The sequence below is a fragment of the Streptococcus sp. D7B5 genome, from assembly GCF_029691405.1.
In the GTDB taxonomy this organism is placed as follows: Bacteria; Bacillota; Bacilli; order Lactobacillales; family Streptococcaceae; genus Streptococcus.
Genome location: NZ_CP121467.1, coordinates 230686 through 288356, shown reverse-complemented (window position 1 = coordinate 288356; position 57671 = coordinate 230686). Strand labels below are relative to the sequence as shown.

The window sequence follows — 57671 nt, the reverse complement described above, 5'->3', positions numbered from 1 at the left end:
TCAGTTCGGTAAATCTTACTCTTGATACTTTCCAGTCGTGTCAAGGTTTCCTGATGGGGAAATTTCGTATGATTGTTTTTTCCAACTGAAATGAGAGTAATCTCTGGTTTGAGTTTTTCGAGGAAAACTGGATTGGATGAGGTTTTAGCACCATGTTGGCCCGCTTTCAAGACATCCACCTCTAGGTCAGGATAATGCTTCAGCAAGTCCTTCTCTCCCTTCTCTTTCAAATTTCCTGTGAAGAGAAAGTGCTTATCCAAGAGTTTTCCATAAAGAACCAGGGAAGCATCACGATCCCCATCTCCAATTTTCCTTGAAGATAGGACTTCTAACTGACTTCCAAAAATTAGCAAGTTATCTCCTACTGTCACACTGCGTACCTTGGTTTGGCTTGCTTCTAGTTCTGCCACAAATTCCTTCTGTGTCAAACTTCCTTTTGATACTAAAATCTCCCCGATATGGAAAGCCTTGGTCACCTCCAGCAAATCTCCAATATGCTCCTTATCTGTATTTGTCAAAATCAGCTGGTCAATCTTGTCTACTCCTCGACTTTTAAGATAGGGAATCAAGGTTCTCTGGGCATTGCTGGTTGTCGCCTTTTCTTGCCAGTCCTCGATTTTCTTACTAGCTTCTACCTTACCACCAACATCTATGAGAATGGTTTTACCAGTCACATCCCGTAGGAAAATACTCTCCCCTTGCCCTACATCCAGCATGGTAATTTCATTTTCAAGTGGATGCTTGGTCAGGAAAAAGAGCCCCACAATAAAGAGACTGAATCCTGCTAGTCTTTTGATGTTTTTCCTCATGTCATAGACCAAGGCTAATGAAACTAACAGTAGAATCAACAGCCATGCGTTGGGTTGACCAAAGACCAGAGGCCTGCTTGCCAGCTGCGATACCAAGCGAATGATGTTCTCCAACCACTCAAAGACAAGGTTAAACTGAGTGACTGGGTAAACAAAAGACAGGATGAATAAGATGGACAAAAGCGGTAAGAAGACCACATCAAACAGAAAGGAAAAGACAAAGGTCAAAAGAATAGACCAAGGCTGAAATTCTGCAAAATAAAAGGATAGAATGGGTAATATTCCCAAAGAAATGACCAGACTTTCTCTGGCAACAGCCTTGAGTCCCTCCCCTTCTTTGCTTGTCATGGTCAAGATAAAAGCATAAGCGCAAGACAAGACTCCTCCTGCTGTTAGGAAAAAGTTGGGCATGATGATAAAGAGGACAAGGACTGTTAAGGCAAAATTGTCCAAGCCCTTAACACCATGTTGGGCTAGTAACTTTTGTAAGAGACTACGAATGACCGAAGCTGAAAATCCTGTCAGACCTGCATAGATAAGGGAAAAGGGATAGGTTAGCCACTTCAACTTTTCTTGAGTCAAGCCCAATCGTAAGAGGAGTTTCTTAAAGGCATCCATAAAGAAGCCCACCTGCATACCAGACAAGGCAAAGAGATGGATAATTCCAAGACTGGAATAAAGCTCATTCATCTCCTCAAAGTCCGTGTCCAAATGTCCTAAAAGAAGACCTGTCATATAGTTGCGCATAGGATCTGGAAAGTGCATCTTGATCCAAACTACAGCCTTTCGACGTAAACTAGACAGATTTTCTCCTATATCCCAACTGCTAACCTGTTTCATTGACTGGATACTCTTGATAGTCAAAGTTTGGTAAATTCCTTGAGTCTTCAGATAGGCTTGGTAGTTAAAGCCACCAAAATTCCTCTGCCCTTCGGGTTCCGAAAGTTTTCCTTCTAGTTCAATCTCATGAAGGTCTGTTAAGGTCTGAAAGAGCTCTTTCTCTTCCTCGGACTGGAGTTTATAGTAAACTTGGAAGGTGTGACCCTCAGCCTTGCCCCGAAAGGACAGACTATCCCCATTGACTTTGATGGTATCTGGTGAAATCCTCACCTTTTCAACATAGCCAACCAAGTCTTGACTCACTTGTGTCTGTTGCCAGTTTTGAAACAGAAACCAAAATCCAAAAACTCCACAAATCGCTAGAACTTTTCCAGCCGGTTTCCAAGGAAATTGGAAAAAGAGACAGACGAGCAAAAAAACAAAACCTAGCAGTGCGAGATAGGACGCTCCTAAAATGGCATAGTAAAGCCAGAGCAACAGAAAGCTCAGATAGATTAGGGGGATAGGGAAATTCTTAATCCACTGTGACATAATCTTTTAGCTTTTCTATGGTCTTTGCGCCAATGCCAGAGACTTTCTTTAATTCATCTACCGACTTGAATTTGCCATTTGCCTCACGATGGTCGATAATATCCTGGGCTCGTTTGCCACCAAGTCCTTTGACCTGCTTGAGTTCTTCCAGACTGGCCTTGTTGAGATTGACCTTCTTTTCCTTGCTCGTCGAAGAGGCCGTCCCAGAAGCAGTCTGTTGACTAGCTACTTCTTCTCCCTTAGTTGGAACGTAAACCAGAGCTTCATCACTAACTTTCTGAGCTAGATTGAGCGATTTGCTGTCTGCTTGCTCTGTCAAGCCACCCGCCTTTTGAACAGCATCATTGACACGACTACCTACTGGCAAGTCATAAATCCCTGGCGATTTAACAGCACCTTTGACATCTACTGTTATCAGATCTTGTTCAGGAGATTCTTCCTTCTCTTCCTTGTTCACTTCTTTTTCAGACGATGAATCCTTTGAAACAGCTGCGACTTCAGCCTGCAAATTTGTTTCTTTCACAGATGTTTGTGAAGTTGGTTTTAACAGGAAAAATCCGCCTAAGGCTAAACCCAAACCAGCACAGATGACAATGATTTTATACTCTTTGATTTTTTCGATAATGACTTCCATATTTTCTCCTCTCTTAAGTTATTCGTAAGTGAAAGAAAAAAACAGCTGAAAAATCTTTTCAACTGCTTATTTATTTTCAAAATAGTCTTCCTTAGTCAAGACATAATGAACTCTTGTGATAATTCGACCTGGTTCTTTATTATCCATTTTGGCATAGGGTTCTTCGTGGGAAAAACGCATACCTGATTTCTCCATGACCTTTCCTGATGCGGGATTGTCTTTATCGTGAAGAGCGGTCAACTTGTTCATTCCAATCTTCTCAAAAGCCAGCTCAATCACGGAACGATTGGCTTCTGTCGTCAATCCTTGATTCCAATACTTTTGGTTGATAATGTAACCAATAGCTGCCTTCTTAAGAACAGGATCAATCTTGTGCAAGTCAATGGTTCCGATAAACTGACCAGTGCTTTTTAGTTCAATTCCCCACCGTCCCAAGGGATTAGCCAAGTATAACTGAGAGATGTTGTTCTTGGTCTCTTCTAGGCTTTGATTTGTTGGAAAAGTGTAGCGTGTATTTTCTCTGTCTGAGGCATACTCAAACATAGCTTCTGCATCGTCCAAGGTTACAGGTCGGAGCAATAAACGCTCCGTTTCTATAGATGGATACTGGGCAAATTTCACAAATATTGATTCCATACTTTTCCCTCCATTAGAGCTTGATTCTCACTAGTCTAGCATAAATAAATTTGGATGACAAGTTTTTCTTGATTTTTGAAGCGGTTTCATATACAATAAAACCATCACATTTTTGATTTATGGAATGGAATGTGACAACTAAAACAATCTAACAATTGAAAGGTAGGTTATCTCTATGTTAATCGGAATCCCAAAAGAAATTAAAAATAACGAAAACCGTGTTGCCCTCACTCCTGCTGGCGTCCATAGTTTAATCAGTCGTGGACATCGTGTTCTCATCGAAACAAATGCTGGTCTCGGTTCAGGATTTACTGATGCAGACTATCAAAAGCAAGGAGCTGAGATTGTCGCAACTGCTGCTGAAGCCTGGGCTGCCGAGTTGGTCGTGAAAGTAAAAGAACCACTAGCTTCTGAATATGGTTATTTGCGCGACGATCTTCTCCTCTTCACCTACTTGCACATGGCCGCTGCTCCAGAATTAGCAGGTGCTATGTTAGCAGCCAAAACAACAGGAATTGCCTATGAAACTGTTCGTGATAATCAAGGACAACTACCACTCCTCGTTCCTATGAGTGAGGTTGCAGGTCGTATGGCTGTTCAAATCGGAGCTCACTTCCTTACTAAGCAAGCTGGTGGTTCTGGTGTCCTACTAGGTGGTGTACCAGGTGTTCCAAAAGGAAAAGTAACCATCATCGGTGGTGGTGTCGTCGGTACACATGCTGCCCGCATCGCCCTTGGTCTTGGTGCTCAAGTGACTATTTTAGATATCAGTGCGAAGCGTCTCTCAGTTCTAGAAGAAGTCTTTGGAAACCAAATCCAAACTCTTATGTCTAATTCATTCAACATCGAAGCAAGTGTGAGAGATGCTGATGTGGTGATTGGTGCAGTTCTCATCCCTGGTGCCAAAGCACCGAAATTGGTGACAGATGAGATGGTCAAACAAATGCGTCCAGGCTCTGTCATTGTTGACGTTGCCGTTGACCAAGGTGGCGTTATCGAGACAGCTGACCGTGTGACAACGCACGATGAACCTGTCTATGAAAAATACGGTGTTCTCCACTATGCCGTTGCCAATATCCCTGGTGCGGTTGCCCGTACTTCTACTATCGCCCTAACCAATGTCACTCTTCCTTATATCGAAGCTCTGGCTGGCAAAGGATTCGCACAAGCAATTGCTGAAGATGAAGGCTTGCGTCAAGGTGTGACCACTTATCAAGGTTACTTGACCAGCCTCCCAGTCGCCCAAGGCCTGGGTAGAGATTTTACTTCTATCAATGAATTGGTTTAAAAATGGTTGACCATTCTTTCAAGCTAGAATAGACTCATACTACTCTACAAACTCCATAACATGATATCGTTTCTAACAACTTATCCATAGTAATTCGTTTTAATTTATAAAGAAAGAACCCAAGAATAAATTCTGGGTTCTTTTTAGTATTTCTGGTACAAAAGATGCTTTTGTACAATTAGAGAGCCTTAGTCCTTCTTACGAACGACAAAGCCGACTAGACCGGCGATAAATAAACCAATCATTGAAAGAAGACTGGTAGAAGCTGTACCTGTGCTTGGTAGAACTTTCTTATCTTGGCTTGCAGTTTCTTCTTTCTTAGTGCTTTCAGCTTGGTTCCCTGTTGTTACAGTATCTTTCTTAGTTCCAACTTCGACAACTTCGTCTACTGCTGGAGTAGTGATTGTACTTGATTTCTCAACACGACCAGTTTCAACGCCATCTGTGTATGTCACTGTATAAACAATGGTGCGAACACCCTTCTTACCAGCAGCTATCACTTGACGACTTCCTTCTGGAAGGTCTGCGTTCTGCACTTCTTTGACTTGGAAGGCAACATCTTCTGTCTTGGTCTCTTCCTTAGTCGTTACAACTGGCGCTACTACTTTCTTAGTTCCAACTTCAACAATCTCATCTACTGCTGGAGTGGTGATTGTGTTTGATTTCACTTCGCGACCTGTTTCAACGCCGTCTGTGTATGTCACTGTATAAACAATGGTGCGAACACCCTTCTTACCAGCAGCTTTCACTTGACGACTTCCTTCTGGAAGGTCTGCGTTCTTCACTTCTTTGACTTGGAAAGCAACATCTTCTGTCTTCGTTTCTTCCTTAGTCGTTACAACTGGGGCTACTACTTTCTTAGTTCCAACTTCGACAACTTCGTCTACTGCTGGAGTAGTGATTGTGTTTGATTTCACCTCACGACCTGTCTCTTTTCCGTCTGTGTAAGTGACTGTGTAAACAATGGTACGAACACCTTTTTGGCCAGCTGTCTTCACTTGACGACTGCCTTCTGGAAGATTTGGATTTGTTACTTCCTTAGTTTGGAAAGCAACATCTTCTGTCTTCGTTTCTTCCTTAGTCGTTACAACTGGGGCTACTACTTTCTTAGTTCCAACTTCGACAACTTCGTCTACTGTTGGAGTAGTGATTGTGTTTGATTTCACCTCACGACCTGTCTCTTTTCCGTCTGTGTAAGTGACTGTGTAAACAATGGTACGAACACCTTTTTGACCAGCTGTCTTCACTCGGCGAACACCTTCAGCTAAGAGTGCATTTTCAACCTCACGAGTCTGGAAGGCAACTTCTTCAGTTTTGGTTACTTCCTTAGTCGTTACAACAGCTTTTGAACCGGTATAAGTAATCTTGTTTTTGGCTGCTTTCTTGGTCTTGCGTGAAACTTCTTTACGAGATTTTTCAACACCATCCACTTTTGTCACTTCATAAGTGACTTCATCGATACCTTCTTCACCTTCTTCAACACGCGTTTGACCTTTATCCAGTGCTGGGTCTACTTTCGTTTCTTCTTTGAAAGCAACTTTTTCCTCTACAGTCACTGTTTCTTTGGTTTCTACACCTGTTTTCTTAGTTCCAACTTCGATGATTTCTTCTACTGGTTCTTTGGTAACTTTCTCGCTTTTCTTAGTACGAGCTGTTTCTTTACCATCTGTCAGTGTGATATCCCAAGTAATGGTCTTAGTACCTTTAACACCCGCTTGTTTCACATTGCGAGTACCTTCTGCAAGATCAGCATTGTTTTCGGTACGAGATGCATAAGGAATCTCTTCTGTTGTAGTGATTTCTTGATGCTCAACTTTTGGTTCCGCTGGTTGTTCTGTCTTACCAGCCAACAAAGCTTCAACCTTGGCTTTCAACTCATTGTAGCGAGCTTCATATGCCACAAAACCTTTTTGACCTTCTGGACTCTTCATTGCCTTCTTTGCGGTAGGAAGGTAGTTAGTAGCTTCCGACAAACTATCTTCTAATCCAGTTTTGTTGTCTTCATCATTAGGATTAGCTTTATAGTCAGCGATGAAAGCCTCTACATCATCAAGCATTCTTTTGAATTTAAGCGCAATGTTTCGCTCTGCTCCATCTGGAATTTCTTCATCTTCCGCCGGTGTTTCTTCTGCATGCACTGTTGGAATTTGATATAGATCTGGAGCTACATGATACGTTGCTACTCCAAGAGCGTTTAAAGCAAGTATTGAAATCCCTAACTTTAATAATTTTTTTCTACTCATTCTTTTTCCCTTAATTCATTTAATATATAGTAAGGAAGAGAGGAAATATTTCTACTCTCCTCTTACTATATGATACTAACGTTCAGCTTTACGCTTCCAAACTAGAAGTCCAGCAAGTCCTAGAGCTAGGGCAGCAAGTACTCCAAAGATTGAAGATGCTTCAGAACCTGTATTTGGCAAGTTTTTGCCTGGATCTTTTGGTGGAACATTCCCAACAGGAGTTGGTTTTGTTGGCTCCTCCGGTTTAGGTGGGAACACCATAACTGTATTGGTAGGCTGTGGATTATGGTTAAAGCTTACTTTAGCTTTATTAGGAACACCAGCAGCGAATTGTGTAAAATCTGTTCCTTCTTTGAAGTTAGTGTAAAGTACAAGACGTACGGTACTTCCCTTCAAGGCTTCAAGAACATCCTTGTCGCTGATTTCAAAAGTCACAACATTGCTAGTTTCATCGTAAGTAACAGTAGCAATTGCTTCTAAATCTTTACCTACTAATTCACCACGATCATTTGAAGACTTACTCAATTTATCAATAGCTGCTTGAAGCTTGGTTTGAGCTTCTTTTAGTTTCTTGATTTCATTTTCGAGTTTCTCTTGTTGTTGTTTCTTATCAGCTGGTGCCAATTCTGCTTCTTTCTCAGCTGGTGCTTGAAGTTTAGCCAAGTTTTCTTCAGCTGCTTTCAACTCTGCTTCCAAGCTTACAAGATCTTGACTTGGCTCGCTAGTTGCAGGTTTCTTATCTTCTGTTGCAGAAGAATCAGATGTAGCTGGAGTTGTTTCTTCAGTAGCTGTTGCTGGAGTAGCTGGTGTTGTAGTTTCAGCTGGTTTAGCTGGCTGCGCTGCCTTAGCTGCTTCCAACTTCGCTTTCAATTCAGCTACTTTAGCTTCCGCTGCCTTGAGTTCTTCCTTCTTACCAGTCTCTGTTGAAGTCTCTTCTGTTGACTTGCCTGTCAAAGCTTTGAGTTCTTTCTCTGCTTGATCAAGTTGAGCTTGAAGAGTTGCTTTGATCTTGTCAAACTGAGCATTTTCAACTTTAAGAGCGATACGGTCTTTGTTGACTTTCAAGACTGAATTGATTTCATCCGTGATTGTAAAACTAGTCAAGTCTGTCTTGATAAGACGACCATATTGATCCTTCTTAGCATTTCCGTTTTCATCTACAGGATCTGTTGGAACCGGTGTAGTAATATCGAATCGGAAGGTATCTAAAGCGTTTGGCAAGTGGTATTCTTTATCAGGTTTAGATCCATCTTCTGGTCCAACAGACTTAGCTGGTTCACCTGGTGTTGGATCAGTTGGTTTTTCTGGGTCACGTGGTTTCACCGTTACCGGTTTTGATTCCTTGCTGCCAGATTGACCATTGGCATCCTTGAAGTTAACACTTGCTTTGTTTGGTACCAATTGATCCTTATAAGGAGTCAAATCGCTATTCGCTTTGAGTTTAGCTGGGATGTACAATTGAATCTCTTTGAAGCCTTTTAGTCGAGCGAAATCTTTCACTTTTACAGTGACAGTGTTTCCTTCAACACTTGTTTCAAGAGCTCCATTTGCATCACGACCGTCCACATAGGCTACTGGCGTATCAGGGATTGCCAAAACAGATTCAAGTGTATCTGTTACGGTGAACTCTTTGTACTTATCAATATCTTTTGGTAAAGCTGTATTGACATTGTACATGTAAGGTGCATCGTATTCGACATCCAAGTGGTCCAAGGTACGGTTGATTTTCTTCGTAATTTCTGGTTCTGGTTCTTTTGGAACGATAACCGGAACTTTATTCGAATCTTTGTGTAGCCCTGGTCTATTTGGAATGTTTGCATCATAAGAAGCCGTATTTGGAACAGTGAATCCACGATCTGTTAGATATGGAGTCAAATCAGCTCCCGCTTTAATCTTAGCAGTGAAGCTCAATTCAACTGCTTGACCGCCATTGGCTTTCACTTGTTCTTCTGTAAGGGTCAAGGTAATGGTTTGACCTTCTACCTTGATTTGACTGGCATCAAGAGCTTGACCATTCAAGATTGCACTTGCTGAACCTGCATAATAAAGAACAGACTCAAGTGTATCACTTACACTGAAGGATGATACATCTGTTGGGACACTTGTTTTCACGTTGTATGTGAAAATTTGGTCACGATCAGCAAGCGTTTCCTCAGCCTTAGTATTGACATCTTTCTTGATCTCTGGCTCGTCTGGTGTTGGTGGCGTTACTGGGACTTCGTTAGAGTCTTTGTGCACACCTGGTTTGTGTGGGAAGCTTGCGTCATAAGAAGCCTTATTCGGAATCTGTGTACGGCCGTCTTCCTTCACATATGCGGACAAGTTCGCGCCAGCTTTGATCTTCGCGTCGAATGTTAATTCAACTGCTTGACCGCCATTGGCTTTCACTTGGTCTTCTGTAAGGGTCAAGGTAATCGTTTGACCTTCTACCTTGATTTGGCTTGCATCAAGAGCTTGACCATTCAATTTAGCACTTGAAGTTCCTGCGAATTCAAGAACGTCCACTAGGGTATCTGTGACTGAGAAGGCTGTCGCATCTTGCGCTACACTTGTTTTCACGTTGTAAGTGAAGACTTGGTCGCGTTTGTCAAGAGTTTCAGATTCTTTGCCGTTCACATCTTTCTTGATCTCTGGCTCTGCTGGTGTTGGTGGCGTTACTGGAACTTCGTTAGAGTCTTTCGTAAAGCCTGGTTTGTTTGGTAGATCTGCCTTGTAAGCTGCCTTGTTAGGAACTTTCACAGTCTTATCTTCTGATAGGTAAGCAGACAAGTTCGCGCCAGCTTTGATCTTCGCGTCGAATGTTAATTCAACTGCTTGACCGCCATTGGCTTTCACTTGTTCTTCTGTAAGCGTCAAGGTAATGGTTTGACCTTCTACCTTGATTTGGCTAGCATCAAGAGCTTGACCATTCAATTTAGCACTTGAAGTTCCTGCGAATTCAAGAACGTCCACTAGGGTATCTGTGACTGAGAAGGCTGTCGCATCTTGAGCTACACTTGTTTTCACGTTGTAAGTGAAGACTTGGTCGCGTTTGTCAAGAGTTTCAGATTCTTTGCCGTTCACATCTTTCTTGATCTCTGGCTCTGCTGGTGTTGGTGGCGTTACTGGAACTTCGTTAGAGTCTTTCGTAAAGCCTGGTTTGTTTGGTAGATCTGCCTTGTAAGCTGCCTTGTTAGGAACTTTCACAGTCTTATCTTCTGATAGGTAAGCAGACAAGTTCGCACCGGCTTTGATCTTCGCGTCGAATGTTAATTCAACTGCTTGACCGCCATTGGCTTTCACTTGTTCCTCTGTAAGCGTCAAGGTAATCGTTTGTCCTTCTACCTTGATTTGACTGGCATCAAGAGCTTGACCATTCAATTTAGCACTTGAAGTTCCTGCGAATTCAAGAACGTCCACTAGGGTATCCGTTACCGCAAAGGCTGTCGCATCTTGCGCTACACTTGTTTTCACATTATAGGTGAAGACTTCATCACGTTTCGCGAGGGTTTCTTCTGCCTTGCCGTTCACATCTTTCTTGATTTCTGGCTCTTCTGGTGTTGGTGGCGTTACTGGAACTTCATTAGAGTCTTTCGTAAAGCCTGGTTTGTTTGGAAGATCTGCCTTGTAAGCTGCCTTGTTAGGAACTTTCACAGTCTTATCTTCTGATAGGTAAGCAGACAAGTTCGCGCCGGCTTTGATCTTCGCGTCGAATGTTAATTCAACGGCTTGACCGCCATTGGCTTTCACTTGGTCTTCTGTAAGCGTCAAGGTAATGGTTTGACCTTCTACCTTGATTTGGCTAGCATCAAGAGCTTGACCATTCAATTTAGCACTTGAAGTTCCTGCGAATTCAAGAACGTCCACTAGGATATCTGTGACTGAGAAGGCTGTCGCATCTTGCGCTACACTTGTTTTCACGTTGTATGTGAAGACTTGGTCGCGTTTGTCAAGAGTTTCAGATTCTTTGCCGTTCACATCTTTCTTGATTTCTGGCTCTTCTGGAGTTGGTGGCGTTACTGGGACTTCGTTAGAGTCCTTGTGATATTTCGGATTGTGATCAATATCATAAGAAGCCTTATTCGGAATCTCTGTCTTACCATCTTTATTCACATAAGCTGATAAGTTGGCATTATCTCTAATCTTAGCCTTGAAATTCACTTCAATGGACTTACCTGCATCTGCTTTTACAGAAGCTTCTGTAAAGGCAACTTTGATGACTTGACCAGAAAGTGTCACTGTCGCCTTCGATCCTGCATCCTCACCATCAAGTTTAACAGTGGCTGAAGCATTCTCACCAACAAATTCTAGAACTTCTTTCAACTCGTCTGTCATCTCAAACACAGTTGCGCTGGCAGGCATTGTTGTTTTCAAAGTATAAGTAAACTCTTCATTACGTTTTGCAAGATCATAACGTTCTGCTCCGTTTACTTCCTTCTTAAGCTCTGGAGTAGTGGTTGGTGGTGGTGTAACGGTAACTGGTTTTGATTCTTTCTTAGAATCAGGATTATCATTAATGATGTAGCTAGCAGTATTTGGTACTACCGGCTTGTCTTTTGATTCATTTGGATAAGCTGCTAAGAGTGCATCAAAGGTAATGCCTTCCTTCACCTTAGCCTTAAATGAAACTTGTACAGCTTTACCAGCATATTGTTTCACTTGCTCTTTACCAAATGTGACCGTCAAACGTTGACCTTCTGTTGTTACAGTGAGGTCTTGAACAGCTTGGCCATCAACAGTGACCGTTGCTTCTCCTTCAAATGCCAATTCTTTGACGATATCATCTGAAATGGTGAAGCTATCTGCCACATGTGGAACCGTTGAGTCAATCGTATAAGTAAAGATTTCTGATAACTTACCAAGATCTGCGTGTTCCTGACCATTCACCTTCTTCGTGATTGGTGGTGGTGTAACAGTGACTGGCTTGGTTTCTTTCTCACCTTGTTGGTCATTCTTGTTGGTGTAAGTAATCTTAGCTTTGTTCTCAATAGATGGAACAGTTGAGCCTTTCTTCACTTTGGCATGAATCACGAGCTCTACTTCTTGGTTACCGTAGTCACCCGCATTCGCAAAATCTTTCATCGTTGCAGTCACGGTTTGACCTTGAACTGTTACATCGAAGAATTTCGCTGCCGCTCCCTTGATTTCAGCTTGACCTGGAGTCAAGTTCTCATCCAAGGTATCCGTTACAACGAAGGACTTGTACGTTGTAATATCATTTGGCAATTTCGCTTTGATATTATAAGCAAAGTCGGTTTCCGCACCGATTGTTGCCTCTGTCAGTGTTTCGTTGATTTTCTTATCAACACCTGGTTCTGATGGAGGGGTTACGGTGACAGGTTTCGTTTCTTTTTCTCCGCTATGATCGTTCTTATCTGTGAAGCTGAACTTCGCAGTATTTGGAATGTTGATACGAGTCACTCCATCATTGATCTTAGCCGGAATAATCAATTCCACTTCTTGACCAGCAAGGTCTGTAGCGTTCGCAAAGTCCTTCATCGTTGCAGTCACGGTTTGACCCTCAACTGTTACATCGAAGAAGGCGGCAGCTGCTCCTTTGATAACTGGTTTGCTTGAAGTTTCATTGATAACTGACAAATCTCCTTCAAGTGTATCTGTAATCACAAATTTCTTGTAATCTGTAATATCTGTTGGAAGTTTTGTCTTAATGTTGTAGTTATACGCTTGACCTGTCGCGATATCTAAGTGATCAAGAGTTTCATTGATCTTCTTCGTTACAGGAGGTGGCGTTACGGTGACCGGTTTCGATTCAACTTCTTTCTCTACATTATTCTCATTTGTAAAGGAAATAGAAGCCTTGTTTTCAATGGTTGTACCTGTCACACCATTTTTAACTTTTGCAGGAATGACTAATTCAACAGTTGAGTATTTTGCAAGTTCACCAAACTGACCATCCTTCACCGTTGCCGTAATCTCTTGGCCATTGGTGTGGATATCAAAGAGGGCCGCTGCAGAACCTTTAATACTTACGTCTCCTGCAAGTTCCAAATTAGCATCCAGTGTATCACGAATCACAAATTTCTTGTAATTAGCAACATCACTTGGTACTGCTGTTGTAATGTTGTAGTTGTATGGTTGCCCATCAAACGTTTGGAAGCTATCCAAGTTTTCATTGATTTTCTTATCAATCGTTGGTTCTTTTGGTTTTGGTGGGGTAACCGTTACTTCGTTAGAGGTTTGTTTCACATCGTTCAAGATCACATCCGCTGTATTTGGTACTTTTACTTGACCATCTTTCTTGTATTTAGAAAGATCAGCACCTTTACGGATTTTCGCCTTAAAGGTTAATTCTACATATTGAATGTCTTTCACCTTACGGCGATTCACTTTACGAGTGATTTTTTCAAGATTAGTTTTGTCTAGTGTCAACGAAACGGTTTGACCTGAAACAGTTGTCGCACCTTTCAAATCAGCGTTATCTTTTCCACCGAGTTTTACATTCAAACTATCTGCTTGAACTTCTAACTCTGGAACAACTGTATCTGTCAGCGTAAAGTTGTCCGCAATACCTGGCCATGGAGCAGTTACCTTGTACTCAAAGAGTTCCTCTTCTGCCTTCAAATCTTCATGTTCTTTGTCATTAACCTTCTTCGTAATCTCTGTTACTACTGGCGGTTTCACGTAAACTGGATTTGAACGGCGAATGGTACTTGGTTTGGTATCTGTCTTGGCATGCGCATCTTGGTTTGGTTGATTGTCATCACCATTCCACATGATGTTCCCTTGGTTTAGGAGACCAAATCCATTACTTTCCTGAAGGAGAGCCATGAATTCTTTACTTGATTGATTATTGCGGTATTGTTCTTTCAAACGAACCTTAATGGTCATTTGAGCTTTCTTCAATACCAAGTAATTATAGTTGGATCCTTTAGCAGGAACATCCGCAACCACGACACTTTGAGGGTTGCCTTCTGAATCATCTTGACTAACTACACGAGTGGTCCATTTTTCTCCATTTGGTCCAGTAGCTGAACTTTCAACCACTTCCAAACGGTAGTCAAGTGGGTCTGTCAACATGACGTTCTTTTCAAATTCGTAGGCTACGTTATTGAAGTTGTAATCAAGAGTATAGGTAAACTCCTCTGCCTTGTCTGACAATTGTGCAGAATAGGCTTTTTTCTTTGTCAAACCAAGCGGGTCATCAATTTCTCCCAAGTCATTACTCTTATCTGCGTCGGTAATTCTCTTCGTGACACTTGGGAAACAGTACTCGAGTTTTTGAACTTCAACTTTTTCATTACGTCCACCGATTTTTTGAGTTGAAAATTCACCTGTCTTGAAGACACCCGTCAATTCAGGAACTGTAACTTCTTCGTTTACAGGTTTATAATCAGCTGGCGGATCAACTTCATCCTCTTCATTCGTTTCAGGAGCACGAGCTTCCTTACTCAAATCATAGTCGAAATTGTTATCTCCAGGGTTGAAGACACTATCAGGTACATAGATTGTGACATTGTCACCTTCTTGATTGATTCGACCACGAATTTGTTTTGATGGATCTGTGACTTTTTCAACAACAGTCTTACCATTGATTCGAACAGCATCAACCTTATATCCAGGTGTAACAGTGAACTCACCTTTGATGTCTTCCTTGATCAACGCTGCAGCTACAGATTCTAAAATCTTTTGTGAGAACACATCAATGTTATTCTGTTCATTAACATAGAAGGAAACGTTCTTTCCGTTCACAACCTTATCTGGTGAAGCCATCGATTGAAGTGCGTCGTGGAAGATGGCTTGCACTGAACGGTTGTCCCCAATATTAATAGTGTTACCGAAACCATTTAGATAAGCTGGACCATATTGATAATATGGTTCAGTGAAATTATCAACACGTTCCCAGAAACCTACAACCACAGAACCTTCTGAACCAACCGCTGCTTTCAGCTGATCACCAGCATCTCTCAACTCATTGGCACGACCAGTAATATCTTGAGCCGCTTCTGGATAGCTATTTACTCCCCAAGCACGTTGAATAGCATCTGTTCTTGTCCAGCTCTTGTCCATAACCACTGTGTTAGTCCCTGGCAGACGGTAACCGTTGGCTACCCCATCCGTTACCAGGAGGAAGACCGTCTTCCGACCGTTTTCCATATTGCCTTTGACACGGTTGTACTGAGCGATTGTATCATCAATCGCAGGAACAGTTGGGGTCCCACCATCAACAGCAATATTATCAATGAAGCTATGAACTTTATTTTGATCGCTTGTTAAGCCACTATTGCCATAGGTGTAGTTTTTTCCAGTCGAATTCGCATCAGTATATACGTTCGCAGGGTTACCACTAAAATCATTGTTTTCAAAGTAACGCACCTGATCCAAACCTTGGTAAGAAGCAACGAAGACCCGGTCAGTTGTTCGAGGGTCGTCAGTCTTAACGAGATAAGGATTTGTCTCATCGTATTGTTCTGGGCTAACATAAGTCGTCAACCGTTTAAGAGCACGTTTGACACTTGGAATCGTTTCTCGGAATGATCCACTGGCATCCTGCAGGATAACCAAGTCAATTGGTTTACGCGGAACTGTCCATTCCGTCTTTTCTGATTTCTTTATCTTACGATAACATCCATTCTGGATAATTTCCGTATTATCTCCTACTCGAATTACCTCAGTTTCATCAGCCGCACCACGACCGAAACGTAAACTAGCTAATCCTAATGGCACAGAGAGAAACAGAATCGTAAACAGAATGGAGACCTTTTTAATGAAATCTCTCATAATTTTCTCTGAAATCCTATTGCGATTTCTTCTTCCTCCTTTTTTCCGAAATGAATGTATGTTAGTTTAGCAGTTCTTGTAACTCTTTCGAGAAATTTTCAGCAGTGGTATGATTTACTAATACATTCTTTACCTGTTGCTGTTTTGTCACAAGATACATACTTGGTATGGTTTGAACCTGTAAAAGATCGGCTGCAGACTGATCTTCGTCATAATAATACGGGAAAGTATATCCTTTTTCTTTGATATACTGATCAGCAGTTTCCTTTGTCTCTTTTCCTGGTTCGTTCATATTCAAAAGAACAAAATGAATTTGATCTCCATACCTTTCATACATCTGCTGAACAATGGGTAGTTGTTTCTGGCAATGCGGACACCAACTAGCCCATTCGACAACTAATATAGGTTTATCATACAGTTCCGAGATAGCAATCAATTTTCCATCTTGAGAGGTCATTTTAAATTCTGGAAGTTGTTGACCTTTTAAACTCAAAGCTGAATTGTTCTCATCACTTGAAGTCGATTGCGAAACTGAAGACGTTCCTATATCTCCATCCTTAGTGGGTCTAGTGAAATAAATTAAACCCACCGCTAAAGCTATGATGACTCCTACTGCTAAAAATGGAAGCCACCACTTGTCTTTTTTCATAATATCTCCTTTCTATTAAGATGTGAAAGCGAGTTAGGTACTTTCAAATTTTGGACATAAGCCCACTCTAACCCAAATATCATTTTATCATTTTGAAATCTTTATTTCAATAAAATTTATCGTAATTTTTCCTATTAATTGCTAAGAAAATTAAGAAAAAATAAAATTTATAATAAGTTAACTTAAATGTGGTGGTTTCAGCACTAATATTTCTAGAATTTTACCAACATCAGATTAGAATCATCATTATTCTGTATATAATAAATTAGCCATACAACTTTTTATACAGGGCAACTTAAAAGCAGTTCGCATCTGAACTGCTCTTTTTTGCTATTCTGTCTCTTGGTTCTTTTCTTCAACCTTAATTGGAGCTGGTTCATAAGCTCGGATAATCTGAGCGACAACAGGATGACGAACCACATCCTTAGCTGAAAAATGAACAAAGTCAATCTGGTGAATGTTCTTGAGCTTTTCTTGGGCATCAATCAAACCGGACTTGACATTACGCGGCAGGTCAATCTGACTGATATCTCCATTGACAATCATCTTAGAATTAAAACCTAAACGAGTCAAGAACATCTTCATCTGCATGATGGTCGTATTTTGCGCCTCATCAAGAATGACAAAGGCATCATCCAACGTCCGTCCACGCATATAGGCAAGAGGCGCAATCTCGATAATTTCACGCTCCATGAGACGAGTCGTCTGGTCTTTTCCCAGAATCTGATACAAGGCATCATAAACAGGTCGAAGGTAAGGATCTACCTTCTCTTTAAGATCACCCGGAAGAAATCCTAGACTCTCGCCAGCTTCCACTGCTGGACGAGTTAGGATAATTCGCTTGACCTGCCCGCGTTTAAGGGCTGTCACTGCCAAGGTAACTGCAAGAAAGGTCTTCCCAGTTCCTGCAGGTCCGATTCCAAAGGTCACATCATGCTGTTTAACACTGTCCACATAAAGTTTTTGACCCAAGGTTTTGACACGGATAGGCTTCCCAGTATTATCCTTGATGATTTCTTCTTCGTAAAGGGCGACAAACTTGTCAATTTCATCGTTTTTGACCATACTAATCGCAGTCACCACATCTGGCGTACCAACGGTCATCCCACGATTTACCAAGACCATGAGAGCTTGAATAACCTGACGGGCTTCCTCACAGGCAGTCTCTTCTCCCAAAACCTGGACAATCTCCGTACGGGCATGAATCACCACATCAAGCTCTTCTTCCATCAAACGAAGATGGCGTTCATTGGAACCAAAAAGATGAAACAGGTCATCTGGATGACTCAGTTGAATGTCTATTGAATGTTCCTTCAAATAAAGAACCTCTCTAATCCTTTTATTTCTTTTTATTATAGCAAAGGGGTGGAGAAATTACTAGCCCAACCCCAATGAATCATGCTAGTGTTCTAAGTATTCTTGCCAGATAGCGTCAAAGTCTCCTAGGTTGAAAGAGAAACTGGCATGTTCTTCCAGAAAGCGACTAACCTCATCAAAATCATCTGTGTGTTTTGGAAAGACTGACTCTTCAAAAGCGAGGTCTGCTAAGATAGCCTTGGGACTGTTACTTTTAGGATTGCGCTCGGTCATGAGCCAAGTGTAAAATGATTTTCTCATATGCCACCCTATATCAACTCTGTACCAAACTGGTCTTGCTTGATTTTACCAGCCTTCATCAAACCACCGAGTGCTTTCTTGAACTGACCTTTAGAAATGCCAAAGGTTGCCTTGATGTCGTCTGGAGATGACTTATCATTTAAGGTCATGAAACCGCCATTGCTTTCCAAGTAGGTCAAAATCATCTGAGCATCATTTTCCAACATTTCAAAAGAACGTGGTTTGAGAGAGAGGTTCAAGGTACGGTCCACTTCACGGAAACCAATAACGCGCGCATCTAAAACTTGTCCTAAACGTGGCTCTGCATAGCGCTCGCTAGGATGGATAAAGCCAAGCATGTTATTTTCTGTCAGATAGACAAAGGTACCTGACAGCTTGAGGCGGTAAACAATGGCTGGCCAGTTTTGGTTCTGCATGTTGTTGTAGGCAGGACGAGCCAGACGTTGGAAGTCTTCTTGATAAGCCAAGAGTCCCCAGATACGGTCTTTCTTGTCCACTTCAAGACGGATGTAGAGTTGGTCGCCCTTCTTAGGCCAGAGTTCCTTGAGCTCAGGGAGAATATCGAGTGACACAACGATTTCCTTGTCAGGAAGGCCTGTATCCACAAAGACACCCAAGTCTTTACGAACTTCCGTTACAGTTCCCCAACCAAATTGATCCTGTGTGGCAATCACTTCTAAAGTGGTCAAGCGGAGCTTTTGCTTCATATCTGTATAGGCGAAACCTTTAACCGTATCCCCTACTGTATGCTGACCTTCTTCCTTAGCAAGAGCATAGGTTTGACCATCCTTTTGCACAAAGTAAAAACGGTCGTTTTCATCGATGATCAGTCCAACGATAAAACTTGCAAGATTTGTATTCATATTTCCTTCTTTCGAATAAAACTCAGCCAGCAATGCCAACTGAGTTTTTCTGTTTATTTTTAGACTTCCAAAAGTTCTTTCTCTTTGTTGGCAGTCATGTCGTCGATGTGTTTAACAGCATCGTCTGTTACTTTTTGAATGTCTTTTTCAAGAGTCTTCAATTCGTCTTCAGTGATTTCTTTTGCTTTTTCTTGTTTCTTGGCTTCATCCATAGCATCGCGACGGATATTGCGGACAGCCACTTTAGCATTTTCACCGACCTTCTTCACTTCTTTGGCAAGGTCACGACGAGTCTCTTCTGTAAGAGCAGGGATAACCAAACGGATCACAGAACCGTCATTAGCTGGTGTAATACCAAGATCAGAAGCGTTCAAGGCACGTTCGATGTCTTTCAATGAAGACTTGTCAAATGGTGTTACCAACAAAACACGCGCTTCTGGAATAGTAATTGAAGCGATTTGGTTAAGAGGAGTTTCGACTCCATAGTATTCTACATGGATACGGTCTAGCAAGCTTGCGTTGGCACGACCGGCACGGATACCACCAAATTCACGAGCAAGTGATTGATGAGACTGGGTCATTCTCTCTTTTGCTTTTTCTACAATTGCATTAGCCATAATTTTCTTATTCCTTTTCTTCGATATTGTTTGAAACTGTTGTTCCGATATTTTCACCAAATACGACACGTTTGATGTTGCCTGGTTGGTTCATATTGAAGACAACCAAGTCAATGTCGTTGTCCATAGAGAGGGTTGAAGCAGTTGAGTCCATGATACGAAGACCTTTATTGATAACATCACGGTGGGTCAATTCTTCAAACTTAACAGCTGTCTTGTCTTTCTTAGGATCGGCATTGTAAACACCGTCTACGCCATTTTTAGCCATAAGGATGGCATCCGCTTCGATTTCAGCTGCACGAAGGGCTGCTGTTGTATCTGTTGAGAAGTAAGGTGAACCAATTCCAGCACCAAAGATAACGATGCGGCCTTTTTCAAGGTGGCGAAGGGCACGTCCACGTACGTAAGGTTCTGCCACTTGTTGCATAGCAATAGCTGTTTGCACACGTGTATCAACCCCAACTTGTTGCAATGAATCTGCCATTACAAGAGCATTCATAACAGTCCCAAGCATTCCTGTGTAATCCGCCTGAACGCGGTCCATTCCTGCCTCTGCAGCAGGTTCTCCACGCCAGAGATTTCCTCCACCAATAACAAGGGCAATTTCGATACCTAAGCTATGAACTTCTTGAATCTCTTTTGCGATTGTTTGAACTGTTTGGATATCAATCCCTACGCCACGTTCACCGGCAAGGGCTTCACCTGATAACTTGATTAAAATACGTTTATACTTGGGATTCGCCATTTTCACTCTCCTTTTTTTATCCTACCTATTTTATCACAATTTCTAAGATTTTTATAGTATCATGAGCAATTCTTTCAAAAAAATTAAACCGTTAAAAATTCCTCTAAGTCGGTAAGAGCACGCTCTGCAATTTTTTCATAACGAGCCTTCTTATCACGGATACGCTCGCCTTCCAACTCCTTGATAATGCCAAAGTTGACATTCATGGGTTGGAAATGTTTGCTGTCCGCATGAGTGATGTAATGAGCTAGACTTCCAATCGCTGTGGTCTCTGGGAAGATAGCTTCACTTTCACCCTTGAAGAGTCGAGCCGCGTTAATACCTGCAACCAAGCCTGAGGCTGCTGACTCAACATAGCCTTCCACACCCGTCATTTGACCAGCAAAGAAGAGGTTGGGTTGTTTCTTAGAACGATAGGTTTGCTCGAGAAGATTTGGTGAATCCATGTAAGAATTGCGGTGCATGACCCCATAACGGACAAACTCAGCGTTTTCAAGACCTGGAATCATTTGGAAAACACGCTTTTGCTCCCCCCATTTGAGGTGGGTTTGGAATCCAACGATATTGTAGAGACTACCTGCTGCATTATCCTGACGGAGCTGGACAACCGCATAAGGTGTTTTAAATTCTCCATCACGAGGGCCTGTGTAGTCATCTGGATACTCCAGACCGACTGGTTTCATAGGACCATAAAGCATGGTTTTAATGCCACGCTTGGCCATGACTTCGATAGGCATACAACCTTCAAAGTACTTTTCTTTTTCAAAAGAATTGAGCGGTGCTTCTTCCGCATTGACCAAGGCTTCATGGAAATCCATAAACTCTTGCTTGGTCATTGGAGCATTGAGGTAGGCTGCTTCTCCCTTGTCATAACGAGACTTGAGATAGACCTTGCTCATATCGATAGTATTGACATCGATAATAGGCGCCGCCGCGTCGTAGAAATAGAATCCATCGCCGTCATTAAGGGCATGAATCTTCTCAGCTAGAGCATCGCTGGTCAAAGGACCAGTAGCGACCACTGTAATAACATCAGTCGGTAATTCTGTAATTTCATCACGAACCACTTCAATCAAAGGATGATTGGCTACTTTTTCGGTCACCATTTGAGAGAAACCATCGCGGTCCACCGCAAGGGCACCGCCTGCAGGAACACGTGTAGCTTCAGCAGACTCTAAGATAACAGAACCCAAGCGACGCATTTCTTCCTTGAGAAGACCGACAGCATTTGTCAAAGCATCCCCACGCAGGGAATTAGAACAAACTAACTCAGCAAAATTGTCTGTTTTGTGCTGAGGAGTTGATTTGACACCACGCATTTCATAAAGTTTAACTGGAATACCCCGTTCTGCGATTTGATAAGCAGCTTCAGCCCCTGCCAAACCTGCACCGATAACATTGATATAAGATTGAGACACGACACTAATACCTCTTTGGGTGGAAACTAAGTCCAAATAAAAACAAGCTACTAGACTATTTGACACCCACAAATCTTTCTAAATTCATGCTTGGTCCATTATACCAAAAAACTAAGTAAAAAGACAGACAGGAGAATTCCTGAATGTCTTTCAAAAATTATTCTTTATTAAAATTGAATGTCTCCCAATTCAGTTTGCTTCCATATTTTATAGTAAAACGTACTTCTGTATTCTTAGGTAGTTTATCGCTTTGAAGTATTTGGGCAAGTAAGTATTCGAAATCAGAATCCGTCCAATTGTCAATATCTTCATTAGTTACTTGTAGGTTTTGTCTTCGTACCTGCTCTATATCAATACGTATTCGAATACTAAAGGTCGAACAATTGTCAGCAACTCTTTTTAAAAGTAGATCTCGATTACGAACAAGCGTCTCTTCATCAAGATTGTTGACTCTACTTGAGTCTAGGTCCTCAATTAAGGGAGTGAGTTCTTCTACATCCGTCTTCAAAATTGCCTCTCTTTTATCTCTCTCTTCAAGACGGGTTTTGGGGTTGCCACTATATTCTTTTTTTGGAACCAAAGAATAATTGGAGTCAAATGAGTCCAATTCAATTGAATTTTTAATATAAAGCTTCCTAATCACATCATCGCTTAAATATGTTGAAGTCAAGCTACCACTTTGAAGTAATATATTATAAGCTTCCTCAAGTCGGTCATAGTTGTCATCACCAGAAACATACTCCATTTCTAAACGGTAGACTGTTTTCTTGGAAAAACCAAAGAATTTTTTCTTTTCAACTTCTTTAAGCCTCGAATTGTATTTAAGGACTGGAGTGCTCTCAACATAATCTTTTTCAAAATCCACATAGACATCAACAAATTTCGTATTTCCTTCAACGTAAAACGGAGATCCATAATATCCAAAGGTATCAGCTGTCGAGTATCCTTCTGCTTCTAACCCTGCAGCTTCTACTACAGAACGAATGTTTGAAATAGCTGTTTTAGCTAAATCACGATCGACTCTATTGTTACATGCAGACAACATAAATAATGTGAGAATAGGGAACAGTAAACCAACTACCTTCTTAATCACTTTGCTTTTCATTTCCCCTCCAAATAAGCATTCGTAGCAAAATACTAATGATTGCTATATTCACTTCGGGAAGAAGGCAAACTTCCCTGTTTAATCACTTTCTTGATTTTTTTCCCAGTCGTGGTAGGCAGCATAGAGTTGACTTTTATTCCACATGTAGAGTTTCGCAACTTCCTTAATGGCTTGATTTTTCTTCATGCCTTCTTGGATGCGTGCTTGGATATCTGAAAACAAGTCCTCCTCGTCCTTTTCCTCCACATCCTGACTGGCACCTTCAACAATGAGAAGGCATTCGCCCTTGAGTGGCGTTTCAGCTATGCTTTCTAATAATTCAGAAATGGTACCTCGTTGGTATTCTTCATAGATTTTGGTCAATTCCCTGACCAAGACTACCGAGCGGTCACCGTAGACTTCTAGCATATTTCCCAATGTATCCGCTACACGATGGGGCGATTCGTAGAAAATCTGAGTTTCTGGGTAATCTTTTTTTAAGTCGAAAAATTGCTTTTGCTGGCCTGATTTTCTCAGTAAGAAACCGTAAAAGATATGTGGTTGTGGAGCTAAACCACTGGCAATCAAGGCAGAAATTCCTGCAGAGGCACCTGGAACGGTAACAACTGCGATTTCTTCCTCAATAGCTACCTTGACCAAATCATGCCCAGGGTCTGAGATACTAGGCAGACCCGCATCAGAGACCTGAGCGATACTTTGTCCTGCTTTCAAGAAACCAATCAAATCAGGAATTTTTTCCTTGGCATTGTGCTCATGAAAACTAATCTGCTTGGTCGGAATGTCAAAATGCTTGAGCAAAAGCCCCGTATTACGCGTGTCCTCAGCCGCAATCCAGTCCACTTCTTTCAAAGTCTGGATGGCACGAAAGGTCATGTCATCTAGATTGCCAATCGGCGTTGCTACTAAGTAAAGCTTGCCATAGGGAGTTTGCCCCTTAAAACTTTTTTGAATCTGCATGCCTACTCCCTGTACAACAACTCGTCACAGAACATACATTCCTCGTCCTGTTCTCGACGTTGTCCATAAAAATCATTACATACGTGAAACCCGTCTTTATAGATCCGACGGACGCTTTCACGAACATGCTTGGCCTTGACGGGAGTATCTGCTTCCACCTCGCCTAAGCGTTCGCGCAACTTACTATTTTCCAAGCGAAGAGCTGTATTTTCCTCTACCAGGCTCTTGAGATTTTTCTTAATGGCTTCCACATCGGCCAAGGTCACCAGTAACTGTTGGGAAAAATCATCTAGCGCGTCAAATAATTCTTTTTTGTCCATAAAACAGCCCTTTCCTTTCTATATCGTTCATTTTTAATACTCAATGAAAATCAAAGAGCAAACTAGGAAACTAGCCGCAGGCTGTACTTGAGTACGGCAAGGCGACGTTGACGTGGTTTGAATTTGATTTTCGAAGAGTATGAGTTTATATTTCTTTCAAAACCAGATATTCCATGGCATTTTGAAAGCTGACATTAGCCTGCCACATTTTTCTAGCTTCTAGTAAATCTTGTAAAATCTGTCGAATCCTTACTTGCAAGAGGTCCTGTCCACAGAGAACTTCGAGGATTCGCAAGACCTGGTCTTGTTTCTCCTTGTCATCTGCCAAGCTAGCCAATTTAGCAACTTGCAAATAACTCTCTTTTTTCTTGGCTACTAACCAAGTTAGTAAGCGCTCGCTTTCATCAACTATAGTCCAAAAACTTGCCTGATTAGCCAACTTTTCAGCTTCAGCTCTCGATTGACTAAACTGGGCTAAGAGAGTTGCTTTTTTCTTGACCAGACCTGCTTGTTCTAATTGATGGATGAGCTTTTCTTCTTGCTTTTTAAAATGGAAAATCTGGGTCCGACTACGGATTGTTGGCAACATCTTTTCCTCATCGCTGGTCAAGAAGAAAATATAAACCTCACTCTGGGGTTCTTCGATGACCTTGAGCAGAGAATTAGCCGCGTTAGGATGCATTTTCTCCGCCTGCTCAATAATAAAGACCTGCTGCTGACTTTCAATCCCTGCTTGAGAAAACTGACCCACCAATTCCCGAATGCGTTCTGTCTTGATGACCTGATTGACTGGCTTAATCAAGGTAACATCGGGGAATTCTTCCTGTTCAATCAGCTTGCAGTTTCGGCATTTCTCACATGGTAGAACGCCTACTTTATCCGTACAAAAGAGGCTCTTAGCCAAAAACTGCGCCATTTCCAAGCTTCCAAAGAAACCTGAAAAGAGATAGGCGTGATTGAGCTGATCTTGTTCTAGGATACGGACAAAGCGGTCAAACTGGTCTGGCTGCCAAGCTTTTAGTTGTTCTTGTTTCATTTAGCCAAGCCCATTCTGTCAAACAAGACAGCCTTGGTCGTTTCCACAACTTGCTCCAAAGGAAGACTCGCATCAATCTTAACAATGCGATTTCCTTCTTTGTCCAGAAGAGAAAGGTAGCCTTGACGGACTTTTTTATGCAAGTCCAACCCTTCCAAGTCCAAACGATTGACCTCCCGGTCACTATTAGCAGCAATGCGAGCCAGTCCCTCTTCCACCTCAATGTCAAAATAAAGTGTCAAATCGGGTTTGAGGCCATCTGTCGCAAAGTGATTGAGCCAATCAATGGCATCAATATCCAAGCCACGGCCAAATCCCTGATAAGCAACGGAACTATCGATGAAACGGTCCATAATGACCAACTTACCAGCTTCAAGAGCAGGCAGAACTTTTTCCACCAAGTGCTGTCTGCGACTTGCGATATAGAGAAGGAGCTCTGTTTTAGGATCCATTTGAGTATGACTTGGGTCCAAAATCACTTGACGAATCTTCTCCCCAATCAAAACTCCACCTGGCTCACGGGTCGTCAGCACCTCTACTCCTTTTTCCTCTAAAATGGGGAGTAGAGCCTCTAAAACACTGGTCTTTCCTGCTCCCTCTGGTCCCTCAAGAGAGACTAAAAATCCTTTTGACATGTCTAACTCATTTCTTTTTTTCTACCTTCTATTCTATCAAAAAAATAGGTTTTTGTGACAATCTTTTTGCGTCTTCTCTATTCAATCGACCATAAAAAGAGGTTGGGAGTCATCCAACCTCTTATTTACCTAGTTCTTGTGTTCGTTTATAGGCTTGATGAACTGCGGCCATGACTGTACCTCTAAAGGCATGTTCTTCCAGACTTGCTACACCAGCGATAGTCGAACCTCCTGGGCTGCAAACTTGGTCTTTCAATACTCCAGGATGTTGCTGACTTTCCAGAACCATTTGTCCAGCTCCAACTACTGTTTGGGCTGCCATTTTCAAAGCCGTTTCTCGTGGCAATCCTGACTGAACACCTGCATCTGCCAAAGCCTCGATAAAGAGGTAGACAAAGGCTGGCCCACAACCTGCAAGACCTGTCGCCGCATCAATTAAGTCATCCCCAAGCTCAACCAATAGACCCGCATTGGATAAAAGCTGACAAAAGAGTTCACCGTCCTCAGCAAGACAGTTTGCTGACATGGCATAACTAATCACCCCTTGACCGATAGCCACTGGAGTATTGGGCATGATGCGAATGATACGATGTTGACTTGGGATAAGACTAGCTAGTTTTTCCAAAGTCAATCCAGCTGCCATGGAAATCAAAAGAAGACTCTCTCTTTTTTCAAGGATGGTCTGATATTGAGCAAGCAGTTCAGAAAACTGCGCAGGCTTTACTCCTAGAAAAATCACATCTGCTTCTGCGAAGATTTCTTCATTGCTGGAAGCCTGACCGCCGAAGTTGGCAATGAAAGCATCTACTTTCGCTTGACTACGATTGGCAAGGAGAATCTGAGCACCCGCCTTACCCTGCAAAACAGCCTTAGCCAAGCTACCTCCCATATTTCCCAAACCGATAAATCCAATCTTCATCTCTTACTCCCTTATCTGTCCGTCACCAGTAACCACATACTTGTAGCTGGTCAACTCTTTCAAGCCCATAGGCCCACGCGCATGCAGTTTCTGAGTAGAAATCCCCATCTCACATCCAAGACCAAATTGCCCACCATCAGTGAAACGCGTTGAGGCATTGACATACACCGCTGCAGAGTCCACTTGATTTGTAAAGTAGGCTGCAGCTTCAGCATTTTCTGTCACAATGGCATCCGAATGATGGGTACTGTGAGCTTCAATATGCTCAACTGCTTCTTCTAAACTGCTCACAACCTTAACCGCTAGGATATAATCTAAAAACTCAGTGTCAAAGTCTTGGGCCTCAGCTGCTCGACCTGAAACAAACTGGCTTGCTTGGCTATCCAAGCGGAATTGAATTGGTTCCAGTCCAGCTTCCTTACGCTCTGCAACCAGAACTTGTTCCAAGCGAGGAAGGAAATCTGCTGCCTTGTCTTCATGAACCAGCAAGACCTCCATGGCATTGCAGACAGAAGGACGGCTGGTTTTAGCATTGTTGATGATGGCTAGAGCCTTGTCTTCGTCTGCATCCTTATCTACATAGACATGGACAATCCCAGTTCCTGTCTCGATAACAGGCACGATAGCATTTTCAACCACAGCATTGATCAAACCAGCGCCTCCACGGGGTATGAGAAGGTCTAGATAACCCTTGGCCTTCATCATGGCATAGCTACTTTCACGGCTAGTATCTTCCACCAGTTGAATCACATTTGGATGAATGGTAGTCGTCTCCAAACCCTTCTTCAAGGCTGTGACAATAGCATGAGCTGTTTGATAGGCATCCTTGCCACTACGAAGAACGACTGCATTACCACTCTTGAGAGCCAAAGCAGCTGCATCCGACGTCACATTTGGACGGCTTTCATAGATAATACCGATAACCCCCATGGCCACACGCTTCTTAGTAATAATCAAGCCATTTTCAAGCTGACTTGTTTCTAGGACTTCACCGATAGGATCTGGTAAAGCAACCACTTCACGAATCCCTCTTGCCATCGCTTCTATACGTCCCGCATCCAAATAAAGACGGTCTAGCATGACATCTGAGATTTTCCCCTTGGCCGCTACCATATCGAGGGCATTGGCCTCTAGAATCTCCTCAGTAGCTGCCAATAACTGATCAGCCATGGCTAGCAAGGCTTGGTTTTTCACTACTTCACTAGCAGTATTGATTGATTTCTTAACAGCCTGTACCTGTTCAAATTGTTCTTGTGTACTTACCATCGTTCACCTCTAAAATTCTGTAAAGAGCAGCTGGATTTCAGGAGTGATGGAAATCCAGTCATCACGGTGAATCAAGACTCCCTTAGCTTTTTGAGAACGGAGCATATCTTCTAGAGCTGAGACGCCAAATTGGACACGTCCCTTCCCAAGAGATTGACCTGTTTCTTTATCTGCTACTGTGACAATATCGTGGTAAGAAAAGTTTCCTTCCACTTCTACCACACCCGATAAAAGGAGACTTTTTCCGTTTTTTGAAAGTGCCTCTGCAGCTCCACCATCTACCCAAATCGTTCCCTGACTTTGAGCATAGAAGGCCAGCCATTGTTTCTGGGTACGAAGTCCCTTCTCTTGCGCAACGAAGAAGGAACCATCCCTAGTTTCTTCCGCTGCCTCAATCAAGGCATCTGATTTCAAGGAGGAGCAAATATAGACTGGCACACCTGACTCCGTCGCAATAGTTGCAGCTTTGATTTTTGTCAGCATGCCCCCAGTACCGTTTGACGAACCTGCTCCACCAGCCATATCAATAATCTCACGATTGATAGTCTCGATTTTCTCAAGACGTTTAGCTGTTGGATCTGAGTTGGGATTTCCAGTATAGAGACCGTCCACATCGGTCAAGAGAACTAAAAGGTCTGCTTGAACCATCGCCGCTACCTGGGCACTCAGAGTGTCATTGTCCCCGACCTTGAGCTCATCAATAACGACACTGTCATTCTCGTTGATGATGGGGATTGCACCACGATGAAGCAATATAGACAAGGCCTGATGGGCATTCTTATAACGACGTTTATCTACAAAATCATCCTGGGTCAGCAAGATTTGTGCAGAAACGATTTGACGCATGAGGAGGTTGGTTGTGTACTCTTCTAGCAGCAATCCTTGTCCTACTGCAGCCGAAGCTTGTTTATCTGCAATCTTGGTCGGACGTTTTTTAAAACCCAAAGCTCCAAATCCAGCGGCAACTGCTCCAGATGACACTAAAATCAACTCATGTCCAGCCTCATGCAGCATAGCCAATTGCTGGGTAATTGCCTTTACTTTACTTCTTGATAAACTCCCGTCTTCATTTGTCAAGGACGAAGTCCCCACCTTAAAGACGATTCGTTTGTACTTCATATTCTCACTCCGATTCTTCATATTTATCCATTATAACATGAATGTTTTAAAATAGAAAAGACTTGAAATGAAAAAGGTTGAGACAGCAATCTCAACTCTTTTATCTATTCTCAGTTTTACGCAACCTTTCCAGCGTTTCTTTAAAAATCTCTGGAATATCTGCTGTGAATTCCATGGTTTCACCTGTTCTCGGATGGGTAAAACCTAGAGTTTTAGCATGGAGGAATTGCCCATGTCCTTTCAAAGTCTTACGAGGACCATAGACTTCATCACCAGCGACTGGATGGCCAATATAAGCCATATGAACACGGATCTGGTGGGTACGCCCTGTTTCCAGTTGCAACTCTAGCAAACTATAATCTCCAAAGCGTTCCAAGACTTGAAAACGAGTCACTGCTGGCTTCCCTTTAGCAGTCACTGCCTGTTTCTTACGATCTTTTTCACTACGACCAATCGGAGCTTCAATCACACCACGATCATTGGGTAGATTGCCATGAACAATTGCCCAGTATTTACGGAGAGACTTCTTGTCCTTGAGTTCTTGCGCGAGTGCTAAGTGGGCCTCATCATTCTTAGCAATCATGAGGAGACCAGATGTGTCCTTGTCAATGCGGTGAACGATACCCGGCCGGAGAAAACCATTGATACCTGACAAGTCCTTGATATGGTACATGAGGGCATTGACCAAGGTTCCGCTAGTATGACCAGCACTCGGATGAACCACCATCCCCTGAGGTTTGTTAACAACGGCTACATCCTCATCTTGGTAGATAATCTCGAGCGGCAGATTCTCAGCCACATACTCTAAAACCTCCGGTTCTGGCACATGATAGGTGATGATATCCCCCTCTTGGACAGTGTATTTTGCTTTCTTGGCTTGCCCATTCACCAAGACTTGTCCAGCCTTGATTTGTTCATTCGCGAGACTGCGTGACAATTCTGTCAGATCAGACAGAGCCTTGTCTAGACGTTGCCCACCAGTTTCAATTTTTATTTCCATTTACTTCCTCTTTAAGCATTGCAATCAATAAAACAATCACACCAACTGTTAAATAGCTGTCAGCAACATTGAAAATCGCAAAGTTGATAAAGTCTAGGTGAAACATATCCACCACAAAACCTTGACTCATTCTGTCGATAAAGTTGCCCAGACCTCCCGCGATTATCAAAGTCAGTCCAAAAACCAGCCAGAGAGAATCCTCCATGTGTTTATGTAGATACCAAATGGCTCCCACCATAACGACCAGTGTAATGACAGCAAATAACCACTGCTGATCTTGTAGCATGGAGAAGGCTGCCCCACGATTTTGCAGATAGGTCAAGCTAACGAGATTGGGGATCCACGAACGAACTTCACCCAGTGGAATCTGCTGGACAACATAGGCTTTAACCCACTGATCCAGCCCAATCAAAAGCAGTACAATGACTGCTACTATTCCTCTTTTTTTCATGATTTCCTCTTTTGATCAAAATATTCTTGCATAACCTCAACGAAAAGAGTCCCAGCTTGGCTAAGCTCCACTTCTTCCCGTTTGACATAGACCATGCGGTTATCTAGATTATCCTTGAGACGAATGACTGTAATCCCATTAACACTGTCACTATCTAAAAACCCAGATCCAGTCGCATAAGCATCCGTCCGCTCCAAAATACCGTTCAAAGTAGCACGGTCCGTCACATTGAACATCTGGGAGCTCGCGCTGGTGTCGACAAAGTTCTCTGAATAGTAAAGGTACTCATCCTTTTCCTGAGTGAAACGAACCGTTGGCAGATCCGCCAGATCCTCCATGACCAATTCCTCCTTCTGTGCTAAAGGATGCCCTTCACGAAGATAAATGTGAGTCTGGAAAGGAATTAGTTCAATAACTTCTAAACCAAGCTTTTCAACCCGTTGCATGATGCCCTTTTTATTTTGGTTGTTGAGGTAGATAATCCCAATCTCACTGTGTCCTTGGGCTACTTCGTCTAATATTTGAACTGTGGTAGACTCAAAAATACGAAAGTTCTTATAATCAGGATAACGTTCTGAAAAGGCCGTAACGGTTGGTGGCAAGAAGTCATAGTGCTGACTGGCAATAGAAAATTCATCCTTTTCTTCCTCAGGATTGGCATACTGATTTTGAAAAACATCAAAGCCTTTAACTAACTCCTGCGCTTTCTCATAAAATTCCATACCACGACGGGTTAAGAAAGTCCCCGAACTCGTCCGACGAAAAATCTTAAAGCCTAGCTCTTTTTCCAAATCGCGCACAGAAATAGACAAACTCGGCTGACTAACATACATCTTTTCAGCAGCTTCACGGAAAGTACCACTATTGGCAATGGCCACAACATAGCGTAATTGTTGAATGTTCATCTTTTACCCCCAACTTCTCTATCTGTTCATTATACCATATTTTAGAAGTTTTCCACCTAGGAAAAATAATGTCGCTCACAAAATTCATCTACACTAGTAACAAAAAATTGTGGGTATCAAAACAAAAAAATAGGCTCTCCGAAAACTCGGAAAGCCTAATTTTATGCTAGTTCTAGCTTCCTCGCCTTTTCATTTTAAGGCTCGGGATAAAAAGGTTCACTGAACCTTTTTATTTTGCGATTGGGTAAACAGAAACTTGTTTTTTATCGCGACCTTTACGTTCAAAGCGTACTACGCCTTCAACTTTAGCGAACAAAGTATCGTCTCCACCACGTCCAACGTTTACACCTGGATAGATGTGTGTACCACGTTGACGGTAAAGGATTGATCCACCTGTTACAGTTTGTCCGTCAGCTGCTTTAGCTCCAAGACGTTTCGCTTGTGAATCACGTCCGTTTGATGTAGAACCTCCACCTTTTTTGTGGGCGAAAAGTTGCAAGTTGTTAAGAGTCATTTTTAACATAATGTTTTCCTCCGTGTTAGTTTTCTGTGATAACTCTGGTTTGGACGAACTCAGAAGAGTTCTCCGATAAATTTGCCATACCTAAGAAAAATGATTCAAAGAATAACTGGGTCATTTCTCTCTGGTGCGAAGGAAGATCCGCTGGTATTTCAACCTTTAGATAGCCACCTTCATCTTCGTTTAATTCTAAGATTGGTTCATAGCCTGCAAATTTCTCAATGGAATTGATAAAGTTAATGGCAAGCGTAGAAACCGATGCACACACGACATCTAAGCCGTATTCGCCACTTTCGGCGTGTCCAGTAATTTCCGCACTCCTCAGCTCGCCATCTTCGGCTCTCTCAAAGACTGCTTGTATCATGTGTTCTCCTTAAAATTAAGCGTTGATCGCGTTGATGACAACTTTTGTATATGGTTGACGGTGACCTTGTTTACGGTGGCTACCTTTTTTAGGTTTGTACTTGTAAGTAACAACTTTCTTTTGTTTTCCTTGTTTTTCAACAGTTCCAACTACAGTAGCTCCAGCAACAAGTGGAGTTCCGACAACAGTGTTTTCACCACCAACAAGAACAACTTCGTTAAAAGTAACTTCTTGACCAGCTTCAACGTTCAATTTTTCAACGTAAACTGCTTGACCAACTTCAACTTTAACTTGTTTTCCGCCAGTTTTGATAATTGCGTATGTGCTCATTATGCACCTCCTATGATTTTTAGGGTTTCCCCGTATTTTTGTGAAGACTCGCCTAGCATCGTGGGACGAACCACTTAAAAGAAGAGCTCTAAGTATAACAAAGTTTAAATTTTGTATACGATGAGCAAACGATGTTCGTGCGGTTGCACAGGATTGTGCATAGTCAACTCTTCAAGTATAGCATATCTTCTTTTTTCTTACAAGCGAAATCAATCAAATTTAAGCTTTTTCTTTCCCTTTTTTTCTCCAAGAAGCAAAAAGCATACTGAAGTAAAAGATACTCATCATAAGAGGAACACCTAGAATTGTCTTCTCCTGATAGTAAATCGTCAAATAAGCTGAAAAAACAACTCCGAAGACAAAACTACTAAGTAAGCTAACAAAAATCAAGCCCTCTCGTAGAAAAGGCGTATGCTTGGTCCGGAAATAATCTCCAAAAGCCAACATGGTTCGTTTAATATTGCCCGTCATAAAAGCATTATTATAGGCAATACCTGACACTTCTCCAAAGGCTGTTGTCACCAGTCCCATACAAAAGGCCAAGGGCGGTACGAGATAGATATTGTCAACCGTTTGCGGCACAAAGCCTATAATTAGGGATAAGACTGCAAGTGGAATCAAGGACAAAATCGGCTTTTTAACAATTCGTAGTTTTTCCTTATACAATGTCAGAAAAAAGACACCCATCATAAAGGAAAACAAGGTCATTACTTTGGCACTGGCATCCGATACATTTTGTTGAATAAGTCCTACAGAAAGAAAAACCACATTCCCAGTCTGTCCAGCGACAAGGGTGTTCCCTCGCACGATAAAGGTATAAGCATCGACATATCCTGCACAAAAAGTCAAAAAAAGCGCTAGTCGCTTAGACTGACGTGATATTTTTCTTATTGGTAATAATCTCATTTTCTCTCCCAATTCAGTTTCATTTACTCATTTCAATATTGTACCACTTTCTCCTAAAAATGCGTAGCCCATTTGAAAATTTTTACCATCTGTTGGATAGTCCTTCTTTTCTATGTTATAATGAAGGAAGGATTTGAAGTCGGAAAAGGAGTATTTATGCTTAAATTAGGTGTCATCGGAACAGGGGCTATCAGTCATCATTTCATAGAAGCAGCCCATGCTAACGGAGAATACCAGCTGGTCGCTGTCTATTCTAGAAAGATAGAAACAGCAGCAACCTTTGCTTCTCGCTATCAAGATATCCAACTCTTTGATCAAGTAGAAGACTTCTTCAAGAGCTCCTTTGATGTAGTCTATATCGCTAGTCCAAACTCCTTGCATTTTGTTCAAGCCAAAGCAGCCTTGTCTTTTGGGAAACACGTCATTCTTGAAAAGCCAGCTGTCACTCAGCCACATGAATGGCTAGATTTGAGACAAACAGCTGAGAAAAATCACTGTTTTATCTTTGAAGCAGCTCGTAATTACCACGAAGAAGCTTTTACCACTATCAAAAACTTTTTAGCAGACAAGCAAGTGCTGGGAGCAGATTTCAACTATGCCAAGTATTCTTCCAAGATGCCTGACTTGTTGGCTGGACAGACTCCCAATGTCTTTTCAGACCGTTTTGCTGGTGGAGCTCTTATGGACTTGGGGATTTATCCCCTCTACGCTGCTATTCGTCTCTTTGGAAAGGCTCAGGACGCGACCTATCAGGCTCAACAGCTTGACAATAGCATTGACCTAAATGGCGATGGTATCCTCTTCTACCCTGACTTTCAAGTTCATATCAAGGCAGGAAAAAACATTACTTCCAATCTTCCTTGTGAGATTTACACAGCAGATGGAACCTTGACCCTCAACACGATTGAGCATGTCCGCTCAGCTATTTTTAGCGACCACCAAGGAAATCCAATCCAGCTCCCTATCCAACAAGCTCCCCATACGATGACTGAGGAAGTTGCTGCATTTGCACAGATGATCCAGCAACCAGACCAGACTTTCTACCAGAACTGGGTGGATGATGCAAGCTCTGTTCATGATTTACTCTATACCATGCGCCAGACTGCTGGCATTAGATTTGAGGCAGAAAAATGAAAACCAAACTACCTACTGAATGGCAAGAACTAAGCGACCAGCTCGGTTTCCAAGAATTCACCCCCATTCAAAGTCAACTATTTGATCCTATACTTGCTGGAGAAAACCTCCTAGGAGTGAGCCCGACAGGAACTGGTAAGACCCTAGCTTACCTCCTGCCAAGTCTTCTCAGACTACAAAAGAAAAAAGCCCAGCAACTCTTGATCCTAGCACCAAATACAGAACTAGCTGGACAGATTTTTGATGTATGTAAAACGTGGTCAGAGGCTATCGGCTTAACTGCTCAGCTCTTCTTATCAGGTTCGAGTCAGAAACGCCAGATTGAACGTCTTAAAAAAGGACCAGAAATTCTGATTGGAACACCTGGCCGTATCTTTGAGTTGATTAAATTGAAAAAAATCAAGATGATGAATGTAGAAACCATCATTCTGGATGAATTTGACCAATTGTTCGATGATTCTCAAATTCACTTTGTCGAGAAAATCACCCACTACGCACCTCGTGACCACCAACTCATCTACATGAGTGCGACGACCAAGTTTGACCAAGAAAAGATTGCACCAAACACGCGCACTATTGATCTCTCTGATCAAAAACTGGACAACATCCAACACTTCTACATGCAGGTAGACCAACGTCACCGAGTGGACATGCTACGAAAACTAGCACATGTAGAGGATTTCCGTGGTCTGGTCTTCTTTAACAGCTTGTCAGACCTTGGAAGTGCAGAAGAAAAATTACAGTATCGCGATATCTTGGCTGTTTCCCTCGCTAGCGATGTCAATGTTAAATTTCGAAAAGTCATCTTAGAAAAGTTTAAAGGCAAGCAGCTAACCCTACTCCTTGCAACTGATCTTTTGGCTCGTGGGATTGATATTGATAGCTTGGAATGTGTTGTCAACTTCGACGTCCCTAGAGATATGGAAACCTATACCCACCGTGCTGGTCGTACAGGTCGCATGGGCAAGGAGGGCTATGTTATCACTCTGGTAACCCATCCTGAAGAACTGAAAAAACTCAAGAAATTCGCAAGTGTTCGTGAAATTGTCCTAAAAAATCAAGAACTCTATATCAAATAAGGTTGGCTTCCGCCAACCTTTTTCTTATCCCCAAGTAATTTCTAATTGATAGCTGGCAAAGGGGTGTCCCTCTTGGTTTTGCAGTTGATAGGCTAATTCAATCTTTTGCCCATCCAATTCATAGTGATTCGTTTGAATGATAAACTCCTGCATCCCCATTGGAGTCGGAATATAGGCTAAACTATCACTATCCTTTAGAAAACGCATGATGGTTTTGGGACTCGAGAAACGGGTCATCACCAGTTCTTGACTATGAAACTTGAGAACCACTTTTTCTTTTTCCTCATTGTAGAAAAGCAGATAGTGATAATCTCCCTTTTCACGCACTTCCACGTCATAGAGTTGGTCAATGACTTCCAATTGTTCATCAAACTGAATCGTATTTCGCATCCGAATCTTCACATCAAATCCTCTTTCTTGTCTCTTGTCCTACTATTTTACCAAAAAGAGCAGGATTTTGCTATAATGGTCATATGAACGAAAAAGTATTCCGTGACCCAGTTCACAACTATATCCACGTCAATAATCAGGTCATATACGACTTGATCAATACAAAAGAATTTCAACGTCTTCGCCGTATCAAACAGCTAGGGACTTCCAGTTATACCTTCCATGGTGGTGAGCACAGTCGCTTTTCCCACTGTTTGGGAGTCTATGAGATTGCTCGACGTATCACGGAGATTTTTGAAGAAAAATACCCTGAAGAATGGGATCCTGCTGAGTCTCTCTTGACCATGACCGCTGCTCTCCTACACGACCTTGGGCATGGTGCCTACTCGCATACTTTTGAAAATCTTTTTGATACAAATCATGAAGCCATTACTCAGGAAATCATCCAAAGTCCTGAGACAGAGATTCACCAAGTCCTGCTACAAGTAGCGCCAGATTGCCCAGAAAAGGTAGCCAGTGTTATCGACCATACCTATCCTAACAAGCAGGTCGTGCAGCTCATTTCTAGTCAGATTGATGCGGATCGCATGGACTATCTATTGCGCGACTCTTATTTTACAGGAGCATCTTATGGGGAATTTGACCTGACTCGCATCCTCCGAGTCATTCGTCCTGTCGAAAATGGGATCGCCTTTCAGCGCAACGGCATGCATGCCATCGAAGACTACGTTCTCAGTCGCTACCAGATGTATATGCAGGTTTATTTCCACCCAGCAACACGCGCCATGGAGGTTCTTCTACAGAATCTCCTCAAACGCGCTAAGGAACTCTATCCTGAAGACAAGGACTTCTTTGCACGCACTTCTCCTCATTTGCTACCTTTTTTTGAAAAGAAAGTTACTCTATCTGATTATCTGGCACTTGATGACGGCGTGATGAATACCTACTTCCAACTCTGGATGACCAGTCCTGACAAGATACTAGCCGACTTGTCGCAACGTTTTGTCAACCGCAAGGTCTTTAAATCCATTACTTTTTCAGAAAAAGACCAAGACCAACTCGCAACCATGAGACAACTGGTTGAAGAAATCGGTTTTGATCCAGACTACTATGCTGCCATTCATAAGAACTTTGACCTCCCTTATGATATCTATCGTCCCGAATCTGAAAATCCACGGACACAGATTGAGATTATACAAAAAAATGGAGAACTGGCTGAACTCTCTAGCCTGTCTCCTATCGTCCAATCCCTTGCTGGCAGTCGCCATGGAGACAATCGTTTCTATTTCCCGAAAGAAATGTTGGACCAAAATAGCATCTTCGCAAGTATCACCCAGCAATTTTTACACTTGATTGAGAACGATCATTTTACCCCAAATAAGAACGAATAGAGGAAATTTATGAGTATTAAACTAATCGCCGTCGATATCGATGGTACCCTGGTTAACAGTAAAAAGGAAATCACTCCTCAAGTCTTTTCCGCCATCCAAGATGCCAAAGAAGCTGACGTCAAGGTCGTTATTGCAACAGGTCGTCCTATCGCAGGTGTTGCCAAACTTCTGGACGACTTGCAGTTGAGAGACGAGGGTGACTATGTGGTAACCTTCAACGGTGCCCTTGTCCAAGAAACTGCTACTGGTCATGAGATTATCAGCGAATCCTTGACCTATGAGGATTATCTGGATATGGAATTTCTCAGTCGCAAGCTCGGTGTCCATATGCACGCCATTACCAAGGACGGTATCTATACGGCCAATCGCAATATCGGAAAATACACGGTGCACGAATCAACCCTCGTCAGCATGCCTATCTTCTACCGCACCCCTGAAGAAATGGCTGACAAGGAAATCGTCAAGTGTATGTTTATCGATGAACCAGAGATTCTCGATGCTGCGATTGAAAAGATACCAGCCGAATTTTACGAGCGCTACTCCATCAACAAATCTGCTCCCTTCTACCTCGAACTCCTTAAAAAGAATGTAGACAAGGGCTCAGCCATTACTCACTTAGCTGAAAAACTAGGATTGACTAAAGATGAAACCATGGCGATTGGGGACGAAGAGAATGACCGCGCCATGCTCGAAGTCGTTGGAAATCCCGTTGTTATGGAAAATGGAAATCCTGAACTCAAAAAAATCGCCAAATACATCACTAAAACAAATGATGAATCTGGCGTAGCCCATGCTATTCGTACGTGGGTACTGTAAAATCCTCAAGTATAGAAATTAAACAACACCCCAAAGGTAGAGATGACACTCTAACTTCCGGGGTGTTCTTTTTGATTTTTCGCCAAATCTTCCAATCAAATCATCTAAGTAAGCCCATTTTATCTAGTTTTTTTAGGGCAGATTCTCTTGATGAGTATGGATTTCTATTGATGAAAATTTTTACTGTTTCGACGTGATGATAAAGATCCATGCTGATTTCTTTTATATTATCAATAAAGACATCAAGTAGTTCTGGTTCAATGTTCTCTAAGGGAGAAGGAAGCTCTTTCTTATTTTCAAACTCAAAAGCTTCTTTAGCAGTCACACCTATTGCATAACTAATGTTGTCCCACAAGAGACCATTCGCTTCATTTTCATCTAATTGCATGTAGATAAATATTCCGCTGAAGTCTGTCCCATCATCTAAAAGGCGATAAAGTTCCTCTCCCTTTTTATTTCTATTCTCCAAAAAACTCCAACATGCATCCAAGGCGGTTCGAATGTGAGAAGTGTATTGTGTTTCCATACGATTTGCAATTGCCTCAGCAAAAATCAACATAAAATAATTCGTAAGCATATCCTCTCCTGATCTATACTTGAACGAATAGCCTATTCATTCTCATCAGATAAAAATAGTGAACCAAAGTAGTTTTTAACGAGCTCATCCTTTAAGTATCCTTCTATTTCTGGTCCAGTTATTTGTGAAATAAGTTCCCTATTTTCAGCTAGGATTTGTTTGTAATTTAAAGAAAGAACCTCAAGTATGTCCTCGTCAACACTTTCAATCGTTTGTGGTAGGTAGATTTCTTCCGAAGCAATATATGAATAGTGACAAACTAGGACAAAGAAATTAGCGATACAGTTCCATACTAGTGGATTGGTTTTCTTATCCAACACCTGAAATGTCAAGATATCCTGCTCGTCTATATTTTCCAGTCGATTATATAAAATATCTGGGCAAAAATCACTCTCTTTATCAAGCTCCTGTTTGGAAAGTTTTAAGGAATCAAGGACAAACTCCTGATATTCTTTCTCACTGATACGATCTACAAGATCGTCTATCAACTCCTGTAGGAAGCGCAATAAATTTTTATTATCTTTCATTGATTTTCCTTTTATTACTAAAAACAAACTTGGGAATGTATGATTCACTGGAAAAGGTGACAATCACTCTTCCTCCTCAAACATCAGAGCATCCAGTTCTTCTCTTTCAGCCGCAATCTCTTCGAAGGTAGAAATAATATTATTTAAAAATTCTAAGGTGATAATACCAGTCGAATCTCTCATCGTAACCTTCGTTCCAATGGCACTCAACTCATGGATGAGGGCTCTAACCTTTTTCAATTCGTCCAAATCTAACATGTCTACTTCTATTACCGTGTCATGATCTTTTATTCTGGATTGGATTAAAGAGAAAGGCAAGGATGAATAATTTCTTAACAACTTATAGGTCCCTGACTTGTCACCTATAGAATCTATACAAATAGCTAGCATCGTTTCCGCTCCTTTTATTACTCCGGTAATTCTACCTTCAAGCTCATATCAGTAGGTTGTAACACCTTCTGAACCACTGCGAGGAATGCTAGACCGTTGTCTGATGGAGAATACTGGAATCTGATATGGATGACTTTTTTATCAAACTTATCACCATATCGCTCCACATACTGCTTGCTTTCGAGGAAGTAGATGTAGTTATTTAGTTTTTCTTGAAGTTTCAACAGATGTTCTTCTTCTAATGACTCTATCCATTTGTTTTCATCAATCAACAACAACTCTAGATGGTCATCTGAAACACCCATCGCATCGATACTCGTAACGTCTAGTACAATTTCCTCAACTGTTTTAATGGTTTCTACTACCTTAGGGGGATTGTAGTATTTTTCCTTGAATTCCTTGAGAATCTTCTCTACCTTTTCCACCTCATAATACTTGAAAGAAGGAATTGATTTAATATTTCCAATTAATCGAGCATAATATCCACTAGTTTTTAACTCGTTAGGAAGTTTTTCTATTGTATCAAGTATAAGAGGAACTAATTTTCTTGTATCAATTTCAAAAGGAAGGGGTTTATATTCCGCCAGAATGAAATCTTGAAGCAATAAATATTCCGTAACTTGCCATATTTTCTTTTCATCAATACTTAAAGAGAACTCTTTTAATATCTCAAATGTCCTTTTCTCTATATCTTTATCACCTTCTACATATAGAGGGAATAAACAATATTCCATCAACACCTGAATATCAGTGTATTCTGTTATCATTGAGTTGCGTTGTTGAAAACGATACCTAATATCGTCTCCAAGAAATGCTTCTGCTTCTTTCCCTTCCTTCATTATTTCACGATAGTCTTTTACAAAATTTTGATAATCTTTAGGCTCTGGTATTTCAAATTTTTTCATTTAGTTACTCCATTGGTTTATTCTGCCTATTTCTGGGTATTTACTTAGTCTATTGTTGAATAATGGTATTAAAACTTTGTCTTATTATAGCATAAAATAAATACAGAAAAAATAAAATGGGGAACTTAAGGAAAAAGAAAACCATCTGAAAAAACTATCAGATGGTAAACTTTTCATGAACGGACTAATAAGTTTCTTAGAATGTTAATTTTGTGATAACTTCTGCAACATTTCAGGAGAAATTGGGTCTACAAGAACGTATTTGGCATCCAGCATATAGATACCCTCGGTCAACGACTCTAAGAACTGTCGATAAGGAACCTCGGCTAGTTTTTCCCCATCGGCTGTCATGATAAATAGTCGTGCAACTGCAACCTTACTTCCTCGATACTCTTGTAAATATTGAGGTTCTAGCTCTGGTTGAGCCGGTAAGATTGTTCGTCCTTCACTATTTAGATAATTGATAGGGATAATGATATCCTCACCATCCTGCTCTACTTTAAAAACTTGCTGCTCAGAGTAATATGCATTTAGCTGTTGGGTAAAGCGCAAACGCTGGTCATAACTATTTAAGAGTTGCTCGTCCGGCACATGGATAATCTGCCCTAGGTAGAGTTCATTGATGTAAATAGGACGTTTCACTCCCATAATTTCCACGATGGGATGGACTTTTACTTCCTTAGTCAATTCTGAAAGAGCTGATAAGAAAATATCTGTGAAATGAAATTCTATAATAGAATCTTTATCATACGCCACACCATCATGTTCACATACAGTTACATCTAAGAGAATGAGCAAGGTTTTCAAGAACATCAAGGCCCCAGTCCAGTCAGAAGCTGTCGCCAAATCTGGAACAGATACCTGATAAGCTTGACCATCAAAAGATAGACGGAACCCTAAACTAGACTTCTCTTTGACCCCAAACTGAACAGAATGGAAATTCGAAATAAGAGAGTCTGCAGATGGCTTTAATCCTGCATCCTTAGCGGAAACGCTGTAACATTCAAAGAGTTCTGCTTGAAGCACCTCACCAATTCTTAGTGATTGGTTGCTTTTTATTGTAAAAATAACTGATTTCATATTTTTCTCCTTCGGTCTACTGGCAAATCCTTTCTACGACGTAGAATCGTTACTTCGCTGACAGGGATTTTTCCTGATGCATACATGGTCTGGCCATATTTCTCATCCAATAATTCCGCATCATCAGCTAAATTGTTTTCAATTAGAAATTCTTTATCAAAAACCAGGAGTCGCACATAAGAATCGGGTGCTGTAAAATCATCATCCCCATGCTTGTGACCAGCCATTGTAAATTCCTGACCTTTATATAGGACACGATCATAAACCGAATACCTCTGACTAACCTCACTATAAGGCACAAGCTTTCCGTATACGCCTTCTCCGGCATCATCTACATAGGAACTATAGGGAACGTAGCCTTCTTTCAACATTGCTGGATCTTTTGAAAGAAGAATATAATCATTTATATAATTCACAAAATTAGAGTATACTTTATTTTGATAAACTAGAAATTCTTTACGCATACTAACCCTCCACATATTCCATTATACCACAAAAAGAGAGCGGTTTTCGCTCCCTCAATTAAGCTAGTAATTCTACTTTTATATCTATCTATTCTGTAGTCTGTTCTTTAGCATGGTTCTCTCTAAAATCTTTTTTGGATCTATCAATGACTCTACGCAATTCCTCATCATCAACTCCGGGAAGATGGAAATCATAGTTATGTGTCTCATCTTTTGAAGATTCCGTTCCTGAATTTTCTACCTTCGTGCTCTCTTCAGTAGAAGACGATGCTCTAGAATCTGAAGAGTTAGCTCTTTCAGAACTAGAAGAGCTTGATGTTTTAGGTGTTTTGCGGTCCAATTTTGGTATCTTATTGATTTCCTCAATACTAGGTATTGGCTTATTCGCTTTAACCGGTCTGTAGAGCATCGCAAAAGAGAAGAATAAGGCTACAACTGTTCCTATACACGCCAAAGTTCTTTTACTCGATTCTGACGAAGGAACTTTGACGCCACTTGTACTCAGTTTCTTCCATTCAGGATGTTCCTCTTCTATCTCTTTTTTTTGTTCCCATAGCGGAACTAGCAGAAAATGATTAAAAGGCACAACTGTTGCCATAGCTGTTGCTGCAAGTGGGATAAATCTAGAAAGATTAAAAATGAGTACTATGCTTAGTATTGCAAATATAGTAAATAGAAATATCACTAATCCTAAGCGAATTTTATATTCTTTTTTAATCTGGAGATATCGCTCTTGAGATACCTTTTCTTGTTCTTGTTTGGGATGACTTACATCTGCTAATGAGCTCTTCTTCTCTGGTAAAGTGTCATCCTCAGGCAATTCTACCTTCAAACTCATATCTGTGGGTTGCAATACTTTCTGAACAGCTGCGAGGAAGGCTAGACCGTTGTCTGATGGAGAATACTGGAATGTGATATGGATGATTTTTTTGTCAAACTTATCACCGTATCGTTCTACATACTGCTTGCTTTCGAGGAAGTAGATATAGTTATTGAGTTTTTCTTGAAGTTTCAAGAGATGCTCCTCTTCTAATGACTCTATCCATTTGTTTTCATCAATCAACAACAACTCTAGATGGTCACCTGAAACACCCATCGCATCGATACTTGGAACGTCTAGTTCAATTTTCTCAACTGTTTTAATGGTTTTCACTACTTTTGGTGGATTGTAGTATTTTTCTTTGAATTCCTTAAGAATCTTCTCTACCTTTTCTTCATCACACTGCCTGTATTCTGGATTACGATCTAATACATTACACAACCCTTCATAGGTATACGTTCGTTTTTGATCATCTGATAGGTGGGAAGTGCTTTCTATAATATTTCTTACCAATTCATCTGTTTCAATAACAAAGGGAATATCATAATAATTCGTTACAAACCATTTTTGATTAGAAATATATTGAGTGACCTTCTTTAATTTCATTAGATCATTAGATAAGCTAAAATCTTTCAAGATTTCAAAGGTTCTGCGCGCTATCTCCCTATCACCTTCTGCATACAGAGGGAATAAGCAATATTCTATCAATACTCCAATGTCTGTACTATCAAGTTCATAAGAGTCCCTTTGCCATATACGATATTTTGGATTTGTACCTAAAAAAGCTTCTTCCTCTTTCCCTTCTTCCATCACATTACGATAAAAATTAATAAAAGATTGATAATCTTTAGACTCTGGTAATTCATATATTTTCATTTAGTTACTCCATTGATTAATTCTAAAAATCCCCTCAACTTGCTCAGTTTCATTAGTGCCAGGCTTATAGACACGTGGATTTTTGATTTCATAATAGCCTTGACGTTCAATCGCAGATAGAAGCTCATCGTAAGAATGCCCCGTTATGTCAATCGTAGGCATAAGTAGTTCGCTATTTAGAAATGCTAAATAATCTTTTTATAAATATAGTCTCATTATACCACAAAAAGAGAGCGTTTCCGCTCCCTCTTTACTCCGGCAATTCCACCTTCAAACTCATATCTGTGGGTTGTAACACCTTCTGAACCGCCGCAAGAAAGGCCAATCCGTTATCAGATGGAGAGTACTGGAATGTGATATGGATGACTTTTTTGTCAAACTTATCACCATATCGCTCTACATACTTCTTACTTTCGAGGAAGTGAATGTAATTGTTAATTTTTTCTTGCAGAATTTCCAGATGGACTGCTTCTATCTCTTCCTCCCAGCCAACTGGATCCACCAGAAGAAGCTCTAAATGACTATCAACTATAACAATTGCATCAAGTTCGCTAGGTTCCAGTTCTGAAACAATGGCTTGGGTGACAATTTGTCTAAATTCCTCTGCTGTGAACAGACAACGGCTATTTTCAGGATTTTTCAAAATAAAGGAAGGATGATCTTCGATGAAGAGCTTATCGGATTCATCTTGTGTATACTGTTTTTTAGATTTCCAAAAACCATAATCTGCATAATTCATCAACTCTTTACCAGTATGTTCTCCCGACATATAACTATCTGCAGCTTCTTTGGGGATTTCTTGAACTACTTCTGGCATGGTAATATTAAAAGTTGGATAACGCAAGAAATACTTGTCACCATCTTGACAGATTTCCAACATATCTTTTTTGCTTAAATAAATTGTTTTCATTCTCATCTCCTTTTCCATCTACCAAATGTCTACTGATTAGTTATTCCCTATTTTTGGGCTGTTCTTATGATGTCATCCACTTTACTATAAAGGCCAGTGCCCTGTTTCAGCATAAACCATGACTTCGTATGCTCCCCTAGAAGATTCTAATGCTTTATCCATTAGTTCCTTAGTAATGGGGTAGCATACTTCTTGGCCCATAGCTCCTCCAACTTCTTTAAAAAAGCTAATTTCGTAATAGCCGTCTGTCTCATATACAATAAATCCATTGCCTCTATGTACAATCGTATCCGCTTGATTATAGTCTTCTAACTCATCTGCCTTTGGCCAACGATGATGTTCACAATAAAACATTACTTCTAAAGAATCTTTGTCTGATTTTGAAACACGTTCTGCTAATTCCTGGTTAATGGAAAAGTTAAGCACTTCTTTCCCTCTACTCCACAGAATCTCATAATCATTATTGTTTTTTAATACCGTACAATTTTTGTATTGCAATATTTCTGTTGTCATATAAATCAACTTTCTTTACTTTTTTAATTCTTCTTTATCATAGGCAAAAAAGATCTAGTTGGTGCGCACATTTCTTATCAAGCTCCCCATTACCCTCTTTCGCTTGTGCAAATTATTGGCTAAACACAAATAGAGAATAAACAAAAGCATCGAGTGGAAAAATAATGGCAAAAAACTAGGATATAACAGGAAGACGACTAAAGATACTAACAAACTAATAAAGCTACCACGAATTACAGAAGAAACAACAGCTCCACTTTTCTTTAGTACTTCTAGGAATTCTAAGAACTCCAAATCTGTAAATAGAGCCGGATATAAATCCAAATCTTTCTTAAAATGGACATCTAGCAATTTCCCGAAAAGTAAGGAAAGACAAGAGAATAAAATCAAATAAATATACTTGTGAGCAGGTATACTAAAGATTGTCAATCCATTCAGAAATCTGATAAAAGGGAGAACGAGCAATACCAGAGACAAAATAACGTACTGTTGATTCTTAGAAATTCTTTCTGAAATTGAAAAATACAATTTCTTTGTCTTAAAGTCATAATAGGTCAATTTGTTCTTAAATTCTCCGAAATGAACTAGTTCTTTGTAATGTTTTCTCTTTTCTATCATTTCCACTCCCTTTCTAACCATAATCAAATGATACAAGCTTTTTCATAGCTTCAGTGAACTGGATTAGAGCTCTCTAATATCTGGAATTCAGTTTCATTTTATACTTTCTTTACTTAAGTGGTGATACATAATCATCTGGAAGTTTTCCTCTCCAGTCAATCCACATTTGCTCAGCAAGTGGAATTAATCTTTCAAGCTCTTCCTGAGTAAATAACTCTCTAGCTTCAGGTAAATCAATTAATGATGTAGGACTCTGTTCTATAAATCGTTTCTCACTAGCTTTCTTTTCTTTTTCCGTCGGAGGCCAACGATCATTTTGAACCTTCCAAGATACTTCATGTAGCGTTCTTTCCCCACTTTCTAATAAGGAAAACAACTCATTTGGTAATTCATAGACAACTAACCAAGAAGCTACAGTTCCCTCTTCTAAAACTAAATAATACTTGTCCTCATCTTTCCAGATATGCTGACCGTAACCTTTTACTTCTTCAAATTGGATAACATCTTCCCATTGTAGTTTTGTTGGTTTCATTTTATACTTTCCTTACTTGAGTGGTGATACATAATCATCTGGAAGTTTGCCTCTCCAGTCAATCCATTTCTGTTCAGCAAGCGGAATTAATCTTTCAAGCTCTTCCTGAGTAAATAATTCCCAACTCTTAGGATTAGCTATTAAAGGAGTTAAGCCTTTTAATATAAATTGTTTCTCACTAGTTTTCTTTTCTTCTTCCGTCGGTGGCCAACGATCGTGCTTAATCTTCCAAGATATTTCGAGTAGCGATCTCTCTCCACTTTCTAATAAGGCAAACAGCTCATTTGGTAATTTATAAACAACACGCTGAGGGGCAATTCCTCCCTCCTCATCAACATAATAAAGATGATTACCATCTCTCCAGATATGCTGACCGTAACCTTTTACCTCTTCAAATTGGATAACATCTTCCCATTGTAGTTTTGTTGGTTTCATTTGTATTTTCCCTTTTCTAATAACCCTTTCAGACTAAACTAGTAGAGCACTCATAATCTTTTTTATTTGGTATTCTAACATGATAGAACTACCTTAAAAATCAATGTTAACGTTTTCCATTATTATACCATACAAGCGCTTGATATGAGGGGTTTGCTAGTTAAAAACTAACAAAAAAACACTGGTTATCCAGTGTTCTTTATCTTTCTTTACATTACTAAAAATGCCCCCTGCAGGAATCGAACCTGCAACTACTCCTTAGGAGGGAGTTGTTATATCCATTGAACTAAGGGAGCTAGAGAAAAACCCTGCTGGGTAAGCAGAGTTTTTTAGTCGAATTAACGACGGATTTCTTTGATACGAGCTGCCTTACCTTGAAGTGCACGCAAGTAGTACAATTTCGCACGACGTACTTTACCGTAACGAACAACTTCGATCTTTTCAACACGTGGAGTGTGGATTGGGAAGATACGCTCAACACCTACACCGTTAGAGATTTTACGAACTGTGTAGTTTTCTGAGATGCCTGCACCTTTACGTGCGATAACAACACCTTCAAAAATCTGGATACGTTCACGGTTACCTTCGACAACTTTCGCGTGTACACGAACTGTGTCACCAGGACGGAATGATGGGATATCTGTACGAAGTTGACCTTCAGTCAAGCTTTGGATTAATGGATTCATTTTATTCTCCTATCTTTGTCAATCTTGAGGAACCTTCCTCAGCGGATAAACTGTATTTTTGTGCGTCCATTACACACAAGATACAGTTTACCAAATTTCCACCTAAAAGTAAAGAAATTTATAGCAGAATTCCTAAAAAAATCGCTAGAAAACCGCCTATGTATGTTGAGGCTAAATAGCTATAAAATACCTTCTTGTCACTGATTAGTCTTTGCAGCTCATCATTCAAGGTTGAAAAGGTCGTTAACCCTCCACAAAAACCTGTCGCTAGGATGGCATAGACTTCCTTGGACTCCACATGATTGTAGAGTAGGCCAATCAAAAAACATCCTAGAAGATTGGCAATGAGAGTACCCAGTGGCAATTTAGAAGCTTGATTATAGCGGGAAAAGAAATAACGCACCAGGGCTCCGAACCCGCAGGCGATTGCAAGATAAACGATTACCATTTCTTCCTCCCTAGAACATAAGCCAATAGCAGACCTCCTCCAATACTCAAAAGCAGATAGATGATTAAGCTAAGATAACGCCCGGTATCGAGCAATTTCACAGCATCCAAGAGTAGACTAGAAAAGGTTGTTAAACCTCCGCAAAAACCCGTCCCCAGCGCCAAAACCAAGCCTTTACTAGTTCCCCTATAGACCAGATAGCCTTTCACCAGATAGACCAGGCAGAAAATGCCCAGATAATTGACAAGAAGGGTTCCCCATGGAAAGTCAGGACTGACTGGCAACTGACTAGATAAAAAATAGCGGACAAGGCCACCCGACATAGCAGCTAAAAAAATCCCTAGCGGATAGAATTGTTCTTTTTTCATTTGATGTTTTGATCCTGATAATCACGCGAACGTTTGAGAATGTCTGAAAAAGTCGCGACAATAGTCTCCTGATAACGCTTATCTTCTACTCGATTTCTGACTTTATCAAAAATAACTTCTTCTCTCTTAGTATCTAAAATAGATTTTCCTGATGCTTTCTTATAGGCAACTACACCCTCAACCAACTGCATCCGTTCTTCTAGGAGCTTGACAATTTGATCGTCAATTTGATCAATTTCTTGCCGAATAATATCTAAGTTCATACAGTCTCCTCCTTTATTTGAATTATTGTATCAAAAAGCCAGCAAATAGGCTAGTAAAATCTAGTTTAACTACTAAAAACTGCACTGACTCCTTCCAGTCAGCGCAGTTTGTTTCTTATCCTACTTTTGCAGCCAATTCTTCTGCGAATTGTTCCAAGCGTTCGATGTCTTCTTCTTCGGCAGAGAGGTCCACTTTAACACACTCTGAACCTTTTTCCGCTCCTGTCGCTACAAAAACGCGATCAAAATCATCGACAGCCTTACAGAATTCGTCGTAGAAGGTGTCTCCTGAACCAACGACTCCGTAGATTTTGCCATTCAAGTTGAGATCAGCTAGGTCTTCGTAGAAGTCCATCATCTCATCTGGCAATTCTCCATCGCCATAAGTATAGGTCGCAACGATCGCGATATCCGCTTCCAAGAAGTCTGAAGCGTCAACAGTCGTACATTCATCAACATCGACATCCAAGCCCAGGTCACGCAATTTATCTGCTACAATATCTGCAATTTCTTCGGTATTACCGGTCATACTGGCAAATACAATTTTTGCTAATGCCATATCGTCCTCCTCAATTTATCTTTCTCCATTATATCATATCTTTTTCATTTTAAAAATAAAAATTCTTGTGCTACAATGAAATGAGAAAGAATTGAGGTTATTTATGGAAATTTGCCAGCAAATCTTAGAGAAAATCAAAGAATACGATACCATTATCATTCATCGTCATATGAAACCAGATCCTGATGCCTTAGGGAGTCAGGTAGGTTTGAAAGCTCTTCTTACACACCATTTTCCAGAAAAAACCATCAAAGCTGTCGGCTATAATGAACCGACTCTAACATGGATGGCGGAAATGGATACTGTCCAAGACAGTGACTACCACGAAGCTCTTGCTATTATTTGTGATACAGCAAATCGTCCTCGTATCGATGATAAACGCTACGAACAAGCTGCTTTCACCATCAAAATCGATCACCATCCAAATGATGATATCTATGGTGACCTATCTTGGGTGGATACAAGTTCAAGCAGTGCTAGTGAAATGATTGCTCTATTTGCTCAAGAAAATCAGCTGGCTTTGTCTAGCGAAGCGGCACGACTTCTCTATGCAGGAATTGTCGGGGACACGGGACGCTTTCTCTACCCGTCAACTAGTGCCCGTACCTTTAGAATAGCTGGCCAGCTCCGAGAAGTTGATTTTGACTTTGCTGGATTGTCTCGTCAAATGGATACCATGAGCTTCAAGATTGCAAAATTGCAAGGGTATGTTTATGATCACTTAGAAGTTGATGAGAATGGAGCTGCACGCGTTCTACTTACTCAAGACATCTTGGAAAAATATAAGGTTACGGATGCTGAAACAGCAGCGATTGTTGGGGCACCTGGCCGAATCGATACTGTTAAGGCTTGGGCTATCTTTGTTGAACAAGCTGATGGTCACTTCCGTGTGCGTATGCGCAGTAAAATCACCCCTATCAATGAAATTGCCAAACGACACGACGGGGGAGGGCATCCATTAGCCAGTGGCGCCAATTCCTATAATCTAGAAGAAAACGAACAAATATACAAAGAACTGAAAGAGGCTCTACAGATTCACCAAGGCTAAGAAAGAATTTTCTTGGCCTTTTATATGCTAGATTCTTAAAATATACGGTTTCTTTGTACCTCAGTTTATGGTATAATAAATCAAACTGAATAAAAGGAGACTTAATAATGGAAAAAAATCGTTTGTTTATCCTCATTTCTGCTGGAGTAGCAATCCTTGGTTCACTCTTGCCATGGGCTAGTTTAAATGCAGGTTCTTTTGGGTCCTATAGCGTGAATGGTTACCAAGGTGATGGTTGGTTTGTCATTATCGCAGCTATTGTGTCTATTGTTCTTGCGTGCTTGAATAATATGAATAAAGCAATGTCTAAGGGGTTCTCAATTGGTGTCATTGTCGCGGGTGCAATTGCAACTCTCGTTACACTAAATAGTCTCTTTAATGTAAATAAGTACATGTCTAACTTTGGTGGATATGGCATTTCAATCGGCTTTGGTTTGATTTTAGCCATTCTTGCTAGCATTGCACTAGTTGTAACTGGTCTCTTGGCAATGTCAGGTGGTAAAATTACAAAAGAGTCATTTACTGAATTAGCTGAATCTGGTAAAGATTTTGCTCAAACTGTCGGACGTGTAACAAGCTCTACCGTTAAAACTGCAGTCGAAGAAATCAAAAAAGAATCTCAAGAACGTAAAAAAGAAGAAACTACAGCTGATAAAACAGAGATAGCTAAAGAGGAAACCGAGCAAAAAGAAGAAGCTAAGGAACCAGCTAATGTGGAAGCTGAATCAGCAGCAGAAAACGCAGAACCAGTAAAAGAAGAAACTACTGAATCTGAATCTGAAACAAAAACAGAAGCTGAGCCAGTAGCCGAACCAACAGAAACAGAGGCTGAAGCTGAAACTGTAACAGAATCAACAGAAACAGAACCTACTAAAACTGAAAAAGAGGCTAAATCAGCAGAAGAAAACGCAGAACCAGTAAAAGAAACAGAAGTAAAAAATCAACAAGAAGAAAAAGCTCCAAATCAAGAGAACTAATCATTCTTCTACCCTCACTCCAGTAAACACTGGAGTGATTTTTTATCAAGATTTTTAATAAAATCAGGGAAAAGACTTGCCAAACTTATCAGAATCTGATAGACTAGTAAGGTAACAATCTATGGCTCGCAAAGAGACCATGGCAGAAAGGAAATATTGCAAAATGAAAAAAGATATCCATCCAGAATATCGCCCAGTTGTCTTCATGGACACAACTACTGGTTACAAATTCCTTAGCGGTTCAACAAAACGCTCTAACGAAACTGTTGAGTTCGAAGGCGAAACTTACCCATTGATCCGTGTGGAAATTTCATCAGACTCACACCCATTCTACACTGGACGTCAAAAGTTCACTCAAGCAGATGGACGTGTGGATCGTTTCAACAAAAAATACGGTCTCAAATAATCATAAAAAGAACAGTTTCAACTGTTCTTTTTTTGTACTTATTTTTATGAACCAACCACTACTACTTTCTCTTTGTCAAGCTTCACGCTGACACTATGATTGATTTCAAACGAGGTTAAAAAATATCAAAAAGAAGTTTGATATTGAGAATGGTTAAGATAATGGAAACTGCGTAACCTAGGATTGTGTTCCACTTGGCATTGGTGAATTCTCCCATCAGTGACTTCTTAGAGGTCAGATAAATTAAGGGGAAGATTGAAAACGGAAGAGCAATTGACAAAAAGACCTGTGAATAGACCAATAACTGATCCAAGGTTTTTTCTTGATATCCAAACAAAACGGCAACAACAATCACAGGAAGCAATGCAAAAATACGGGTACCGATACGGATAATCCACTGAGGCAATTTCAGATGCAAGAAGCCTTCCATGACAATCTGTCCTGTCAAAGTACCTGTAATGGTCGAATTTTGACCACTTGCTAAAAGGGCTAAAGCAAACAAAGTTGACAGAGTTGAGCTAGCTATCGCTCCTGCTATTGTCGAATCCTGTAAAGCATTGTACATTTGAGAAAAGGCCGAAATTTCAGATGCATGACCAAAAAAGAGAGAGGCCCCTAAAATAAGAAGTAAGGAATTGACAATAAAGGCTAAGGACAACTGAAGATTTGAATCCCAGGTCATAAAACGCACGGCTTTTCGAACATCCTTCTTATCTTTGTGATTGATTTTCCTTGTCTGGGATAGAGAGGAATGAAGATAGAGATTATGGGGCATGACTGTCGCTCCCACAATTCCTAGAGCCAGGGTCAATTGGCTTTCATGACCAGGCAATGGTGTTTCAAATAATGTTGGAGTTGGTAAGTAACCACCAAAAATACCCTGAATACTTGGACTGGATAAGCCCACCAGATAGGTAAAGATGGCTAATATGGTTAAAATTAGGGTCGTAACAATGGCTTCAATTTTTTTGAAGCCAAATTTCATCAACAACAACAAAAGAAATACATCTAAAACGGTTAAGAGGATAGCGACCATAATCGGTATTTTAAACAAAAGATTTAAGGCAATCGCTGAACCTAGAACCTCAGCCAAGTCTGTCGCCATTAAAGCTAATTCTAAAATCACCCACAAACTATAGCGAAGCCACTTGGGAGCATGATGAGCTGTTGCCTGTGCTAGGTCCATCTTAGTTACGATACCGAGCTTTCCAGCCATCTGTTGTAGCTGCATGGCGATGATGGATGAAATTAAAATGACGAATAAGAGACTATACTTGTAAGAAGCACCACCAACCACACTAGTAATCCAGTTTCCAGGATCCATATAACCAACTGCTACAAGAGCGCCAGGTCCTAAAAATGCTTTTAGATTTTGCCAAAAATGGTTGTTATTTGGAGTATCGATAGATTGATTAATCTCAGAGAGTGACACTTTTTTATGAGAAGACATAGATACTTACCTCTTTCTAAACCTACTTTTTCATTATTTTCTATTAGAGAAAAATAAGATTGACTTTAAACTATTAAAACAATGAAAACTATATGAAAAACATTTAGTTTTTTCATTATTTTTCTTAAGGCACCTTAATATTTTTCTTAAGGCTCCTTAATATTTTTCTTAAGGCACCTTAATTATAACACAAAAAATGAAAACTATATGAAAAACATTTAGTTTTTTCATTATTTTTCTTAAGGCACCTTAATTATAAAAAATATGATAAAAACTTAAGAAAATTCAACAAAATTTTAGGGAAAGTCAGAATAAGTCTACTCATTAACGATAATGATAAATCTATTGATAAACTTTGACATTTAATAGTGAACTGTAACTATTATTTCTAACTCGATTTCTCTATAAAAGAGGAAAAACCAGCGTCTTTTGACGCTGGATAAAAGCTACTTAGATCATTTAACAAGAAACTAAATTGCTTCTGTAACGAAGCTACGGCTTTCAAGTACCTTAAGCATGGCATTAGCTGTATCTAGGGCTGTAAAGAGTGGTACACCATGTTCGATAGCTGAACGGCGGATTTGTTCACCATCTTCATCAGCAGTTCGCTTAGTACCAACTGTGTTGATGATAGCTTGGATTTTCCCTTTACGAACATAGCTTGGGATATCCTGTTCATCATCACCAATCTTACCAACAGGTTGTGCTTGAAGTCCATGACTAGCAAAGAAAGCTGCTGTTCCTTGAGTCGCAAGGATACCATAACCAATATTTTGGAAACGACGAGCCAAATCCAAAGCTTCTTCCTTGGCATCATCTGCGATAGTAAAGACAACATTTCCAAAGGTTGGCAAGTGAAGATAAGAAGCTTCAAAGGCCTTGTAGAGAGCTTTTTCCAAAGTAGTATCAGAACCCATAACTTCCCCTGTTGACTTCATTTCAGGCCCGAGTAAGCTGTCTACTTTAGCTAGTTTCGTAAAGGAGAAGACAGGCGCCTTGATATGAACGCGAGTACTTTCTGGATAAAGTCCATCTTGGTAGCCAAGTTCTTCAAGACTTTGACCAAGAATGAGCTTAGTTGCTACCTGAGCCATAGGGATATTGGTTACCTTAGAAAGGAATGGCACCGTACGGCTGGCACGTGGATTGACCTCAATAACGTAGACTTTTTCATCCTTGATGACAAACTGGATGTTCATCATCCCAAGACAATTAAGGCCAATTGCTAGACGTTTGGTGTAGTCTGCGATGGTTTCTTGCACCTTTTGCGACAAGGTTTGTGGTGGATAAACGGCCATTGAGTCACCTGAGTGGACACCAGCACGTTCGATATGCTCCATGATACCAGGGATGAGAACATTTTCCCCATCTGAGATGGCATCAACTTCACACTCTTGCCCAACGATGTAAGAGTCAACAAGGACTGGGTGGTCTGGACTGGCCTTAACAGCGGTACGCATATAAGAGCGAAGGTCTTCTTCGTTTTCAACGATTTCCATAGCACGTCCACCCAAGACATAAGATGGACGAACGAGAACTGGGAAACCAATCTTGCGAGCAGCAAGCACGGCTTCTTCTTCATTGGTTGCTGTTTGTCCTGGTGGCTGTGGAATATCCAAGTCTTTAAGGGCTTGTTCAAAAAGGTCACGGTCTTCGGCACGGTCTAAGTCAGCGACTTGGGTACCAAGGATGGTCACACCTGCTTTTGCCAATGGCTCGGCAAGGTTGATAGCTGTTTGACCACCAAACTGAACGATAACGCCTTTTGGCTGCTCCAAGTCGATAACATTCATAACATCTTCGAATGTTAATGGCTCAAAGTAAAGTTTGTCTGATACCGAGAAGTCGGTTGAAACGGTCTCTGGGTTTGAGTTCATGATGATGGCTTCATAACCAGCAGCCTGAATCGCCTTAACAGAGTGAACAGTTGCGTAGTCAAACTCAACTCCTTGCCCGATACGGATTGGACCTGAACCTAGGACAAGGACAGATTCCTTGTCAGATCTGATAGATTCATTTTCCCAGCCATAGGTAGAATAGAAATATGGTGTTTCAGAGTCAAACTCCGCCGCACAAGTATCAACCATCTTGTAAACTGGGACAATCTTGTTTTCCAAGCGAAGTTGGCGAACTTGCTCAGCTGTCGTTTCCCAAAGTTCAGCAATCTTACGGTCTGAAAATCCATTGAGTTTAGCTATTTTCAAGACTTCTAGATCTTGTGGATGGGCACCTAATTCTTGCTCAATTTCAAAGATGTGCAAGAGTTTATCCAGATAGAAGATATCAATCTTAGTCAATTCAGCAATTTCTTCTGGTGTGTAACCACGGCGAATAGCCTCTGATACGTAGAAGAGACGATCATCTTGGGCCTTGACAACTTTTTCAATCAAGGCATCATCTGAAACCGCTGCAAGCTCCGGCATTTCATTGTGGTGAACCCCAATTTCAAGTGAACGACAGGCTTTTAGAAGAGATTCCTCGATGTTACGACCGATAGCCATGACTTCCCCAGTCGCTTTCATCTGAGTTCCGAGACGACGCTCACCTTTTTCAAACTTGTCAAATGGGAAACGTGGAATCTTAGCAACGACGTAGTCAAGAGCCGGCTCAAACATGGCATAAGTTGAACCTGTAACTGGGTTGATAACCTCATCCAGGGTTAAACCAACTGCAATCTTGGCAGCCAATTTGGCAATCGGATAACCCGTCGCCTTAGAAGCAAGAGCTGACGAACGCGATACACGAGGGTTTACTTCGATAACATAGTACTTAAAGCTGTGCGGATCAAGAGCCAGCTGAACGTTACAGCCGCCTTCAATCTTGAGGGCACGAATAATGCTCAAGCTCGCGTCACGGAGCATTTGGTTTTCATAGTCTGACATGGTTTGTGCAGGAGCAAATACGATAGAATCCCCTGTGTGAATCCCAACTGGGTCAAAGTTTTCCATGTTACAAACAACGAGGGCATTGTCAGCTGAGTCGCGCATCACTTCGTACTCGATTTCCTTGAAACCTGCGATTGAACGTTCAATCAAACATTGGGTAACAGGTGACAGTTTCAACCCATTTTCAGCGATTTCACGCAATTCTTCCTCGTTGGCACACATACCACCACCAGTACCACCAAGTGTGAAAGCTGGACGAACGATAACAGGGTAGCCGATTGATGCTGCAAAGGAAACAGCTTCTTCCACTGTGTTGACAATTTCAGATTCAGGGATTGGCTGCTCAAGCTCTTCCATCAATTGCTTAAAGAGGTCACGGTCCTCTGCTTGGTCAATGGCAGACAATTTAGTACCTAGAAGCTCTACTCCAAGCTCATCTAGGATGCCATTTTTAGACAATTCCATGGCCATATTGAGCCCTGTTTGACCACCAAGAGTTGGAAGCAAAGCATCTGGACGTTCCTTACGGAGAATACGTGTCACAAACTCGAGTGTAATCGGTTCGATGTAGACCTTGTCCGCAATCTCCTTGTCCGTCATGATGGTTGCAGGATTTGAATTCACCAAGACAACTTCATAACCTTCCTCTTTCAAAGACAAGCAGGCCTGGGTCCCAGCGTAGTCAAACTCAGCAGCCTGACCAATAATAATCGGACCAGAACCAATCACCATAATTTTTTGAATATCAGTACGTTTAGGCATTTATAAGATATTAAGGGCGTCAAGCGGACAAAGCTAAAATAGGAGTTATGACGAAGAACTACCAGTTCTAGGAATAACTATCTTTTTAGCACCGTCCGTAGCCCGTATTCAGTTCAGCAAATACGGACCACCCTTCTCCTTTCTATTCGGCAACTCTCAGGTTGCCATTAAATAAATTCTCCGACGATTTTTTAGAGAAACGATCATTTTCGATAAAAAATCTAGTGCAGGGAGTTTTTAGTTCGCCTGATAGCGACTAAAAGAAACGACCTGCCTTTCTATTCGTTGCCTCACAGGGCGACATTAAATAAGATACAAAGGACGATAAGAAAGCGACTGAATTTTAGGAAACCAAGGATAGCAATCCTTCCTTGGTTTCTCTAAATTCCGAGCTTTCCGTCCGTGTTCAATTCCATAAATTCTCCGACGAGTCTTACTCGTTCTTAGTTGGCTGGTTTAAAAGCTTCCATCATCTCGATAAACTCGTCAAAGAGATAGCTAGCGTCGTGTGGCCCAGGAGCTGCGTCTGGGTGAAATTGTACAGAAAAACCTGGTTGGTATCTGTGACGCACACCTTCAACTGACTTGTCATTAATTTCTTCGTGGGTAATGATCAAGTGTTCTGGCAAATCCTCACGGCTAACCGCATAACCATGGTTCTGGCTAGTAAAGTCTACTCGTCCTGTTGCGATTTCACGGACCGCGTGGTTAAATCCACGGTGACCAAATTTCATCTTATAGGTCTTGGCACCATTTGCCATGGCAAAAAGTTGGTGCCCCATACAGATACCAAAGATTGGAATCTTCCCTTGCACACCACGAATCATATCGAGGGCCTGGGGAACATCTTCTGGGTTTCCTGGACCGTTTGACAACATGACGCCGTCAGGGTTGAGATGGAGAATTTCTTCTGCTGTAGTT

General features: G+C 41.1%; 55 protein-coding genes, 1 tRNA gene, 2 pseudogenes and 1 other annotated feature (2 of these 59 only partly in view). Of the genes and pseudogenes, 9 read left to right on the top strand and 49 right to left on the bottom strand.

The genetic code is table 11. The annotated features are described in order from the left end of the window. The 3 genes from P8P68_RS01370 to P8P68_RS01360 form a co-directional block, all read right to left on the bottom strand. Positions 1–2180 carry the 5' portion of a DNA internalization-related competence protein ComEC/Rec2 gene (locus P8P68_RS01370; RefSeq protein WP_000084755.1) on the bottom strand. The gene continues 61 nt to the left of window position 1, outside the view, so 2180 of the gene's 2241 nt are visible here — the first part of the coding sequence; its start codon is at positions 2178–2180; its stop codon lies beyond the left edge, outside the window. Further along, positions 2164–2814, bottom strand: a complete 651-nt coding sequence (locus P8P68_RS01365; RefSeq protein WP_000452009.1) for a helix-hairpin-helix domain-containing protein — start codon at positions 2812–2814, stop codon at positions 2164–2166. The genes P8P68_RS01370 and P8P68_RS01365 overlap by 17 nt, the downstream gene beginning before the upstream one ends. A 66-nt stretch (positions 2815–2880) precedes the next feature. Further along, positions 2881–3450 (bottom strand): GNAT family N-acetyltransferase, encoded by a 570-nt coding sequence (locus tag P8P68_RS01360; protein WP_000443757.1) that lies wholly within the window; start codon positions 3448–3450, stop codon positions 2881–2883. A gap of 175 nt (positions 3451–3625) precedes the next feature. On the opposite strand from P8P68_RS01360, the gene ald reads away from it, so the two are divergent. Next, complete coding sequence (gene ald / locus P8P68_RS01355) at positions 3626–4738, top strand: alanine dehydrogenase (RefSeq protein WP_049501030.1); 1113 nt, start codon at positions 3626–3628, stop codon at positions 4736–4738. Between the two features lie 188 nt (positions 4739–4926). Here ald and P8P68_RS01350 read toward each other — a convergent pair whose 3' ends face one another. From P8P68_RS01350 to P8P68_RS01255, 20 genes are all read right to left on the bottom strand, one after another. Continuing rightward, positions 4927–6981: a G5 domain-containing protein gene (locus P8P68_RS01350; protein WP_278276025.1), complete on the bottom strand. Its 2055-nt coding sequence runs from the start codon at positions 6979–6981 to the stop codon at positions 4927–4929. 75 nt (positions 6982–7056) lie between these two features. Continuing rightward, a complete protein-coding gene (padA, locus tag P8P68_RS01345; RefSeq protein WP_278276024.1) occupies positions 7057–15699 on the bottom strand; it encodes an LPXTG-anchored isopeptide-forming adhesin PadA in 8643 nt (2880 codons plus the stop codon). A gap of 61 nt (positions 15700–15760) precedes the next feature. Then, the gene (locus P8P68_RS01340; RefSeq protein WP_070800509.1) at positions 15761–16348 is read right to left on the bottom strand and encodes a TlpA disulfide reductase family protein; all 588 of its coding nucleotides are present in this window, start codon (positions 16346–16348) and stop codon (positions 15761–15763) included. A 330-nt stretch (positions 16349–16678) separates the two neighbouring features. Then, positions 16679–17665, bottom strand: a complete 987-nt coding sequence (locus P8P68_RS01335; protein WP_278276023.1) for a PhoH family protein — start codon at positions 17663–17665, stop codon at positions 16679–16681. A gap of 84 nt (positions 17666–17749) precedes the next feature. Next, positions 17750–17965 (bottom strand): YozE family protein, encoded by a 216-nt coding sequence (locus P8P68_RS01330; protein WP_278276022.1) that lies wholly within the window; start codon positions 17963–17965, stop codon positions 17750–17752. Between the two features lie 8 nt (positions 17966–17973). After that, a complete protein-coding gene (gene cvfB / locus P8P68_RS01325) occupies positions 17974–18828 on the bottom strand; it encodes an RNA-binding virulence regulatory protein CvfB (protein ID WP_278276021.1) in 855 nt (284 codons plus the stop codon). 59 nt (positions 18829–18887) lie between these two features. Then, positions 18888–19445 (bottom strand): ribosome recycling factor, encoded by a 558-nt coding sequence (frr, locus tag P8P68_RS01320; protein ID WP_001262236.1) that lies wholly within the window; start codon positions 19443–19445, stop codon positions 18888–18890. Positions 19446–19452: 7 nt separating this feature from the next. Beyond that, positions 19453–20190 carry a UMP kinase gene (gene pyrH / locus P8P68_RS01315; RefSeq protein WP_000002996.1) on the bottom strand — a complete coding sequence of 246 codons (738 nt, stop codon included), beginning with the start codon at positions 20188–20190 and terminating at the stop codon, positions 19453–19455. A gap of 83 nt (positions 20191–20273) precedes the next feature. After that, positions 20274–21608 (bottom strand): methylenetetrahydrofolate--tRNA-(uracil(54)-C(5))-methyltransferase (FADH(2)-oxidizing) TrmFO, encoded by a 1335-nt coding sequence (trmFO, locus tag P8P68_RS01310; protein WP_180833123.1) that lies wholly within the window; start codon positions 21606–21608, stop codon positions 20274–20276. A 157-nt stretch (positions 21609–21765) separates the two neighbouring features. Next, positions 21766–22713, bottom strand: coding sequence for a hypothetical protein (locus P8P68_RS01305; RefSeq protein ID WP_219909956.1), 948 nt, complete (start codon positions 22711–22713; stop codon positions 21766–21768). Between the two features lie 78 nt (positions 22714–22791). After that, on the bottom strand, positions 22792–23670 hold the full coding sequence (gene rsmI, locus P8P68_RS01300) for a 16S rRNA (cytidine(1402)-2'-O)-methyltransferase (RefSeq protein WP_084917830.1): 879 nt from the start codon (positions 23668–23670) through the stop codon (positions 22792–22794). 2 nt (positions 23671–23672) lie between these two features. Then, positions 23673–23990, bottom strand: coding sequence for a DNA replication initiation control protein YabA (gene yabA / locus P8P68_RS01295; RefSeq protein ID WP_000358229.1), 318 nt, complete (start codon positions 23988–23990; stop codon positions 23673–23675). 145 nt (positions 23991–24135) lie between these two features. After that, positions 24136–25026, bottom strand: a complete 891-nt coding sequence (locus P8P68_RS01290; RefSeq protein WP_278276020.1) for a DNA polymerase III subunit delta' — start codon at positions 25024–25026, stop codon at positions 24136–24138. Then, positions 25023–25661, bottom strand: coding sequence for a dTMP kinase (gene tmk, locus P8P68_RS01285; protein ID WP_278276019.1), 639 nt, complete (start codon positions 25659–25661; stop codon positions 25023–25025). Before tmk ends, P8P68_RS01290 begins: the two co-directional genes overlap by 4 nt. 121 nt (positions 25662–25782) lie before the next feature. Then, entirely contained in the window at positions 25783–26580 is a 798-nt protein-coding gene (proC, locus tag P8P68_RS01280; protein ID WP_278276018.1) for a pyrroline-5-carboxylate reductase, read from the bottom strand. A 3-nt stretch (positions 26581–26583) separates the two neighbouring features. Then, positions 26584–27846, bottom strand: a complete 1263-nt coding sequence (locus tag P8P68_RS01275) for a glutamate-5-semialdehyde dehydrogenase (RefSeq protein ID WP_278276017.1) — start codon at positions 27844–27846, stop codon at positions 26584–26586. 9 nt (positions 27847–27855) lie between these two features. Then, the gene (gene proB, locus P8P68_RS01270) at positions 27856–28965 is read right to left on the bottom strand and encodes a glutamate 5-kinase (RefSeq protein ID WP_278276016.1); all 1110 of its coding nucleotides are present in this window, start codon (positions 28963–28965) and stop codon (positions 27856–27858) included. 100 nt (positions 28966–29065) lie between these two features. Then, a complete protein-coding gene (locus P8P68_RS01265) occupies positions 29066–29965 on the bottom strand; it encodes an RluA family pseudouridine synthase (RefSeq protein WP_278276015.1) in 900 nt (299 codons plus the stop codon). After that, the gene (gene lspA / locus P8P68_RS01260; RefSeq protein WP_000745694.1) at positions 29949–30416 is read right to left on the bottom strand and encodes a signal peptidase II; all 468 of its coding nucleotides are present in this window, start codon (positions 30414–30416) and stop codon (positions 29949–29951) included. Before lspA ends, P8P68_RS01265 begins: the two co-directional genes overlap by 17 nt. Continuing rightward, positions 30413–31321, bottom strand: coding sequence for a LysR family transcriptional regulator (locus P8P68_RS01255; RefSeq protein ID WP_278276014.1), 909 nt, complete (start codon positions 31319–31321; stop codon positions 30413–30415). The genes lspA and P8P68_RS01255 overlap by 4 nt, the downstream gene beginning before the upstream one ends. Here P8P68_RS01255 and P8P68_RS01250 point away from each other — a divergent pair. Beyond that, positions 31314–31385, top strand: a pseudogene (locus P8P68_RS01250) (AraC family transcriptional regulator); the annotation flags it as partial. The gene P8P68_RS01255 and the pseudogene P8P68_RS01250 overlap by 8 nt on opposite strands. Positions 31386–31550: 165 nt before the next feature. On the opposite strand, the gene rpmA reads toward P8P68_RS01250, so the two are convergent. The 4 genes from rpmA to P8P68_RS01230 all read right to left on the bottom strand — a co-directional run bounded on the left by rpmA (position 31551) and on the right by P8P68_RS01230 (position 33441). Beyond that, positions 31551–31844: a 50S ribosomal protein L27 gene (gene rpmA / locus P8P68_RS01245; RefSeq protein ID WP_000916509.1), complete on the bottom strand. Its 294-nt coding sequence runs from the start codon at positions 31842–31844 to the stop codon at positions 31551–31553. Between the two features lie 16 nt (positions 31845–31860). Next, positions 31861–32205 carry a ribosomal-processing cysteine protease Prp gene (locus P8P68_RS01240; RefSeq protein WP_000613697.1) on the bottom strand — a complete coding sequence of 115 codons (345 nt, stop codon included), beginning with the start codon at positions 32203–32205 and terminating at the stop codon, positions 31861–31863. A 15-nt stretch (positions 32206–32220) separates the two neighbouring features. Further along, positions 32221–32535, bottom strand: coding sequence for a 50S ribosomal protein L21 (gene rplU, locus P8P68_RS01235; RefSeq protein ID WP_000109141.1), 315 nt, complete (start codon positions 32533–32535; stop codon positions 32221–32223). A gap of 34 nt (positions 32536–32569) precedes the next feature. Then, positions 32570–32690: a sequence feature (ribosomal protein L21 leader region), on the bottom strand. A 64-nt stretch (positions 32691–32754) separates the two neighbouring features. Next, a complete protein-coding gene (locus P8P68_RS01230; protein ID WP_001238358.1) occupies positions 32755–33441 on the bottom strand; it encodes a YoaK family protein in 687 nt (228 codons plus the stop codon). A gap of 156 nt (positions 33442–33597) precedes the next feature. Here P8P68_RS01230 and P8P68_RS01225 point away from each other — a divergent pair, with 156 nt between their 5' ends. Next, the gene (locus tag P8P68_RS01225) at positions 33598–34575 is read left to right on the top strand and encodes a Gfo/Idh/MocA family oxidoreductase (protein ID WP_181186986.1); all 978 of its coding nucleotides are present in this window, start codon (positions 33598–33600) and stop codon (positions 34573–34575) included. Continuing rightward, positions 34572–35654 carry a DEAD/DEAH box helicase gene (locus P8P68_RS01220; protein WP_278276013.1) on the top strand — a complete coding sequence of 361 codons (1083 nt, stop codon included), beginning with the start codon at positions 34572–34574 and terminating at the stop codon, positions 35652–35654. Before P8P68_RS01225 ends, P8P68_RS01220 begins: the two co-directional genes overlap by 4 nt. Positions 35655–35678: 24 nt before the next feature. Here the strand turns inward: P8P68_RS01220 and P8P68_RS01215 are convergent, their stop codons facing one another. After that, positions 35679–36056, bottom strand: a complete 378-nt coding sequence (locus tag P8P68_RS01215) for a DUF1934 domain-containing protein (protein ID WP_002881798.1) — start codon at positions 36054–36056, stop codon at positions 35679–35681. Positions 36057–36127: 71 nt separating this feature from the next. Here P8P68_RS01215 and P8P68_RS01210 point away from each other — a divergent pair, with 71 nt between their 5' ends. Next, positions 36128–37435, top strand: a complete 1308-nt coding sequence (locus P8P68_RS01210; RefSeq protein ID WP_278276012.1) for an HD domain-containing protein — start codon at positions 36128–36130, stop codon at positions 37433–37435. Between the two features lie 9 nt (positions 37436–37444). Beyond that, positions 37445–38251, top strand: a complete 807-nt coding sequence (gene yidA, locus P8P68_RS01205; protein ID WP_278276011.1) for a sugar-phosphatase — start codon at positions 37445–37447, stop codon at positions 38249–38251. Between the two features lie 100 nt (positions 38252–38351). Here the strand turns inward: yidA and P8P68_RS01200 are convergent, their stop codons facing one another. The 18 genes and pseudogenes from P8P68_RS01200 to P8P68_RS01110 form a co-directional block, all read right to left on the bottom strand. Continuing rightward, positions 38352–38828 carry an Imm6 family immunity protein gene (locus P8P68_RS01200; protein WP_084917847.1) on the bottom strand — a complete coding sequence of 159 codons (477 nt, stop codon included), beginning with the start codon at positions 38826–38828 and terminating at the stop codon, positions 38352–38354. Positions 38829–38860: 32 nt separating this feature from the next. Then, positions 38861–39355 carry an Imm6 family immunity protein gene (locus tag P8P68_RS01195; protein ID WP_278276010.1) on the bottom strand — a complete coding sequence of 165 codons (495 nt, stop codon included), beginning with the start codon at positions 39353–39355 and terminating at the stop codon, positions 38861–38863. A 63-nt stretch (positions 39356–39418) separates the two neighbouring features. Further along, positions 39419–39613 carry a hypothetical protein gene (locus P8P68_RS01190; RefSeq protein WP_255201993.1) on the bottom strand — a complete coding sequence of 65 codons (195 nt, stop codon included), beginning with the start codon at positions 39611–39613 and terminating at the stop codon, positions 39419–39421. A 149-nt stretch (positions 39614–39762) separates the two neighbouring features. Then, positions 39763–40650: an NAD glycohydrolase inhibitor gene (locus tag P8P68_RS01185; RefSeq protein ID WP_084917853.1), complete on the bottom strand. Its 888-nt coding sequence runs from the start codon at positions 40648–40650 to the stop codon at positions 39763–39765. A 204-nt stretch (positions 40651–40854) separates the two neighbouring features. Beyond that, a complete protein-coding gene (locus P8P68_RS01180; RefSeq protein WP_181186989.1) occupies positions 40855–41730 on the bottom strand; it encodes a DUF4299 family protein in 876 nt (291 codons plus the stop codon). After that, positions 41727–42194: a hypothetical protein gene (locus P8P68_RS01175; RefSeq protein WP_084917855.1), complete on the bottom strand. Its 468-nt coding sequence runs from the start codon at positions 42192–42194 to the stop codon at positions 41727–41729. The genes P8P68_RS01180 and P8P68_RS01175 overlap by 4 nt, the downstream gene beginning before the upstream one ends. An 811-nt stretch (positions 42195–43005) precedes the next feature. Continuing rightward, a pseudogene (locus P8P68_RS01165) lies at positions 43006–43890 on the bottom strand (NAD glycohydrolase inhibitor); the annotation flags it as partial. Continuing rightward, on the bottom strand, positions 43891–44052 hold the full coding sequence (locus P8P68_RS01160; protein WP_181186990.1) for a hypothetical protein: 162 nt from the start codon (positions 44050–44052) through the stop codon (positions 43891–43893). It lies immediately after the preceding pseudogene. Positions 44053–44140: 88 nt separating this feature from the next. Continuing rightward, entirely contained in the window at positions 44141–44800 is a 660-nt protein-coding gene (locus P8P68_RS01155) for a DUF6572 domain-containing protein (protein ID WP_084917857.1), read from the bottom strand. Between the two features lie 84 nt (positions 44801–44884). Beyond that, entirely contained in the window at positions 44885–45313 is a 429-nt protein-coding gene (locus tag P8P68_RS01150) for a hypothetical protein (protein WP_084917859.1), read from the bottom strand. A gap of 727 nt (positions 45314–46040) precedes the next feature. After that, positions 46041–46463, bottom strand: coding sequence for a hypothetical protein (locus P8P68_RS01145; RefSeq protein ID WP_070837460.1), 423 nt, complete (start codon positions 46461–46463; stop codon positions 46041–46043). A 12-nt stretch (positions 46464–46475) separates the two neighbouring features. Further along, positions 46476–46898 carry a hypothetical protein gene (locus P8P68_RS01140; protein ID WP_084917862.1) on the bottom strand — a complete coding sequence of 141 codons (423 nt, stop codon included), beginning with the start codon at positions 46896–46898 and terminating at the stop codon, positions 46476–46478. 224 nt (positions 46899–47122) lie between these two features. Continuing rightward, positions 47123–47194 (bottom strand) — tRNA-Arg (locus P8P68_RS01135). A gap of 42 nt (positions 47195–47236) precedes the next feature. Further along, on the bottom strand, positions 47237–47584 hold the full coding sequence (gene rplS, locus P8P68_RS01130; RefSeq protein WP_001068669.1) for a 50S ribosomal protein L19: 348 nt from the start codon (positions 47582–47584) through the stop codon (positions 47237–47239). Between the two features lie 118 nt (positions 47585–47702). Then, a complete protein-coding gene (gene crcB / locus P8P68_RS01125; protein ID WP_000237394.1) occupies positions 47703–48032 on the bottom strand; it encodes a fluoride efflux transporter CrcB in 330 nt (109 codons plus the stop codon). After that, positions 48026–48400, bottom strand: coding sequence for a fluoride efflux transporter CrcB (gene crcB / locus P8P68_RS01120; protein ID WP_044021006.1), 375 nt, complete (start codon positions 48398–48400; stop codon positions 48026–48028). The genes crcB (P8P68_RS01125) and crcB (P8P68_RS01120) overlap by 7 nt, the downstream gene beginning before the upstream one ends. Then, complete coding sequence (locus P8P68_RS01115; RefSeq protein ID WP_001046957.1) at positions 48397–48663, bottom strand: chorismate mutase; 267 nt, start codon at positions 48661–48663, stop codon at positions 48397–48399. The genes crcB (P8P68_RS01120) and P8P68_RS01115 overlap by 4 nt, the downstream gene beginning before the upstream one ends. 115 nt (positions 48664–48778) lie before the next feature. Then, positions 48779–49222 carry a flavodoxin gene (locus tag P8P68_RS01110; RefSeq protein WP_001162125.1) on the bottom strand — a complete coding sequence of 148 codons (444 nt, stop codon included), beginning with the start codon at positions 49220–49222 and terminating at the stop codon, positions 48779–48781. A 103-nt stretch (positions 49223–49325) separates the two neighbouring features. Between P8P68_RS01110 and P8P68_RS01105 the strand changes: the two genes are divergently transcribed. From P8P68_RS01105 to P8P68_RS01095, 3 genes are all read left to right on the top strand, one after another. Beyond that, the gene (locus tag P8P68_RS01105; RefSeq protein ID WP_084917864.1) at positions 49326–50270 is read left to right on the top strand and encodes a bifunctional oligoribonuclease/PAP phosphatase NrnA; all 945 of its coding nucleotides are present in this window, start codon (positions 49326–49328) and stop codon (positions 50268–50270) included. A gap of 107 nt (positions 50271–50377) precedes the next feature. Then, complete coding sequence (locus tag P8P68_RS01100) at positions 50378–51247, top strand: lantibiotic ABC transporter permease (RefSeq protein WP_181186991.1); 870 nt, start codon at positions 50378–50380, stop codon at positions 51245–51247. Positions 51248–51410: 163 nt separating this feature from the next. Then, on the top strand, positions 51411–51653 hold the full coding sequence (locus tag P8P68_RS01095; protein WP_000710762.1) for a type B 50S ribosomal protein L31: 243 nt from the start codon (positions 51411–51413) through the stop codon (positions 51651–51653). Between the two features lie 115 nt (positions 51654–51768). Here the strand turns inward: P8P68_RS01095 and P8P68_RS01090 are convergent, their stop codons facing one another. The 3 genes from P8P68_RS01090 to P8P68_RS01080 form a co-directional block, all read right to left on the bottom strand. Beyond that, on the bottom strand, positions 51769–53103 hold the full coding sequence (locus tag P8P68_RS01090; protein ID WP_000094594.1) for an Nramp family divalent metal transporter: 1335 nt from the start codon (positions 53101–53103) through the stop codon (positions 51769–51771). Positions 53104–53573: 470 nt separating this feature from the next. Further along, positions 53574–56750, bottom strand: a complete 3177-nt coding sequence (gene carB, locus P8P68_RS01085; RefSeq protein WP_278276009.1) for a carbamoyl-phosphate synthase large subunit — start codon at positions 56748–56750, stop codon at positions 53574–53576. Between the two features lie 443 nt (positions 56751–57193). Next, on the bottom strand, positions 57194–57671 hold the final stretch of the coding sequence (locus P8P68_RS01080) for a carbamoyl phosphate synthase small subunit (protein WP_070838192.1). Its footprint extends 602 nt past the window's final position; only the last 478 of its 1080 coding nucleotides appear in the window; its start codon lies off the right edge, out of view — the gene reads right to left on this strand; it ends in the stop codon at positions 57194–57196.

Bases quoted from the DNA above. Each gene is read 5' to 3' on its own strand.
- P8P68_RS01365 (WP_000452009.1), bottom strand. From the start codon at position 2,814: ATGGAAGTCATTATCGAAAAAATCAAAGAGTATAAAATCATTGTCATC.
- P8P68_RS01360 (WP_000443757.1), bottom strand. From the start codon at position 3,450: ATGGAATCAATATTTGTGAAATTTGCCCAGTATCCATCTATAGAAACG.
- ald (WP_049501030.1), top strand. From the start codon at position 3,626: ATGTTAATCGGAATCCCAAAAGAAATTAAAAATAACGAAAACCGTGTT.
- P8P68_RS01350 (WP_278276025.1), bottom strand. From the start codon at position 6,981: ATGAGTAGAAAAAAATTATTAAAGTTAGGGATTTCAATACTTGCTTTA.
- padA (WP_278276024.1), bottom strand. From the start codon at position 15,699: ATGAGAGATTTCATTAAAAAGGTCTCCATTCTGTTTACGATTCTGTTT.
- P8P68_RS01340 (WP_070800509.1), bottom strand. From the start codon at position 16,348: ATGAAAAAAGACAAGTGGTGGCTTCCATTTTTAGCAGTAGGAGTCATC.
- P8P68_RS01330 (WP_278276022.1), bottom strand. From the start codon at position 17,965: ATGAGAAAATCATTTTACACTTGGCTCATGACCGAGCGCAATCCTAAA.
- cvfB (WP_278276021.1), bottom strand. From the start codon at position 18,828: ATGAATACAAATCTTGCAAGTTTTATCGTTGGACTGATCATCGATGAA.
- frr (WP_001262236.1), bottom strand. From the start codon at position 19,445: ATGGCTAATGCAATTGTAGAAAAAGCAAAAGAGAGAATGACCCAGTCT.
- pyrH (WP_000002996.1), bottom strand. From the start codon at position 20,190: ATGGCGAATCCCAAGTATAAACGTATTTTAATCAAGTTATCAGGTGAA.
- P8P68_RS01305 (WP_219909956.1), bottom strand. From the start codon at position 22,713: ATGAAAAGCAAAGTGATTAAGAAGGTAGTTGGTTTACTGTTCCCTATT.
- rsmI (WP_084917830.1), bottom strand. From the start codon at position 23,670: ATGCAGATTCAAAAAAGTTTTAAGGGGCAAACTCCCTATGGCAAGCTT.
- yabA (WP_000358229.1), bottom strand. From the start codon at position 23,990: ATGGACAAAAAAGAATTATTTGACGCGCTAGATGATTTTTCCCAACAG.
- P8P68_RS01290 (WP_278276020.1), bottom strand. From the start codon at position 25,026: ATGAAACAAGAACAACTAAAAGCTTGGCAGCCAGACCAGTTTGACCGC.
- tmk (WP_278276019.1), bottom strand. From the start codon at position 25,661: ATGTCAAAAGGATTTTTAGTCTCTCTTGAGGGACCAGAGGGAGCAGGA.
- proC (WP_278276018.1), bottom strand. From the start codon at position 26,580: ATGAAGATTGGATTTATCGGTTTGGGAAATATGGGAGGTAGCTTGGCT.
- P8P68_RS01275 (WP_278276017.1), bottom strand. From the start codon at position 27,846: ATGGTAAGTACACAAGAACAATTTGAACAGGTACAGGCTGTTAAGAAA.
- proB (WP_278276016.1), bottom strand. From the start codon at position 28,965: ATGAAGTACAAACGAATCGTCTTTAAGGTGGGGACTTCGTCCTTGACA.
- P8P68_RS01265 (WP_278276015.1), bottom strand. From the start codon at position 29,965: ATGGAAATAAAAATTGAAACTGGTGGGCAACGTCTAGACAAGGCTCTG.
- lspA (WP_000745694.1), bottom strand. From the start codon at position 30,416: ATGAAAAAAAGAGGAATAGTAGCAGTCATTGTACTGCTTTTGATTGGG.
- P8P68_RS01255 (WP_278276014.1), bottom strand. From the start codon at position 31,321: ATGAACATTCAACAATTACGCTATGTTGTGGCCATTGCCAATAGTGGT.
- rpmA (WP_000916509.1), bottom strand. From the start codon at position 31,844: ATGTTAAAAATGACTCTTAACAACTTGCAACTTTTCGCCCACAAAAAA.
- P8P68_RS01240 (WP_000613697.1), bottom strand. From the start codon at position 32,205: ATGATACAAGCAGTCTTTGAGAGAGCCGAAGATGGCGAGCTGAGGAGT.
- rplU (WP_000109141.1), bottom strand. From the start codon at position 32,535: ATGAGCACATACGCAATTATCAAAACTGGCGGAAAACAAGTTAAAGTT.
- P8P68_RS01230 (WP_001238358.1), bottom strand. From the start codon at position 33,441: ATGAGATTATTACCAATAAGAAAAATATCACGTCAGTCTAAGCGACTA.
- P8P68_RS01225 (WP_181186986.1), top strand. From the start codon at position 33,598: ATGCTTAAATTAGGTGTCATCGGAACAGGGGCTATCAGTCATCATTTC.
- P8P68_RS01220 (WP_278276013.1), top strand. From the start codon at position 34,572: ATGAAAACCAAACTACCTACTGAATGGCAAGAACTAAGCGACCAGCTC.
- P8P68_RS01210 (WP_278276012.1), top strand. From the start codon at position 36,128: ATGAACGAAAAAGTATTCCGTGACCCAGTTCACAACTATATCCACGTC.
- yidA (WP_278276011.1), top strand. From the start codon at position 37,445: ATGAGTATTAAACTAATCGCCGTCGATATCGATGGTACCCTGGTTAAC.
- P8P68_RS01200 (WP_084917847.1), bottom strand. From the start codon at position 38,828: ATGCTTACGAATTATTTTATGTTGATTTTTGCTGAGGCAATTGCAAAT.
- P8P68_RS01195 (WP_278276010.1), bottom strand. From the start codon at position 39,355: ATGAAAGATAATAAAAATTTATTGCGCTTCCTACAGGAGTTGATAGAC.
- P8P68_RS01190 (WP_255201993.1), bottom strand. From the start codon at position 39,613: ATGTTAGATTTGGACGAATTGAAAAAGGTTAGAGCCCTCATCCATGAG.
- P8P68_RS01185 (WP_084917853.1), bottom strand. From the start codon at position 40,650: ATGAAAAAATTTGAAATACCAGAGCCTAAAGATTATCAAAATTTTGTA.
- P8P68_RS01180 (WP_181186989.1), bottom strand. From the start codon at position 41,730: ATGAAATCAGTTATTTTTACAATAAAAAGCAACCAATCACTAAGAATT.
- P8P68_RS01175 (WP_084917855.1), bottom strand. From the start codon at position 42,194: ATGCGTAAAGAATTTCTAGTTTATCAAAATAAAGTATACTCTAATTTT.
- P8P68_RS01160 (WP_181186990.1), bottom strand. From the start codon at position 44,052: ATGCCTACGATTGACATAACGGGGCATTCTTACGATGAGCTTCTATCT.
- P8P68_RS01155 (WP_084917857.1), bottom strand. From the start codon at position 44,800: ATGAAAACAATTTATTTAAGCAAAAAAGATATGTTGGAAATCTGTCAA.
- P8P68_RS01150 (WP_084917859.1), bottom strand. From the start codon at position 45,313: ATGACAACAGAAATATTGCAATACAAAAATTGTACGGTATTAAAAAAC.
- P8P68_RS01145 (WP_070837460.1), bottom strand. From the start codon at position 46,463: ATGAAACCAACAAAACTACAATGGGAAGATGTTATCCAATTTGAAGAA.
- P8P68_RS01140 (WP_084917862.1), bottom strand. From the start codon at position 46,898: ATGAAACCAACAAAACTACAATGGGAAGATGTTATCCAATTTGAAGAG.
- rplS (WP_001068669.1), bottom strand. From the start codon at position 47,584: ATGAATCCATTAATCCAAAGCTTGACTGAAGGTCAACTTCGTACAGAT.
- crcB (WP_000237394.1), bottom strand. From the start codon at position 48,032: ATGGTAATCGTTTATCTTGCAATCGCCTGCGGGTTCGGAGCCCTGGTG.
- crcB (WP_044021006.1), bottom strand. From the start codon at position 48,400: ATGAAAAAAGAACAATTCTATCCGCTAGGGATTTTTTTAGCTGCTATG.
- P8P68_RS01115 (WP_001046957.1), bottom strand. From the start codon at position 48,663: ATGAACTTAGATATTATTCGGCAAGAAATTGATCAAATTGACGATCAA.
- P8P68_RS01110 (WP_001162125.1), bottom strand. From the start codon at position 49,222: ATGGCATTAGCAAAAATTGTATTTGCCAGTATGACCGGTAATACCGAA.
- P8P68_RS01105 (WP_084917864.1), top strand. From the start codon at position 49,326: ATGGAAATTTGCCAGCAAATCTTAGAGAAAATCAAAGAATACGATACC.
- P8P68_RS01100 (WP_181186991.1), top strand. From the start codon at position 50,378: ATGGAAAAAAATCGTTTGTTTATCCTCATTTCTGCTGGAGTAGCAATC.
- P8P68_RS01095 (WP_000710762.1), top strand. From the start codon at position 51,411: ATGAAAAAAGATATCCATCCAGAATATCGCCCAGTTGTCTTCATGGAC.
- P8P68_RS01090 (WP_000094594.1), bottom strand. From the start codon at position 53,103: ATGTCTTCTCATAAAAAAGTGTCACTCTCTGAGATTAATCAATCTATC.
- carB (WP_278276009.1), bottom strand. From the start codon at position 56,750: ATGCCTAAACGTACTGATATTCAAAAAATTATGGTGATTGGTTCTGGT.